We start from the raw sequence: 55,814 nt of genomic DNA, 5'->3' as shown, positions 1-55,814 counted from the left end.
TGGAGGCATTCAGCCCCAAGAGCCGTGCCACAGGTTTGAGCGTAAAACCGTGCAACACAACCGTCCCCGCCACCAACGCAAAGGCCAGCGACGATATCTGGGCTGCATCCTCGATCCCGGCTTGCACCAGACGGTCGCCAAAGAGGCCCGCCACGGCAACAAGGACAACGCCGCGCGGGCCGGTGAAGGCGACCAGCAGGCGTTCGGCCCACGGCACGTTGGAAAAGGCGAGCGAGATCAGCACAGTCACGGGACGTGCGATCAGGATCACTGCCACAACTGTCGCCAACGTTTGCCAATTCATTGCCAGCAGCGTCTCGCGGGTCATGTTGGCGGCCAACAGGATGAATACGCCGGACACCAGCAGGATCGTTGCGTGTTCCTTGAAGCGGTGCATCTCGGCATGGCTGGGCAGATGCGCGTTCGCGATCCACACACCCATAATGGTCACCGCCAGCAGCCCGCTTTCATGCAAGAGAGAGTCGGAGGCGGCAAAGGCCACCAGCACGCTGACAAACAGCACCGGAACCTTCATGTATTCCGGCACCCAACCGCTGGAGAACGATTTGGCAATGCCCCAACCTGCGACAAGGCCCACCAGAGTGGCGACAACAATGCCGATCGCAAGTTCGCTCAGAGCCTGTTCGACCGTCGTCGCAGTTTGCCAGACCAGCACCACCTCAAAGGCCAGAACGGCGGCCAAAGCGCCTGCGGGGTCGTTGACGATGGCTTCCCACTGCAACAGGGCTGCCGGTCGGCGTTTCAGACGTGCTTGACGCAAAAGCGGCGCGATCACGGTTGGGCCGGTCACGATCATGATCCCGCCAAAGACGGACGCTGTGGCCCAGCTTAGGCCACCGACGTAATGCAAGACCGAAGCCGACAGCAGCCAGCCGACTGGCCCACCGATAATGACCAGCCGTTTAACACCCACGGCGGCGTCGGTCAGGGATTTGAAATTGAGCGTCAGGCCGCCTTCGAACAGGATTATCGCCACTGCGATGGCCACGATCGGTTGCAGCAGATCCCCCATCGCCACGGATGGATCAAGGATGCCGAAAACTGGCCCAACCAACAAACCTGCCAGCAACATCAGCACGATCGCCGGAAGATTGAGCCGCCACGCAAGCCATTGCGCCCCGACGCCCAAAGCGCCGACCAAAGCAAAGGCGGTGACCGGGTTCATGCCGGCGTCTGCAGGTGTTGCCACGATGGTATCCTCTTATGACCTGGCGGAAATCACGTCCGATCCTGTCAGGCGCGCGTGCTCCTGCAGGGCAAACCGGTCGGTCATCCCGGCTATGTAATCCCCGACAAGCCGTGCAAGTTCCGTCTCGGTCTGAATTTCCGCGACATCCTTGCGCCATTGCTTGGGCAAAAGCGACGGGTCGGACATGAACAAAGGGAAAAGTTCGTTGATCACTTTGGTGACCTGCGCGCGCATCACAATAACGTCCGGCGCGCGGTACATCCGGTGGAACAGAAACTCGCGGATCACCTTGAGATCGGTCCAGAGCGCGGGGGTGAATTGCACCATCATTCGCCCTGCCGCGCGGATATCTTCCGGGGATTGCGGATCGAGGTCTTTCAAATTTGCACGGGTGACATTGATCACATCGCTGACCAACACACCGAAAAAGCGGCGTAACGCTTCGTGTCGACGCCGGTAGTAATTCAGGCCGGGGTAAATGCGATCTACCTCTGCAAAACAATCACTTACGATGGGAAGTTCAGCCAGCTCATCGGTTGAAAACAGCTCGGCCCGCAGTCCGTCATGCAGGTCGTGATGATTGTAGGCGATGTCGTCGGACAAGGCCGCGACCTGCGCCTCGGCACTCGCATGTGTGTGCAATTCAAGATCATGCCGCGCGTTGTAAGCCGCCAAAGCATGCGGGATCGGCTGCTTTACAGGACCATTATGTTTTGCAATGCCTTCAAGGGTTTCCCAGGTGAGGTTCAACCCGTCGAAGTCGGCGTAGTGCCGTTCCAAAGCGGTGACGATGCGGATCGCCTGCGCGTTGTGATCGAACCCGCCATAGGGTTGCATCAGCGCATCCAGCGCGTCTTCGCCAGTGTGACCGAATGGCGTGTGGCCCAGATCATGCGCCAGCGCCACCGCTTCGGTCAGTTCCAGATCCAGCCCCAGCGTTTTTGAGATCGTCCGCGCGACCTGCCCAACTTCGATGGAATGCGTCAGACGCGTCCGGAAATAGTCGCCCTCATGTTCTATAAAGACCTGCGTCTTGTGTTTCAGCCGCCGGAACGCCGAGGCATGAATGATCCTGTCTCGGTCGCGCTGAAAACACGACCGAAAGGCGCTTTCCTCTTCGGGGTATAGCCTGCCGCGCGACCTGCCCGGTTCGCATGCAAATTGCGCCGTCATGTTCGACCGCCTGTTCTTGTTCCCTGTCCCGATCGCCCTTATATTCAGAAAAGTGCACAATTCAAAGCGAACCCGAGGGTGACATGCAGCTTCCACCGAAAGTGACAGAACGCGCGTTCGAACGTTTGTCGGAAATTGGCGCCAGCGCTGATGGGAAAGCCCTACGCGTGGCGGTAGAAGGCGGCGGGTGTTCGGGTTTCCAGTATGAAATCAAGCTGGACGAACCGCTGGCGGATGATCTGGTCCTTGAAGGTCAAGGCGAACGCGTCGTGGTGGATTCGGTGTCATTGCCGTTTCTCGCGAACGCGGTGATCGACTTTTCCGAAGAACTGATCGGCGCGCGCTTTGTGATCGAAAACCCGAATGCCACGTCCTCTTGCGGGTGTGGCACCAGTTTTTCGATGTAAGCGCGTAGGCGCTAGTGCAACGCGCCCAGTGGATCGGCGCGGGCAAAGCCGTGAAAGAACGCTTCGAAATGCCGGGACGAGGTTTTGGCCTTTTCCAGCACCTGCATCGCTTCGGGTGAAAGACGGTCTTCCATGTGAAGCCGCATGCTCATCCAGTCGCCACTACGCGCATCGTCGAGATTGAACATCGCTTCGGACATCTCGCGCATTGGAGTGGCTCGGCCAACATTGTGGTCGAACCGCATCCGGTCATAGACAAAGCCTTTGGCAAACGCGGCATCACCCGCCATCGCCTGATGCCAATTACACACCAGAAATTCGTGGTAATCGTCCTGAACGCTGACACCCGCACCATCGGTCACTGTGAACAACGCAGTTTCGCGTTTCAGCCAATCGGTCCACAGCACTGGCGGCATTTCTCCGGCATAGTGCATGGCGATACAGATCTCGGACAGAAGGTCGGCGTTTTGTTCGATGAACGCCAGGAGTCCTGCGAAATGCAGGCTGCGCTTTGCGTCAGCATCCAGTTGCGGATCACACCGCCCGTATTCGCTTAGATAAAAGACGAGGTGGGTCAGTTCGTAAGCGGCCTTTTTGTTTGGCAAGGCAAAGGTGCTGGACCGTGCCATGAAATAGCGCGCGCGGTCTTCAAGCGTTGGGTCGGTGCTCTTCGGCGTCATGTCCCTCCGAGCCATGAGGCGCAGCGCTTCCATGCGTTGGAGGTCGGACAGTTCTGCACGGGGCAAATCCTGTTCCCGTGCCCATCCAACCAGACGTTCCCCATGATTGCCGGGCATGCCCAAGTCTTCGAGGTCAAGCGTGATCGACAGGAAGAAGCGATAGTATTGCGGAAAGAAGCGCAGCCGTTTTTCGACTGTTTCGTAGAATTCCGCGTAGGCGTCCAGCGCCGCCTCGCCGGGCGCGGTTCCGGTGGATTCCAGAATGTTCAAAATCTCGGCGTTTTCCTTGAGCCAGAACACGTCGTCACCGTGGCGACGGTGTTGGGCAAAACAGCTCAGAAGCGCGCCGAAGCGCGCTTCTTGCGGGTTGATCCGGGACGGGGGGGTAAGGTGGATGACGTTGGTCATGATCCAATCCTCCTAGGGGGTGTAAGGGGACGGGCCACCCCGCCCCGGGTCAATGCGTAGATTATGAGCCGGAGGTGAAGAGCGCGCAGCCTTCGCCATCGGCGGTGGTCTCAGCAGTCACAGGGCTGGACCCAGATGTGAACGCTTCGACAGCGTCTCCGGTTGTTGTGTCGCTTGTCACCGGGCTGGAACCAGACGTGAAGGCTTCTACCGCGTCGCCGGTACGCGCATCCGACGTGGCAGGTGCAGAGCCGGACGTGAACGCTTCTACCGCGTCACCTGTACGGCTGTCGGATGTTGTGGGTGCGGAACCGGAGGTGAACAGGCCGACCGCTTCGCCGTTGCTGGCGGATGTGCCGAACGGCGCAGAACCGGATGTGAACAATCCTGTCGCGTCCCCCACAAAGGCGGTTGCGCTGGCCGCCGGAGCGGAGCCAGATGTGAACATCTCGACAGCATCGCCCAAAAGAGCATCTGCAGAGCCCATCGGCGCAGAGCCGGACGTGAACAAAGCTGTGGCGTCCCCGCTGTGAATATCATCACGAGCGCCGGTATTGTACTGATTTTCCTGAAGGAACTGAGTAGACTGAATTTTGCGAGCTGCGGTCATGTTGGCCTCCTCTGGCTGGTTGAGTGAGTTAACGATGACACGCAAAAAATGTATTTGAGAAGAATGAATATCGCTAAACGTGTATATGAGCGAGTTATCCACATGAAGATTCTCCCATAGGTTGTTTCGAGAGAAAAGGTCCTCAAGTTATCAACAGATTTGAAAAATCTGGGGATAAGTCTTTTCGCGTCGACCGGCCGGGCATCGGCGCTGGTGCGACGGGCTGAACAAACCGCGATTTCGAGGCATTCAATGACGTTCGATTCGGCCAGATCCCTTCTTGTGCGTCCGTGCCCTTCTTGGGATAGAAAGGACAATCGGGGAGACCACACATGAAAATCGCGACGTTCAACATCAACGGGATCAAGGCCCGCCTGCCCGCACTGACCGACTGGTTGCGCGACAGCGCGCCGGATGTGGCGTTGCTGCAAGAGATCAAATCGGTCGATGAGGCATTCCCGCGCGAGGAATTGGAGGATTTGGGCTACACGGTCGAAACCCACGGTCAAAAGGGCTTCAACGGGGTGGCGATCTTGTCGAAGCTGCCACTGGAGGATGTGACCCGCGGCCTACCCGGTGATGACAGCGACGAACAGGCACGCTGGATCGAAGCGACCGTGATCGGCGACACGCAGGCGGTCCGCGTCTGTGGTCTCTACCTGCCCAACGGAAATCCTGCACCGGGGCCGAAATACGATTACAAACTGGACTGGATGAAACGGTTGGAAGCACGGGCCCGTGATTTGCTGGCTGATGAGATGCCTGCGCTGATGGCAGGTGATTACAACATCATCCCGCAGGCCGAAGATGCGGCCAAGCCCGAGCAATGGACAGAAGACGCCTTGTTCCGACCCGAGTCCCGGACGGCCTTCCGGCGCATCCTGAACCTTGGCTTTACCGAAGCTTTCCGCGCGCGAACGCATGGCGGCGGGCATTATTCATTCTGGGATTATCAGGCAGGTGCGTGGGAGCGAAACAACGGGATTCGCATCGACCACTTCCTTTTGTCACCCGCCTGCGCCGACATGATGACCGATTGCTGGATCGAAAGCGCGGTGCGTGGACGCGAGAAACCGTCTGACCACGTGCCCGTCTGGGTGTCATTGACAGCCTAACCCGCAGCACCGCCTTGCGAAATAGTAAAGCCCGGCATACATCTTTTTCAAAGTCCACAATCGGAGAGCAGCGCAATGGCCATGCAAGCGCAGGAAATCGAAGACCTGATCCGCGCAGAGTTTCCCAACGCCAAGATCACGATCACGGATCTGGCTGGGGATGGGAACCACTATGCGGCCGAGGTGATCGACGAAAGCTTCAAGGGCATGAACCGGGTGCAACAGCAACGGGCCGTCTATGCCGCGCTGAAGGGCAAGATGGATGGCTCGCACGGTGAATTGCATGCGCTGGCCCTGACCACGAAAGCCCCCGCCTAATGCCCGCGCGGGTCTGGAATATCCTGATGATCCTGTTGATCGGTCCGTTCGCTTGGTTCACCTGGCGACGCCCTAAAGCGCACAGCCAATCTGGGGATGTGGCATGATCGACTTTCTGTCAAACACTTGGCCAATGTTCGCCGCCATTGGCCTCGTCACCCTAATCACTGTCGGCGCCACAATGCCGTATATCCGCAAGGACCGGAAACGCCGCGAAGAGATGGAGCAAAAGAATGACTGACGCGAAACAGATGATCGACGAAACCGTCAAAGCGAATGACGTGGTGCTGTATATGAAAGGCACCAAGTCCATGCCGCAATGCGGGTTCTCCAGCAAGGTTGCCGGTGTGCTGAACTACATGGGCGTCGACTTTGCCGACGTGAACGTTCTTGCGGACGAGAACATCCGTCAGGGTATCAAGGAATATTCCGATTGGCCGACGATCCCGCAGCTTTATGTCAAAGGCGAATTTGTCGGTGGCTGCGACATCATCACCGAGATGACGTTGTCTGGCGAACTGGATCAGCTGTTCGACGCAAACGGCGTCACCTATGACAAAGACGCGGCGGAAAAGATCCGCGAAGCGAACGCCTAAACGGCTTTCGACGACAACAATGACAAACGGCGCCCAATGGGCGCCGTTTTGCGTTATGGTCTAGGCTTGGCTCAAAGACGCCCTACCCGGCTTTATCCTCGACATCGCGGGCCAGAGCCTCGGCGCGTGCTGCGATCTCTTGCAAAGACTCAGTCACGTCGGTTGGCACCACCGGCACTTCGATCCGTTCCGGTTCGGGCGGCGGCGTGTCTTTGATGGCGCGCAGTTCGGACAGATACGCCCCTGCGCGATCTTCGCTTTCGCGTAGCTTGTCTTCCAGACCGGCGGTCTTGTCTGCCAGCATCAGCCCAGCCATCAACAGCATCCGCGCTTCGGGAATGCGGCCGACCTGCTGTGCCAGCACCTGTGCCTCGGTGTCGAGCATCCGTGCCGCGGAATGCAGGTATTGCTCTTCGCCTTCCTGACAGGCCACGTCAAAGCTGCGGCCCCCGATGGTGATTTCGACTTCAGGCATCAGTTCGCCTCCTCGGATTCAGCAGCTGCTTCGAGCAACGGTGTCAGTGACGCGATGATGGCGCGGGTTTCCGCTGCGTCGACCGAGCGGGCTGCACGAAGACCTTCCAGTTCGGCCAGCATTGCCTTGTTGATCAGATGTGGTTCGCCGACATTGTCGGCCAGCGCGCGGCGCAGTTCTTCATTCGTGGCGCGCAGCATCTCGTTGGATTGGCGCAGGCGTTGTAGGTCAAGATCAAGCGCGGCCACATCCACAGTTGGTTGCGGCTCGGGTGCAGGTGCCGGGACCGCTGCGGCCTTGGCGGCCTCAAGCTCCTGACGGTGGGTTTCGTGCAGCTTTCGCACACGCTCTTCAAGCTGGGCATTGGCCAGCTTTTCTTCGTCCAGCGCATCCTGCAGGCGCGCCACTTCGGCAGGGTCGATCCCCGGCTCAGCGGGTTCTGGCGCTACAGGATGTGCCGCGCGCTCTTCGAGCCGGGCTACCCCTTGCGCGACCCGGTCCAGCGCCGCCGTGATGCGATGTTGTAACTCGTTAATTTGGGTCATTTGCCTGATCCCCGTTTTGTTGTTTATCTGACCGAGGTGAGACCCCTCCAGACGCATTTTTCCGTGCTCTCGAAACGAATCGCTCCGTCCTCTTAATGTGAAAGTTTAACAATCCGCGTCTGAAAATGCGCCCCCTTATGCGCATCCGGCACGGCTGTGCCGCTTGAACTCTGCGTTGACACTGGTATGAGCGCCGACAACGACCCCTTTTGCCCCCATCATGAAGGACGCGACGGCCCGTGGATATCGAGACCCTCAAAGCCCAGAACCCCGATCATTGGAACAAGGCGGCGGCGATCCGTGCGCTTTCGCTGGATGCCGTGGCTGCCGCCAATTCCGGCCATTCGGGCATGCCCATCGGCATGGCGGATGTGGCCACCGTGCTGTATGAAAAGCACCTCAAGTTCGACGCCGCCCACCCCGGCTGGCATGACCGCGACCGGTTTATCCTGTCGGCGGGTCACGGTTCCATGCTGCTTTATTCGCTGCTCTACCTTGTGGGTGATCCCGAGATCACGTTGGATCAGGTCAAGAATTTCCGCCAATGGGGCGCGAAAACCGCTGGCCATCCCGAGAACTTTCTCGCACAGGCGATCGAAACCACCACCGGTCCGCTGGGTCAGGGCATTGCGAACTCTGTTGGCTTCGCCATGGCAGAAGAAGCGCTGCGCGCTCGGTTCGGCAAGAAACTGGTTGATCACCACACCTATGTGATCGCGGGTGACGGCTGCCTAATGGAAGGCGTCAGCCACGAAGCCATCGGCATCGCCGGGCGTCAGGAACTGTCCAAGCTGGTTGTCTTCTGGGACAACAACAACATCACCATCGACGGCACGGTTGCGCTTTCGGACCGTACCGATCAGGTTGGCCGCTTCACCGCCGCAGGCTGGCATGTGCAGGAAATCGACGGCCACAACCCGGCCGAGATCGACGCCGCCATCACAGCCGCGAAAGCCGACAAGCGCCCGTCAATGATCGCGTGCAAAACGCATATCGCCCTTGGTCACGCGGCGCAGGACACCTCGAAGGGTCACGGCGCATTGACGAATGCCGACCAGAACGCCGAGGCCAAAGCGATATGGGGTTGGACCACCGGCCCGTTCGAAGTGCCGGGCGACATCAAGTCGGCATGGGAAGAGATCGGTCGTCGCGGTGCTGCGGACCGTGCCGAATGGGACGTGCGTCTGGCCGAGATGTCCGCCGCCCGTCAGGCCGAATTCGCCCGCACCATGGCAGGTGAAGCGCCGAAAAAGCTGTCTTCGACCATCAAGGCGCTGAAAAAGCAGATCAGCGAAAGCGCCCCCAAGGTGGCCACGCGCAAAAGCTCGGAAATGGTGCTGGAAGTACTCAACCCGATCCTGCCGGAAACCTTTGGCGGCTCGGCTGACCTGACCGGGTCGAACAACACCAAGACCGGTGATCTGGGTGTGTTCGACATCGACAACCGCAAGGGCCGCTACATGTACTGGGGCATCCGCGAACATGGCATGGCGTCGGCGATGAACGGCATGGCGCTGCATGGCGGCATCCGTCCCTATGGCGGCACGTTCATGTGCTTCACCGATTACGCCCGCCCCGCGATGCGCCTGTCGGCACTGATGCAGGTGCCAACGGTGTACGTGATGACGCATGACAGCATCGGTCTGGGCGAAGATGGCCCAACCCACCAGCCGGTTGAACATCTGGCAATCAGCCGTGCCACGCCGAACACACTTGTGTTCCGTCCTGCGGATACGGTGGAAACGGCTGAGGCGTGGGAGATTGCGTTCACCCAGACCAAGACGCCGTCGGTGCTGTCGCTGACCCGTCAGAACCTGCCAACCGTGCGGACCGAACACAAGACCAAGAACCTCACCGCGCAAGGTGCCTATGTTCTGGCTGATGCCGAAGGCAAGCGTCAGGCGATCTTGATGGCCACCGGTTCGGAAGTCGAGATCGCCATGGCGGCGCGCGACATTCTGCACGCCGAAGGGATCGGCACGCGGGTCGTGTCGATGCCGTGCTGGGAATTGTTCGAAGAGCAGGACGAAGCCTACCGCAAGCGTGTCTTGCCGGGTGGTCCGGTGCGTGTCGGGGTCGAAGCGGGCATCCGCTTTGGTTGGGACCGCTGGCTGTTTGGTGAGCGCGGCAAGCGTGAAAAGTCGGGCTTTGTCGGGATGCACGGCTTTGGGGCCTCGGCGCCTGCGGAAACGCTGTACGAAAAGTTTGGCATCACGGCAGAGGCCGTGGCGCAAAAAGCACGCGATCTGGTCGAGGGCCGCTGGCAGGCTGACCCGCGCACATAAATGCATCTGGGCGGCTCTGTTTGTCAGGGCCGCCCGTTCGCGATACATTGATATTGATGCATCTGAAGAACGCGTTGACGCGTTCTGTGGCACACACAACAATTATCCGAGAAACGCGTTGCGGTCCGATGGCCATGCGCGCTGTGACAAGGTGGGTGGATCGCGGTTGACGATCAATCGCACCGGATCACGGTTACAGAACACAACCAACTGTTCGCCATTCTCGACAAGCGTGAAGCCGCGCCGCCGCACCTCGCGCAGAAAAGCATCGCGGCCGACAACCCGTTCCACATCACAGGCAGACCGTTGGATCACTCCGCCACGGCCCACCGCCTTTGCTGAGAATAGGTTGCGCAGCCAAATGTCTGGATCAGGATCGCTTGGTGTCGTCATGCATCCTGCATAGCGCGAACAAGGTTAAGCCAAGCTTAACGCAGATCAAACACCCTTTGGCATCACCGACGTCCAGATGGGGGCGATGATTTTGACCCCGATCGGGATCAGGATCAGCCCCCAGATCAAACCAAGCACAAAATCGATCCCAGCTGTCACCGCCCATTCGACAAAGCCCTGCCCGGCCCCGACGGCCACTGCGATGCCGTGGATCGCGTCTTCCGGCCCATGCCATCCCATCTGAGCGATGGAATGCACGATGATCGACCCACCGACCCAGAGCATTGCCGCTGTGCCCACCACGGTCAGCGTCTTGAGAAGCCACGGCATGAACTTGACGATCCCGCGTCCCAGAGCGCGCGTCAGACCAAGGCGCCCCACCCGCGACAACCAAAGTCCCACATCGTCCATCTTAACGATCACCGCCACCGCGCCATATACCGCCAGCGTCACCATGATCCCCACAACGGCCAGCGTGGCCCCCTGCATCCAGATATTGTCGCTTTCGATCACCGACAGCGCGATGGTCATGATTTCAGCCGACAGAATGAAATCGGTCTTGATCGCGCCTTTGATCTTTTCCTCCTCCAGATGCTTCGGATCAGCCACATCATGGCTGCCATCCGGCCCGCCGGAATGGTCGTCATGCGGCATCAGCACGTGCACGATTTTTTCCGCCCCCTCGAAACACAGATAACTGCCTCCGAGGATCAGCAACGGCGGGATCATCCAAGGTGCGAATGTAGACAGCAGCAATGCGGCGGGCAGCAGAAAGACCAGTTTGTTGACCAGAGAGCCTCGCGCAATTCGCCAGATGATCGGCAATTCGCGGGCAGGTTCGAATCCGTGGAGGTATTTCGGCGTGACCGCCGCATCGTCGATCAGCACACCTGCTGTCTTCGATCCGGCCTTGGCGGCCGCCGCCCCGATGTCATCGACCGAGGCCGCCGCCACCTTTGCGATGGCAGCCACATCGTCGAGAAGGGCCAACAATCCGCTCATACCTGCACTCCTTAGACTGATTGCTTCAACACATAACGTCCGGGGCCATGCGCCGCCAACACCAGGCACCCGCCAGCGATGGCCCAGTTCTTGACAAAGATGCTCATTTGCCACGGATCGTTCGGGATCAGGTGGAAAAGGCTAGTCACTGCGCAATAACCCGCAAGCAGGAAAGCCAAAGGTCGCACAGCCCACCCTGCCAAAACCATCACACCCGCAACAGCGTTAAAGCCAAGCGCGGGCCAGACCAAATAGGCAGGCAACCCGAACCCGATCAACAATTGCGTCGCCGGGGTTGGGTCCATGGCCTTTTGCAGCGCCCCCGCAAGGAACAGCAGCGCGATCAGACTGCGACCGACCAGAACCGCGAGATCCGCAGACACAGGCATTATTTCTGATTCCGAAACATCGTTCAGGTGTTACCGCAAACCGTCCCGCAGCGTTAGCGCCATCATGCCTCTGACTCACACCTTTTGCGCTAACATGTTGTGAAATCGTGCCTTTTTACTTTGCGGTTGCAGCATACCTGCGTATACGAACCTCAACCTACAGCGCAGGAGACATGCCCATGACCGTCACACTTGGAATCAACGGTTTCGGTCGTATCGGCCGCTGCACCCTCGCCCATATCGCCGAAAGTTCGCGCAATGATGTGCAGGTGGTCAAGATCAACGCCACAGGCCCGATCGAAACCAACGCACACCTGCTGCGCTATGACAGTGTGCACGGGCGTTTTGGAGGCGAGGTCAAGATCAAGGGCAACACAATGGATCTGGGCCGTGGTCCGATGGAAATGTTCTCGACCTACAATCCTAAAGAGTTGGACTGGTCAGGCTGCGATGTGGTTCTGGAATGCACCGGCAACTTCAACGACGGCGACAAGGCTGGCATCCACATGGAGCGTGGCGCGAAATCGGTTTTGATCTCCGCTCCCGCAAAGAATGTGCAAAAGACCATCGTTTACGGCGTGAACCACCGGTCGCTGGTCGAAGGCGACACGATGATCTCGAACGGGTCCTGCACCACCAACTGCCTTGCACCTTTGGCCAAAGTGCTGGACGAGGCGCTGGGAATTGAATCGGGCATCATGACCACGATCCATTCCTACACTGGCGACCAGCCGACACTCGACCGTCGCCACGACGATCTCTACCGGGCGCGGGCCGCTGCCATGGCGATGATCCCGACCTCCACAGGCGCCGCCAAGGCGCTGGGTGAAGTGCTGCCGAACCTCAAGGGCAAGCTCGATGGCTCTGCCGTGCGTGTGCCAACGCCGAACGTGTCGGCTGTGGACCTTACCTTCTATGCGGGCAAGGACGTCACCGTTGCGGATGTGAACGAAGTGGTCCGCGAAGCGGCTGCCACTCATATGGGCACGGTTTTGGGCTATGACCCCGAACCCAAGGTCTCCATCGACTTCAACCACACCACGCAATCGTCGATCTTTGCACCCGACCAGACCAAGGTTGTGGGCAAGCGTATGGTCCGCGTGCTGGCTTGGTATGACAACGAATGGGGTTTCTCGGCACGTATGGCCGACGTGGCGGGCGCGATGGGGCGTCTGCTGCACTGATCCCTAAGAAGCCACGCCTTCCGAACCTTAGACCTAAACCGATCAAAATTTCATCCGCCCCCGTTGCGAATGCCGCGACAGGGGCGGTTTGATTTATATCGGGGCGATACAGCCCGCGCGGCCCCAGTCTTGCGACCCTTCGGTTTTTCACGTCGGCCCCGGCCTGTTAGGCTCATAAGAGTGACGAAACCGGACAGTCGATTGGAGGTCAAAGGATGACGCAGATTTTTTCGGGCATCTGGGCGCTCTTGATCGGCATCGTGTTCATCATGCTGGGCAACGGCATGCACTTCACCCTGATCGGTTTGCGCGGCGCGATCGAAGGGTTTTCCGCCACTGAACTGGCGATCGTGGCCTCCGGCTATTTCCTTGGGTTTCTGTCAGGCGCACGGTTGACGCCCGGAATGATCAAACGCGTCGGCCATGTACGCGTGTTCGCGGCGCTTGGCAGTTTCATGTCTGCCGGGTTGATCGCATTTCCATTGCTGACAGATCCGATCCTGTGGACTGTGCTGCGCATTCTTGTCGGGTTCTGCATGTCCGGCATCTATGTCACCGCCGAAAGCTGGCTGAACGCGTCAGCCACAAACGAAACCCGCGGCAAAGTTTTATCCGCATACATGATTGCCCAGACGCTTGGCATCATCGGGGCGCAGGGTCTTTTGACCTTTGGCGAGGCAGCGACCGCCGGACTCTTCATCGGTGCGTCGATCCTCGTGTCGATCTCGTTCGGGCCGATCCTTTTGTCAGTGACCCCGACACCCGCAGCCGATGTCACCCGACCGATGCCGCTTCGGGATTTGTTCAAAGGATCACCCCTTGGCACTGTTGGGATATTTTTGCTGGGCACGATCTACGCCACGCAATCCGGCATGGGCGCGGTGTACGGCACGCAAGTCGGAATGAGCGCCAACGAGATCTCGCTGTTCATCGCGATGCTGTTCGGCGGTGCGTTGCTGCTTCAATTCCCCATCGGCTGGCTGTCGGACCGGATCGACCGTCGCAAGGTCATTCTCGGCTGCTCCGTTCTGGGGGCTGCGTTTTGCGTGTTGGGTCTGATCGATGGCGCAAACGTCGTTCTGCTGATGGGCGCCGCGTTTCTGACCGGCGGCGTGACAACACCGCTTTACGCGCTGATCCTCGCCTATACCAATGATGCGCTGGATGCCGAGGACATGCCGGCGGCGTCAGGTGGGCTTGTTCTGACCTTCGGCATTGGTGCGATCCTTGGGCCTTTGGCAGCGGGGGCTGCGATGGAATACTTCGGACCACAGGCCTTCTGGCTGGTGCTGGGTGTCACCTTTGTCGGAATCGCGATGTATTCAACCTACCGGATGACCCAGCGCCCTGCCGCACCGGTTAGCGAAACCGACAGTTATCTCGGTGTCTTGCCCACAGCCTCTCCGGTTACCGTCGAAGCCGCGGGGGCATGGGCTGTGGAACAAGGGGAAATCGACCGCGAGGCAGAAACATAGATATCCGGTATCGGCGGTATCTGGCTCTAAACCTGAGTTGCAGGTGGGCCTGACCTGACCCCGGTCCAATGTCCAAACCGCCGGCGGGATGCGATCTGATCGTCATCGGCGCTGCATGTCGCAGCCCGCATGATCCTCAAGGAGACATCCCATGACCCGCATTCTCGCCCTCGCCCTTGCCCTCTCCATGCCGGTTTCGGCCTTCGCATCCAGCGACTATTCGGCCCTGACCGCAGAACGCAAAACTGAAATCACGAACAAGCTGACTGCCGAAGGCTACGAAGTCCGCAAGATCGACGCGGAAGATGGCATGATCGAAGTCTACGTCCTTAAAGACGGTCAGCGTCTCGAGCTTTATCTCGACGCCGCTCTGAATGTCGTCCGCACCAAGATCGACGATTGATCCCAGCAGGTCCGCGCCACCCTGCGCGGACCGCCAATTCCGGAGCGTGACATGACATCCTACAAAGTCTGGGACCCGTTTGTCCGGGTTTTCCACTGGGCGCTTGTGGCGGGCTTTGCCGCCAACGCCTTGTTCACCGATGACGAAAGCAAGCTGCATGAATGGCTGGGCTATGCTTTGGTCACACTGATCGCTGTGCGGCTGGTCTGGGGCGTTATCGGCCCCCGATATGCTCGGTTTACCTCGTTCTGGCCGACCGTGTCCAAAGTCACTGCACAGGTATCGGACATGGCCACGGGCCGAACACGCCTGCATCTGGGCCACACGCCACTGGGCGCTCTGATGATCTTCAACCTGTTGGGCGCGGTGCTGTTGATCGGCGTGACCGGCTATATGATGACCACAGATGCCTTTTGGGGCATTGACTGGGTTGAAGAGGTGCACGAGGCCTTGGTAACCTGGGCTGAAATTTCCATCGTGCTGCACATCGCCGCCGTGATCTGGGAAAGCCGTCGGACAGGTGTGAACCTGCCCCGCGCCATGATCACCGGTATCAAGACCGTGCCGGACGGAGCCAGGACGGACCCGTGACTTTGAACACTTCCACCAGACCCGTGTCGCTGCTGGTCCTGATCGTCGCGCAAACCCTCTGCGCGGCGTTCTTCCTTTGGGACGTGGCGGTGGACGGGTTCGACATGGGAATCGCGGCTTTTCTATCAAGCCATTTTGTCATCGAACTGTTGGCGGTGCTGGCGCTGATCGCCGGTGTGGTTTTCGAGAGCCGCTATCTGTTCGCCCTGCTCCGCCGCAAGGCGCATCTTGAAGAGCAGCTTGGGCTGGCGGCAGGTGCGTTTCATGACATCGTCGAGGCCCGGTTCGACACATGGGCGCTGACCCCGTCAGAACGCGATGTCGCGCATTTTACCCTTAAGGGCTTTGGCATCGCCGAGATCGCCGAGCTGCGCGGCACCGCCGAAGGCACCGTCAAGGCGCATCTGAACGGCATCTACCGAAAAGCAGGCGTCACCGGGCGTGGTGCTTTTGTCAGTCTCTTCATCGAAGACCTCATGGCGCTGCCGCAATCCGCTGAAACGCTGCCTGCGTGACAAGCGCGTGTGGCTCTGGCATCTTGCGCGCACGAGCAGAGGGGCACAGGCGACATGACCAATACACTCGCCATCGGTTTGGGCTTGGCGGTTCTGGGTGGGCTGGCGATTGACGCCTTCCTGACAGGCGGCAACGGGTTCATGTTTCTTGCCACGAAATGGATCGACCTTCTTGAGTGGATGGCCTTTTGGCGGTGACCTGACGGCCGCACGGTTGCTTGACAGCTTCGTTGAGTTCTGTTTGTTAGCGGTAACGGAACCCGGCAGAGCTTTCTGTCCGAACCAGTGAGGGCATCCCAATGAGCACCAAAGTCGCCATCAACGGATTTGGCCGCATCGGCCGCAATATCCTGCGCGCGATCATCGAATCCGGCCGCACCGATATCGAGGTCATCGCGATCAACGATCTGGGTCCGGTGGAAACCAACGCGCACCTGCTGCAATATGACAGCGTGCATGGCCGCTTTCCGGTCGAAGTGACGACCGGCGAAGATTTCATTGACGTGGGCCGCGGCCCAATCAAGGTCACGGCGATCCGCAATCCCGCTGAATTGCCTTGGTCGGATGTGGACGTGGTTCTGGAATGCACCGGCATCTTCACCAGCAAAGAGGCCTGTCAGGCACATCTCGACAACGGGTCCAGCCGGGTTCTGATCTCGGCACCGGGCAAGGACGCGGACAAGACCATCGTCTACGGCGTCAACCATGACAGCCTGACCGCGGACGATATCGTTGTGTCGAACGCGTCCTGCACCACGAACTGCCTGTCTCCGGTCGCCTATGTGTTGAACAACGCCATCGGCATCGAACGTGGTTTCATGACGACCATCCACTCCTATACCGGCGACCAGCCGACGCTCGACACGATGCACAAGGATCTCTACCGCGCCCGCGCCGCGGCACTTAGCATGATCCCTACTTCTACCGGGGCGGCCAAGGCCGTGGGTCTGGTGCTGCCGGAACTCAACGGCAAGCTGGATGGCGTTGCGATCCGCGTGCCGACGCCGAACGTTTCGGTCGTTGACCTGACCTTTACCGCCTCGCGCGATACCACCGTCGAAGAAATCAACGACGCAATCCGCGCAGCCGCCAATGGACCGCTCAAGGGTGTTCTGGGCTATACGGACAAGCCGCTGGTGTCGTCGGACTTCAACCACGACCCGCATTCGTCAATCTTTCACACCGACCAGACCAAGGTGATGGATGGCAATATGGTTCGCATCCTGAGCTGGTACGACAATGAATGGGGCTTCTCGAACCGCATGGCTGACACCGCCGTGGCGATGGGCAAGCTCATCTAAGCAAATATTGGCGCGCCAGATAGGGGGCGCGCTGACCTTCGATCCGGCAGAAATCTGCCTGCCGCAGGTTTCGATGCGGCCGCTTCGGGAACCAGTGCTGGTTTCCGGAATTACCTTTTCAGACGGGCATGAAGTCCCGTCAGAAAAGGAGACGACATGACCGACAGCGCGCTCAACCCCGGAAAACCGCATCTTGACCCGATGTTCGAGACCGGTCCCACCACCCCCAATGATTATTTGCGCGATCTGTATACGCGCATTATCGACGCCAAAGCCGGGTTTGATGTCATGGTCGACAAGGCGGAACCCGAGTTTTTGGACGTCGCCACGTCCTTCCGAGACATGCACGCCGCACATGCGTCCAAAATCGCTGATCTTCTGCATGGACATGTCGACGCCGACGGGTCGCTCATGGGCACGGTCAACAAAGCGGTGGTCTCTTTGCGCGCCTTTTTCGACGAGATTGACGAAGACCTCATGGATCAGGTGCGCAGCGGAGAAAAATGGGTGCTTGAAGCCTTCCGTGAGGCCGAAGCGCATTGTGCCGCACCGCATGAGGCGCAACTGATCGCCTTGCGGGCAGAGTTGGAAGATCTGTTAGAGCGCACTGCGCATCTGGATTGACGGGCTAAATCGACAGGTTCTGACCACATCGACCCTTGCATGGGACGCAAGGCAGCCTTTCCAGTCTGTCAGTTGTGCTGCGGCGCAGCATGACTATCTTCAATACTGTAGCTGGTAGCGCAAACAGACTGCTGGCTCAGGACCATAGAGCAAGGAAAGGACTGACAATGGCCCATCTTATGTCTTCCCTGCGGGACCGTCTTAACAAGCGGGCCGCGTATAACCACACTGTTCATGAAATCCGGTCGATGCCACTTGATGTGGCGCTGGATCTGGACATCTACCACGGCGATGCCGAGAAGATCGCCGCACAGGCCGTTTACGGCCGTTGATCAACGATCACCCGTTGGCACATGATACAGCCGCGCAAACATGCGCGGCTTTTATCATTTTGAGGGGTCGAATTTTTCGATCAAGGCCTGACGCACCGGGGCGGTGACGAATTTCGACACATCCCCCCCCAAGCGTGCGATTTCCTTGACCAACTTGGACGCAATCGCCTGATGCCGTGCTTCGGCCATCAGAAACACGGTCTCTACGCTGTCGTCCAAAGCGCGGTTCATGCCGACCATCTGGAATTCATATTCGAAATCCGCGACCGCACGCAGACCGCGCACGATGATCGTGGCATCCACATCGCGGGCGCAGTCGATCAACAGGTTTTCGAACGGATGAACCACAATTTCGATCCCGGTCTGTTCGGATAGGGACACACATTCCGCCTCGATCATCGCGACTCGTTCGTCTAGGCCGAACAACGGCCCCTTGTCGCGGTTGATGGCAACACCGATGACAAGCCGATCCAAAAAGGCGGACGCCCTGCGGATGATGTCGATATGGCCCATGGTGATCGGGTCAAATGTCCCGGGATAAAGACCGATGCGCATGGGCAGTCTCCGGTAAGTCGTCAGGTTTGCCCCTGTCTCGCATCAAAACTGCGGGAAGATCAAGCAGATGACCAGATCAGGGTCAGTGCCCCATGATCATCCCTTCCAACGCGTTGCGCTCCATCGCCAGTTCCGTGAGGCGCGCCTTGACCACGTCGCCGATGGTGATGAGACCCACCAGCTTGCCGTCTTCGACCACGGGCATGTGGCGGAACCGACCTTCGGTCATCTGGGCAAGGATGTGATCGGCATCGTCATTTCGACTGCAGGTCACCAGCTTTTCGGTCATGTAGGTTTCCGCCGCATCCGACAGACAGGTCGCGCCGCGATTTGCCAGTTCCCGCACGATGTCACGCTCGGACAGGATGCCAAGCGCGATCTCGTCATCATTCGACACGACCACGGTGCCGATGCGCTTTTCGGTCAGGATCTTAGCAACGTCCGCAATGCTGGTGCCGGATTTCACCGTCACAACCGCATCGGTGGCCTTGCTTTTGAGAATGTGATGAACTTGCATGGTCTGTCCTCCGGTCCCTGTGCCCCCTCAGCGTCATCACAGACCCGTGTTCTGTCAAGTGCCTGAAAGTAGCGCCTCCAATCGCGTCACCTCCGCGCGCACGCCTTGCGCAAGGGCCGTGGCGAACCGCGTGATCCGGTCAAGTCGGCGATCTTCGGCATGGCGCACAAGGTAAAAGCTGCGGGTAAAAGACAGCGCATCGGTCAAAACCCGTCGCACACCGGGCGCAAAGGGCAGAGCAAAATCATGCGCGATGCCGATGCCGCCATGTTGTCGCAGCAGTTGGATTTGCACCGACGCCGAGTTCGACGCAAGCGCCACACGCTCCAATGCCAGATCACTCAGGTAATCCAGTTCCTTGTCGAAAATCATGTCGGGGATATAACCCACGATCCGATGATTCCGCAGATCGCCAACAGAGGTCAGAGGCGGCCGCGTCGACAGATAGGTTTCGCTGGCTGCAAGGTGAAGTTTGTAATCGGTGATGCGCTGATACGACAAGCGCGATGCGGTAGGTGGGCTGACAGTGATCGCCATATCCGCCTCGCGCCGTGACAGGTTCACGACACGCGGCAGGGCCACGATCTGCAAATCAAGGTCTGGATTGGCTTTGGACAGATCGGCAAAAACCCGCGGAAGCACGAAATTTGCGCACCCGTCCGGTGCCCCGATACGGATCTGCCCGGTCAGCGTTCCCGCCTCTCCTGTCAGAACCGAGCTTGCGCCCTGCATCGCCTGTTCTGCGCGTTCGGCATGGTCGATCAACCGGGTGCCCGCTTCGGTCAGCGTGTAGCCCTGTGGGCTTTTGACAAAGAGCGCCTGCCCAAGCGTTTCTTCGAGCCGCGCGACCCGCCGCCCCACCGTGGCGGGGTCCATGCGCAGCGCCCTGCCCGCTCCGGACAGGGTTTCACTGCGTGCGACGGACAGGAAAATTCGCAGGTCATCCCAGCTTTGCATCTCGAAACCTTTGCATTTTTGCAAAACGCATTTGGGATATTGCCTCTTTGCCCAGCATTTTTGCAAGGCTATGGTGCCCGCAAAAGGGAGACTGATCATGAAAGAGCTTACGCATTTCATCAACGGCGCGCAGGTCAAAGGCACGTCTGGGGATTTTGGCGACGTCTACAACCCCGCAACCGGTGAGGTTCAGGCAAAGCTGCCGCTGGCCAACCCGGCCGAAGTTTCGAAGGCGGTCGAAGATGCCGCCGAGGCACAGATCGCATGGGGCGCGACAAACCCGCAGAAGCGCGCGCGTGTGATGATGAAGATGGTCGCGCTGATGAACCGCGACATGGACGTTCTGGCCGAGGCGCTCAGCCGCGAGCACGGCAAGACGATCCCGGACGCAAAGGGCGATCTTCAGCGCGGCCTCGAAGTGATCGAATACTGTGTCGGCGCGCCGCAGATGCTCAAGGGCGAATACACCGACGACGCCGGTCCCGGCATCGACATGTATTCCATGCGTCAGCCTCTGGGTGTGGTGGCCTCCATCATGCCGTTCAACTTTCCGGCGATGATGCCGCTCTGGCATGTCGGCCCTGCCCTTGCCTGCGGCAACGCGGTTGTGCTGAAACCGTCTGAGCGTGACCCCTCGGTTCCGCTGATGCTGGCGGAACTGTTTGTCGAGGCGGGCCTGCCCAAAGGTGTGTTCCAGGTCGTGAACGGCACCAAGGAAGCGGTTGATACGCTGCTCGATCACGAGATCATCCAGGGCGTGTCCTTTGTCGGCTCCACCCCGATTGCGCAATATATCTACAGCCGCGCCACCGCGAACGGAAAACGCGCGCAGTGTTTCGGCGGAGCCAAGAACCACCTGATCGTCATGCCCGATGCCGACATGGATCAGGCCGCCGACGCGCTGATCGGTGCGGGCTTTGGTGCTGCTGGCGAACGCTGCATGGCGGTCTCGGTTGCGGTGCCCGTGGGTGAAGAAACCGCAGATCGTCTGATCAGTGCTCTGGTCCCCCGGATCGAGAAGCTGCGCGTGGCCCCCTATACCGATGGCGACGATGTCGATTTCGGCCCTGTCGTGACCCGCGAAGCGAAGGAACGTATCCTTGGTCTCATCCAGTCCGGTGTCGATCAGGGCGCGGAACTGGTGGTCGACAACCGCGACTTCAAACTTCAGGGTTATGAAAACGGGTTCTTCGTCGGTCCGCACCTCTTTGACCGCGTCACTCCCGACATGGACATCTACAAGCAAGAGATCTTTGGTCCCGTGCTGTCCACCGTACGTGCCGGGTCGTATGAAGAGGCACTCAAGCTGGCGATGGACCACGAATACGGCAACGGCACCGCGATCTTTACCCGCGATGGTGACACCGCCCGTGATTTCGCGCACCGCGTGAACATCGGCATGGTGGGCATCAACGTGCCAATCCCTGTGCCGCTGGCCTATCACACCTTCGGCGGATGGAAGAAATCCATGTTCGGCGATCTGAACCAGCACGGGCCGGACAGCTTCAAATTCTACACCCGCACCAAGACCATCACAACGCGCTGGCCTTCTGGGATAAAGGAAGGTGGGGAATTCAACTTTAAGGCAATGGATTGATTTGCCAGTAAAATAATAGCATAAAGGGCGGAGCAATCCGCCCTTTTTTGTTCGAGGTTTCGTGCCCGTCTCCGTTCAGATCATTGCCGCGCATAACCTCGTGTATGTCCGCTACAGCGGCGCCATGCTGGTCAACGAGACGGCAGAGGCGCTGACCGAGTTTGCCAAGCACCCCCTTGCAGGACCGGGTCTACGACATCTGGTCGATCTCACACGCCTGACCGAGATAGACCGTGACTATGCCAAATTCATGGAGTTACAGGCCAAGAAGGTCGAAACGATGGCTGGGCACGGAATCGAGACCTTTATGGTCTATTACGCAACAACACCCATCGGCCTGCATGCTGCCAATCTTGGCAAAAATGGCTGGACGCCGGAAAGTGGTGTCGTGGCCATCGTTCTGGAAGACGAAGAACATGCCTTACATGCGCTTGGTCTGCCATATGACAGTATCGAAGCCATGTTTGAAAAGGTGGATGCACAAAGCGTCTGATGCGTAATGATGCGATTGAGTGCGCAGCGGCTTTCCGAAAAGATCGCTAAGCCGACACGCCCGACCCTGAACGAGTTTCCATGCCCGCCAGTTTCCAGATCCTGCCTGCCGCAAACCTAGTCTATGTCCAGTACAGCGGGCTGATGCGGGTCGAGGACAGTTTGAAAGCCTTTGGCGCTTATGCCGCCCATCCCGACGCGCGGCCCGGCCAACGCCATTTGATCGACCTGAGTCGGATCACCGACATGGAACGGGATTTCGCGAAAATCATGCAATTGCAGGCCACCAAAGGCGCGGATCTGGCAATGCGCGAGGTCGAAACCCTGATGGTCTATTTCGCAAATACGGCCGTGTCCCTCAAGGCTGCGGCGCTGGCCAAGAACGGCTGGTCTGCGAGCCAAGGTGTGATTGCCATCGTGCAGGACACTGAAGAGACTGCACTTGCCGCATTGGGATTGGCGGCGGCCTCCTTTGATGCGCTTCTGGAAGAGGCGCTTCGCCGGACGTCCTGAGCGCGTTCGTCCAGAATGACGCAGTAACAGGTTTTGCATTTCTGACCACGAGCGGTCATTTTGGCATGACACAATCGGGAGGTGTGCCATGCAGGAACCCGCATTCAGCATCGGGATCGAAGAGGAATACCTGCTGGTCGATCTCGACAGCATGGCTTTGGCCCAAGCACCTGAAGGGCTGATGGAAGCCTGTGCCGCAGAACTGGAAAGCCAAGTCAGCCCAGAATTCCTGCAATGCCAGATCGAAATCGGCACCAAGGTCTGCGCCGACATCAACGAAGCACGAGAAGACCTCAAACGACTGCGCAGCACGGTCGCGCGCTGTGCCAAGGCCTATAACCTCGCCCCTATCGCCGCGTCGTGCCACCCGTTCGGAGACTGGAAGCACCAGCACCATACCAACAAAGACCGGTACAACGCGCTTCAGGATGCGTTGGGGGGTGTCGTGCGGCGAATGCTGATCTGCGGGATGCATGTCCATGTGGGGCTGGACGATGACGCACTGCGGGCGGACCTGATGGGGCAGATGGCCTATTTCCTGCCGCACCTGCTTGCGATGTCCACCTCTTCGCCATTCTGGCAGGGGCAGGATACTGGGCTGGCCTCCTACCGGATCTCAGTGTTCGACAACCTGCCCCGCACCGGATTGCCGCCGACCTTTGACAATTGGTCGGAATATGAACGGTCGGTTCAGGTCTTGGTCGATCTGGGCGTGATCGAGGACAGCTCGAAAATCTGGTGGGATCTGCGCCCGTCGCACAGCTTTCCCACGCTTGAGACCCGCATCATGGATGTTCAGCCCCGGCTTGAGGACACTCTGACGCTGGCCGCCATCAACCAGTGCCTGATGCGGATGCTGTGGCGGTTGCGGGTGCGCAACCAGCGTTGGCGGCGATATGATCCGTTCTTGATCAGCGAAAACCGCTGGCGCGCACAGCGCTATGGGGTAAGCGACGGGCTGATCGACTTTGGCCGTGGTGAGATCGTTCCGATGGCGGAATTGACCGAGGAATTGATTGCACTGGTCGAAGAAGATGCAGGCATTCTAAGGTGTTACCGAGAGTTGGAGCACAGCCGCGAGATTGTCACGAAGGGCAACGCGACCACCCGCCAACGCGCGGTCTCGGCAGAGGCCAAGGCCGCAGGCAAAGACGGTGATGGGCAGATGCAAGCTGTTGTCAGCCATTTGGTCGAGGCGTTCCACGACGGGCTTTGACCTCTTGCAAAAGTCCTGAAACAGTTGGCAATTAAACAAACGTTCAATTCTCGCAGCCAAGGGGAGGAGCAGCGCGATGGATTTTGCCCTCACAGAAGAACAGACCGCCATTTTTGACATGGCTTACGCCTTTGGGCAGGAGCACATCGCGCCCCATGCCCGCGACTGGGAAGCGCAAGGTACGATCCCGAAAGAGCTTTGGCCGCAACTCGGGGAACTGGGGTTCGCCGGTTTGTACGTGTCCGAAGACAGCGGTGGCTCTGGTCTAAGCCGATTGGACGCCACCTTGGTGTTCGAAGCGCTGTCGATGGCCTGCCCGTCGGTCGCGGCATTTCTGTCGATCCACAACATGTGCGCCAAGATGATCGACAGCTTTGCCGATGAAGCCATGAAGGCGCGTGTTCTGCCCAAAGCGATGACGATGGAAACCGTGCTGAGCTATTGCCTGACCGAACCGGGCAGCGGATCAGACGCCGCGGCGTTGAAAACACGGGCCGAGCGGTCCAACGAAGGTTACACGCTCAATGGCACCAAGGCCTTCATCTCGGGCGGCGGCTATTCCGATCTTTATGTCGCCATGGTGCGCACGGGCGAAGACGGGCCCAAGGGCGTATCGGCGGTTCTGATCGAGGACGGCACGCCGGGGCTGAGCTTTGGCGGGTTGGAAGACAAGATGGGCTGGCGGTCGCAACCGACGCGGCAGGTCCAGTTCGACGATTGCAAGATCCCGGCGAACAACCTGCTGGGCGAGGAAGGCCAAGGCTTCAAATACGCGATGGGCGGTCTGGATGGCGGGCGGCTCAACATCGCGGCGTGCTCATTGGGAGCCGCACAAACCGGCCTGACCTCGACCCTCGCTTACATGGCTGACCGCAAAGCTTTCGGCAAATCCATCGACCAGTTTCAGGCGCTTCAGTTCCGCCTTGCGGATATGGAGATCGAGTTGCAGGCCGCACGCACCTTCTTGCGGCAGGCGGCTTGGAAGCTCGACACCGGCGCTCCCGATGCCACCAAGTTCTGCGCGATGGCCAAGAAATTCGTCACCGAAGCCGGTTCTAAAGTTGTGGATCAATGCCTCCAATTGCACGGTGGCTATGGCTACCTTGCCGATTACGGGATCGAGAAGCTGGTCCGCGATCTGCGGGTGCACCAGATCCTCGAAGGCACCAACGAGATCATGCGCCTGATCGTTGCGCGGCAAATGTTGGCGCGGTGACCCTCCGGCTTCTTTGGGCTTGAAATACCTCGGGGGAGTCCGCCAGCGGCGGACGGGGGCAGCGCCCCCCTCGCCCCTCACCAGACACGCGAAAGCAGACCGATATGACCGACATCGACATTCGCAAAGACGGCCATGCCGGCCGCATCACGTTGAACCGACCCAAGGCGTTGAACGCACTGACCTACGAGATGTGTCTGGCCATCGAAGACGCGCTTTGGAACTGGCGAGAAGATCCGACGATCAAATTGGTGCTGATCGACGCGATGGGCGAAAAGGCGTTTTGCGTGGGCGGAGACATTGCAGACATGTATGCCAGCGGCACAGCAGGCGATTATGCCTACGGCCAGCGGTTCTGGCGTGACGAGTACCGGATGAATGCGCTTTTGTCCGAATACCCCAAGCCGGTCGTCAGTTTCCTGCAAGGCTTCACCATGGGTGGAGGCGTCGGCGTGGGCTGTCATGGATCGCACCGCGTCGTTGGAGACAGCAGCCGCATCGCCATGCCGGAATGCGGCATCGGCCTCATTCCGGACGTTGGCGGGTCATATCTTCTGGCGCGCGCCCCGGGGCAAGTTGGCGCTTATCTTGGGCTGACTGCCGATCGTATGGGGCCGGGCGACGCGATCTTTGTCGGGTTTGCCGATCTTTATGTGCCGGAGAGCGCATGGGACAGCATCAAGGTGGGACTTTGTTCACAGGGCAATGTCGCATCCCTGACCAAGGCAGCGCAGCCCGCGCCGGAGGCCGCCCTGATCGAACACCGCGCGCAGATCGACCATCTGTTCGCCGCAGAGACCCTTGCCGATCTCGTAGCAAAACTTCAGTCAGACTCGGGTGATTTTGCACAGCAGGCTTTGGCCAAGCTGTCGCGCAATGCGCCGCTTTCGATGGCCTTTACGCTGGAGATGCTGAAACAGCTGCGCTCTGGACCGCTGGATATCCGCCGGGCGCTGGAGCTGGAGTATCGTTTTACGTCGCGCGCGATGGAGCGTGGCGATTTTATCGAAGGCATCCGCGCGGCGATCATCGACAAAGACAAATCCCCGAAATGGTCACATGATCTGACCGGGGTGCCCGAGGCGGATGTGGCCACGATGCTGCAGCCGGTGGCAGGCGAAAACGTGACATTCGAACGGAGGAGCGAGGCATGAAGATCGGGTTTATCGGATTGGGCAATATGGGTGCGCCGATGGCGGCGAACCTGGCGAAGGCCGGGCATAATGTGACCGGGTACGACATGGCGACCGTGACAGTGGACGGCGTGTCGAACGCGCGAACCGCCAAAGAAGCCGCAGAGGGCGCGGATGTGGTGATCACCATGCTGCCCAATGGTGACATCCTGCGCGCGGTGGCGGCGCAGATCATCCCCGTGATGCGCAAAGGGGCCGTGCTTCTGGATTGTTCGACCGTGGATGTGGAGAGCGCCCGCGCTGTGGCGTCCGACGCCGAAACGGCCGGATTGCTGCCGTTGGATGCGCCGGTGTCCGGCGGGATTGGAGGTGCGGCGGCCGGAACGCTGACCTTCATGGTCGGTGGATCGGACGAAGCGTACACCACCGCCCTGCCCCTGTTTGAAACAATGGGGCAAAAATCAGTCCATTGCGGACCTTCAGGCAACGGTCAGGCGGCCAAGATCTGCAACAACATGATCCTTGGCGTGACCATGATCGCAACCTGCGAAGCCTTTGCTCTGGCCGACAAGCTGGGGCTTGATCGGCAAGCGATGTTCGACGTCGTCAGCACCTCGTCGGGATACAGCTGGTCGATGAATGCTTATTGCCCAGCACCTGGGATTGGCCCCAAGAGCCCGGCAGATAACGATTATATCCCAGGTTTTGCAGCGGAATTGATGCTCAAGGACCTGCGCTTGAGCCAGCAGGCGGCCGATGCGTCTGACGCCGATACGCCGCTGGGTCAGCAAGCGACAGAACTCTATCGCCGCTTTGTCGAGGACGAAGACGGCGCCGGGCGGGACTTTTCCGCGATGTTGCCCCGTTTCGAAAAACGTGGGCGCGGATAGCTGCCACAATTATCCAAAGATAGAGAACAATACCAAAAGAAATGTCTAAAAGTTAACTAGATTGCTACAAAAGATCGCCGCCTTGCATGGGCAAAACCGTCTGAACAACACGGTTAAAGGCAAGGCAGCACAACATGCCCATCGCGCAGGAACTTCCGATCGACATCAATGCCACGGCATTGCAAATGGCCAATGCCATTTTCGGCTCTGGCGTCACGGTCAGCAGCGCGTCTTATTCCGGTGACTTCCGGTCTTCGGGCATCTACACGAACGGCGACACGATCTCTCCCGGTGTAGTTCCCGGAGATTCCGGGGTCATCATGTCGACCGGTTTCGTTGCTGATTTCACCAATAATTCCGGCACGTTAAACACCAACATCAGCGGATCGACCGGCACCAACAGTTCGGGCATCAACCGTGATCCAGACTTTGATGCACTGGCTGGCCGCAATACCTTTGACGCTGCCTTTCTTGAAGTGGTGTTTACCCCTGCCGGTGATTTTATCACCGTTGATTTCGTCATCGCCTCGGATGAATATCCGGAATTCGTGAACTCGACCTTCCTCGACACCGTGGGTGTCTGGGTCAATGGCGTTGAAGCCACAGTTTCGATTGGCAACGGTCAGGCGTCGATCGGCAACATCAACAGTGCGACGACTCCGAACCTCTACAAGGACAACACGCTCGACCAGTTCAACACCGAAATGGACGGCCTGACGGTCACGTTGACCTTCATTGCACCGGTGAACCCCGGCGTGCCGAACACCATCAAACTGGGTGTGGCCGATACATCGGACCCAAACTACGACACGAACTTCCTGATTGCCGGTGGGTCGATCCAATCGTCCATCATCGCCCAAGATGACAGTGCCAATATCGGTCTGAACAGCTCGAAAACCATCAGCGTTATGGACAATGACAGCACCACGGCGGGTACGCTCACGGTAACTCATATCAACGGCGTAGCCGTGGGCCCGGGTGGATCTGTCACGCTGACGTCTGGTCAAACGGTGACCCTCAATGCTGACGGCACGCTGACCGTGCTGTCCGATGGCGATGTGGAAACCGCCTACTTTACCTACACGATCAACAACGGCGTCGGTCAGGAAGACACTGGCATCGTTCAGATCAACCAGCTTCCGTGTTTTGTGGCGGGTACATTGATCGACACTCCGACCGGCCCGGTGCCGGTGCAGGATCTGCGCCCCGGTGATCTGGTTCTGACGCTGGACAATGGGGCGCAACCACTGCGTTGGATCGGAGCGCGCGAGATCGAGGCGCGGGATAATTTTGCACCGATCCGCATTTGCGCGGGCAGCTATGGTGCCGAGGCGGACGTGCTTTTGTCACCGCAGCACCGCGTTCTTATCCGCGATGTCTGGGCGGAACTGCTGTTCGGAGAGTCCGAAGTGCTGGTCAAGGCCAAGGATCTGGTGAATGACAAGACCGTGCGCCGCGAGGAAAGCGACACACCCGTGACCTATGTGCATCTGCTGTTCGATCAGCACAACATCGTGACATCAAGCGGACTGCTGTCGGAAAGCTACCTGCCCGGCCCAATGATGCGCCACACTTTTCCAAACGAGGCTTGCGCCGAGATCATTACGCTTTTCCCCGAACTGGCCGACATCGATTCATCCGGATGGGAAGCGGCGCGACCAATCCTTAAAACCTACGAAGCGCAAGCCTTGCAGGCCCGCGCTGCGTAAGTGTCATTCGGCGGCAATCGGTTTCTTGGCGCTCAGCATCGGTTTGAGATAGTGCCCCGTATGCGAGGCCGCCACTTCGGCCACTTCTTCGGGGGTGCCAGTTGCCACGATCTGTCCGCCGCCATCACCACCTTCGGGGCCGATGTCGATTAGCCAGTCGGCGGTTTTGATCACATCAAGGTTGTGTTCGATCACAATGACCGAATTCCCCTGATCCACAAGCTCATGCAGAACTTCAAGAAGCTTGCGTACGTCCTCGAAATGTAAGCCAGTTGTTGGCTCGTCGAGGATGTAAAGTGTGCGTCCGGTTGATCGCTTGGCAAGTTCCTTGGACAGCTTCACGCGCTGCGCTTCACCACCCGAAAGCGTGGTCGCCTGCTGGCCCACCTTGATGTAGCCTAGGCCCACGCGCACCAGTGCGTCCATCTTTTCACGGATGCTTGGCACCGCCTTGAAGAACTCCTGCGCGTCCTCGACCGTCATATCAAGAACGTCGGCGATGCTCTTGCCTTTGAACTTGATCTCCAAAGTCTCGCGGTTGTAGCGCGCACCTTTGCAGGTTTCGCAGGTCACATAGACATCGGGCAGAAAGTGCATCTCGATCTTGATAACGCCGTCACCCTGACACGCCTCGCAGCGACCACCTTTGACATTGAAGCTGAACCGTCCCGGTTTATAGCCCCGCGCCTTGGCTTCGGGCAATCCGGCGAACCAGTCGCGGATCGGGGTGAACGCCCCGGTGTAGGTCGCGGGGTTGGACCGGGGTGTCCGGCCAATCGGGCGCTGGTCGATGTCGATCACCTTGTCCAGATGCTCCAACCCCTTGATCGTTTCGCAAGGTGCGGGTGTCTGGCGCGCGCCGTTCAGACGCATAGAGGCGGTCTTGAACAAAGTTTCAATCGTCAGCGTGGACTTGCCGCCACCGGACACGCCCGTCACACAGACGAACTTGCCCAACGGGAACTCGGCGGTGACGTTCTGCAGGTTGTTACCCGTCGCCTTTACAACCGTGATCGACTTTCCCTTTTTGCCCGTCCGACGTTCGGTCGGAACCGAGATTTCGCGTGCGCCGGAAAGGTATTGACCGGTCAGCGAGGCAGGATCATCCGCCACTTCTTTCGGCGTTCCCTTGGAAACCACCTGCCCGCCATGCACACCGGCACCCGGACCAATGTCAAAGACGTAATCCGCCTCGCGGATCGCCTCTTCGTCATGTTCGACCACGATCACTGTATTGCCTTGATCCCGCAGGGATTTCAGCGTTCCCAAAAGGCGGTCATTGTCGCGCTGGTGCAGGCCGATGGATGGCTCGTCCAGCACGTAAAGAACGCCAGTTAGACCAGACCCGATCTGCGACGCCAGACGAATACGCTGGCTTTCGCCGCCTGACAGCGTGCCAGCATTGCGGGACAGCGTCAGGTATTCAAGGCCAACATTGTTGAGGAACCCCAGCCGTTCACGGATTTCCTTGAGGATCGCCTTGGCAATCTCGTTCTTCTGGTTGGTCAGGTGTTCGGGCACCGTATTACACCAGTCGAACGCTTCCTTAATAGACATCTGAACAACCTGCCCGACATGGACGCCTGCGATTTTGACCGCCAACGCCTCTTCCCGCAGACGGTAGCCGCCGCAGGTGCCACAGGAACGGTTGTTTTGGTAGCGCTCGAATTCTTCGCGGATCCAGTTGCTATCGGTCTCGCGATAGCGGCGTTCCATGTTCGGGATCACGCCTTCGAAGGTGCGGGTCACTTGGTAGACACGGCCGCCTTCGTCATAGCGGAACGGAATTTCTTCATCGCCCGAGCCATACAGGAAGACCTGCTGCACATGCGCATCAAGATCTTTCCAGCGGGAATTCTTGTTGAATTCGTAGTGTTTGGCCAGCGCTTCGATGGTTTGCAGGAAGTACGGGGATTTGCCTTTGCGCCATGGGGCCAGCGCACCATCCGCAATCTTGAGCGTTGCATCTGGCACTACAAGCCGTTCGTCAAAGAACAATTCGACCCCAAGGCCATCACAGTCGGGGCATGCCCCAAATGGTGCGTTGAATGAAAAGAGCCGTGGTTCGATTTCCGAAATGGTAAAACCGCTGACCGGGCAAGCAAATTTTTCCGAGAACGTGTGCCGTTCCGGCTCGCCCTCACTTGGCGCGGTTTCAAGAATTGCGATGCCATCGGCCAGATCGAGTGCTGTGCGAAAACTGTCGGCAAGCCGCGTTTCCAGCCCTTCTTTCACAACCAGACGGTCGACAACCACGTCGATGTCATGCCGGAACTTCTTGTCGAGTGTGGGCGGTTCGTCCAGTTCATAGAACTGCCCGTCCACTTTCACACGCTGAAACCCCTGCTTGCGCAGTTCCAGAAACTCCTTGCGGTATTCGCCTTTCCGGTCGCGCACGATGGGGGCAAGAAGGTAGGCACGTGTGCCCTCCTCCATCGCCATCACGCGGTCGACCATGTCCTGAACCTGCTGCGCCTCGATGGGCAGACCAGTGGCCGGGCTGTAAGGGGTGCCGACCCGCGCGAACAGCAGGCGCATGTAGTCGTAGATTTCCGTCACCGTGCCGACGGTCGAGCGCGGGTTCTTCGATGTGGTTTTCTGTTCGATCGAGATCGCAGGACTAAGGCCACTGATGTGGTCGACATCCGGCTTTTCCATCATATCAAGGAATTGCCGGGCATAGGCCGACAAGGATTCCACATAGCGACGCTGGCCCTCGGCGTAGATCGTATCAAACGCAAGCGACGACTTGCCCGACCCGGACAGCCCCGTGATAACCACAAGCTGATCACGCGGAATATCCACGTCTATGTTTTTGAGGTTATGCTCGCGCGCCCCGCGCACCTCTATATTCTTGAGCTCGGCCATCATGTCCCCCGGTACGGTTGATTAACACATAGGGGATGGTCCGAGTTTCGCCAATCGAAAAAAGAGAACAAACGTGGAACACCGCGATCTGCCCACAGAAAATGCAAACGGCTCCGAACTTTGTCCGGAGCCGGTGCACATTATGCTCTGCGCAATAGACGATCAGCGGTACAGCAGCGACACCCCGTCGTGGAACACATGCACCTTGTCCGGTGAAGCGCTCAGTTTGACCGATTTGCCGCGCAGTCCTGCATGGATGCCCGGCAGTTTGCCGATCACCGCATGGGCGTCTCCTTGCTGTTCGAAATACAGCAACGTCACTTCGCCCAAGGCTTCGGTGATGTTCACCTTGCCTTCAAAGATGTAATCTCCAGCAGTTTCGAGGAAGTCCTCTGGGCGGACGCCGACATTCACCTTGAGGCCCATATCAGCATCGGTGGTCGGGTAATCCGACACCGCAGTGCCGCCGCCGACCATCTTGATGGTGGTTTGCCCGCCGGTGCCCACGATCTCGCCCGGAAGCAGGTTCATCGACGGTGAGCCGATGAACTGCGCCACGAATTCGCTGTTGGGTCGTTCATACAGCTCCAGTGGTGCCCCGACCTGCGCGATCCCCTTGTTGGCCAAAACGACAATGCGGGAGGCAAGTGTCATCGCTTCGACCTGATCATGGGTCACGTAGATCATCGTGCTTTCGGGCATCTGCTCCTTGAGCTGCGCAATCTCGATCCGGGTGGCGACACGCAGCGCCGCATCGAGGTTCGAGAGCGGTTCATCGAACAGATAGACTTTAGGATCGCGCACAATCGACCGGCCAATCGCGACACGCTGACGCTGACCACCAGACAGGGCCTTTGGCAGACGGTCGAGATAGGGATCGAGTTGCAGCATCTTGGCGGCGCGGTTCACCGCCTCGTCAATCTCGGCCTGCGGTTTCTTGGCGATCTTGAGCGCGAACTGCATATTCTCGCGCACGGTCATGTGCGGGTACAGCGCGTAGGATTGGAACACCATGGCAATGCCGCGCATCGCGGGCGGCATATCGTTGACCACCTGCCCGTCGATTTCGAGCGTGCCACCGGTGATCTTTTCCAACCCAGCGATCATCCGCAACAACGTGGACTTGCCACAGCCGGATGGGCCGACAAAGACGATCAGCTCGCCCTGTTGGATGTCGAGGTTGATATTGTTGAGCACGTTGACCGCGCCCGCATAGGTCTTTTCGACATCCGTCAGCTTTAAATTGGCCATGACTGTCCCTCCCTAATCCTGTCTTACTCAGGAATTCATTTTCAGCGCGAGGCATGGTTGCCACGGGCCAAGATGCAATTTGCCATCTGCTTGCGGTCCGGCGCTCCCCAATTCCAGACCGATCTGCGCCCAGTTGCCCGATGGCATGTCCATCGTCGCGGGCTGGTCGCTTAGGTTGAAGGCACAGAAAATCGTCGAGCCTTCATGACTGCGTGTGAAATGCACGATGGTGTCGGTATTTTTCACGCCGTCGTGGTCCCCCTTGGCCAATGCGGGCTGTGCATGGCGGAACGCGATGGCGCGGCGATAGTGGTGCAGGATTGCAGCAGGGTCGTCCTCTTGGTGCGACACGGTGCGGTTCAGATGTTCATGACTGACCGGCAGCCACGGCTGGCCCGAGGTGAACCCGCCATTCTGGTTCGATGGTTCCCACACCATCGGCGTGCGACAACCATCGCGACCCTTATATTCCGGCCAGAACTGGATGCCGTAAGGGTCTTGCAGGTCTTCAAACCCAACCTCGGCTTCCGGCAGGCCCAATTCTTCGCCTTGGTAAATGCACACCGATCCGCGCAGGCACATCATCAGCGTTGCAAACAGGCGCTGCGCGGCCGGTGACAGGTTCCAGCGCGATGCATGGCGTGTCACATCATGGTTGGAGAACGCCCAGCAGGCCCAGCCGTCCGAGGCCACTTCGTCCACATGGCCCAGCACCTCGACAAAGCGGTCGGCAGTGGGCTCGACACCCGACAGGAATTCGAACGCGTAGCACATGTGCACCCGGTTCTCGCCACGGGTGTATTCGCCCATGATCTCAAGCCCACGCTGCGCATCGCCCACTTCGCCCACTGACGTGGTGCCGTTATATTCATCCAGCAGCGCGCGGAACCGTTCGAGGAAGGCAAAGTTCTCGGGCTGGTTCTTGGAATAAAGGTGTTCCTGATGGTTATACGGGTTCACCGACGGCGCGATATTGGCGTTGCGCTTTTCCTTGGGCAGCGCCGGGTTGCTACGCAGTTCCTTGTCGTGGAAATAGAAGTTGATCGTATCAAGGCGGAAACCGTCAACGCCGCGATCCAGCCAGAACCGGGTCACATCCAGAAGCGCCTGCTGCACATCCGGGTTGTGAAAGTTCAGATCCGGCTGCGAGGTCAGGAAATTGTGCAGGTAATACTGTTCACGCCGCGCGTCCCACTGCCAGGCTGAGCCGCCAAAGATCGACAGCCAGTTGTTGGGCGGTGTGCCGTCGTCCTTGGGATCGGACCAGACATACCAATCCGCCTTGTCGTTGTCGCGGCTGGACCGGCTCAGCCGGAACCACGGGTGCTGATCCGAGGTGTGCGACAGCACGAGGTCGATCATCACGCGGATGCCCAGACGGTGCGCGGTTTGAACCAACACATCGAAGTCCGCCAGTGACCCGAACATCGGATCGACATCGCAATAATCGCTGACATCGTAGCCGAAATCCTTCATCGGCGAGGTGAAGAAGGGGCTGATCCAGATCGCATCCACGCCAAGTGACGCCACATAGGGCAGCCGGTGCGCGATCCCCAAAAGGTCGCCAACGCCATCTCCGTTGCTGTCCTGAAAGCTGCGCGGATAGATCTGGTAGATCACCGCCCCGCGCCACCAATCGTTGTCTACAGCGGGGTTTTCTGCGGCCAGAGTGTTTGCCACGTTCATCGTCCTGTTTTCCTTGCATCCGCACCCGCAGATGCTGTGTGAGAATTGGCTCCGCCACTTGGGCGAAACGCGTTATTTTACCGATCCGGCCAGAAGGCCGCGCACGAGGTATTTTTGCATCGCGAAGAACACCAGAAGTGGCACCGCGATGGACACGAAGGCTGCGGTGGCAAGGATTTCCCAATTGCCGCCACGTGTGCCCAGAAGTTCGACGATCTGGTTCGTCATGACCGTGGTCTGCCCGGTCGCGTCGATCAGGAACACCTTGGCGACCAGAAGATCATTCCACGTCCACAGGAACTGGAAGATCGCAAAGCTGGCCAGTGCCGGAAACGACAGCGGCAGGATGATCTTGGTGAAGATCTGGAATTCGGTCGCGCCGTCCACACGGGCATTTTCGATGATGTCCCGTGGCAGGCCGACCATGTAGTTGCGTAAGAGGTAGATCGCCAAGGGTAATCCGAAACCTGTATGGGCCAGCCAAGTGCCCAGATACCCCTTTCCTATGCCGATCCCCAGATGCAGCTTCAGCAGCGGGATCAGCGCCAATTGCAGCGGCACCACCAAAAGACCCACGATGATGGCAATCAAAAGCGCCCTGCCCGCGAAATCCATCCATGCCAGCGCATAGGCCGCAAAAGCCGCGACCACGATGGGAATGATCGTTGCCGGGATCGTCACGGTCAGTGTGTTGAAGAACGCCTTGGCCATGCTGTCGGTCGCATTGCCCGAGAAAAGAACCTGTTGGTAGTTCTCAAGCGTGAAATCCGGCGGCAGTTCGGCAGTCACGAAGATCCGCTGACCGCGGCTGCCTTCCATCTCAACCGGGCTTTCCAGCCGGTATTCGCCATTGGCCTGCACGGTGATCCGCTCGCCGTCGCGGAGCTCTGCCGTGTCCCCCGGCACATAGGCGCCGACATCACGAGATGAGGTGCCCCAGGCGGACATGTCGATGTCTTCTGACAGGTCTTCGCCTGTGAACAGATTGCCCTCGATCACGTAGACGCCGTCGACCAGCGTCTGTGTGTCAGGATCGGCGGTGCGCAGCGTCAGGCTTTGTTCCGTGGGGAACAGAGCCTTCCACCAGCCGGACGTGGCAATCTGGTCTGCCGTGCGGAAGGACGACACAAAAAGACCGACCGTCGGGAAAAGCCAGAGCGCCACGAGCGCCGCGACCGAGATGTGAACCGCCCATGTCAGGGAGGATTTCGTTCCAGCGATATTGTCCATCAGCGCATCTCCTTGCGCGCATTGCGCACGTTCCAATAGAGGATCGGTGTCACCAGCAGCATGATCACCATCGCACTGGCCGAGCCCACGCCCCAGTCCCGGGCCACGAACAATTGGTTGAACATGTAATTGGCCAGAACCTGCGTGCCCCATTGGCCGTTGGTCATGGCGAACACGATGTCAAAGACCTTGAGCACCACCAGCGTGATCGTCGTCCAGACCACAACGATGGTGCCCGCGATCTGTGGCATCTTGATCTTGAAGAAAATCTGGAACGGGTTGGCGCCGTCCACAATAGCTGCTTCGATGGTTTCCTCGGGGATACCGCGCAGCGCGGCGGACAGGATCACCATGGCAAAGCCGGTCTGAATCCAGATCAGGACGATCATCAGCAGGAAACTGTTCCAGAACGGTGTTGTCAGCCATTGTTGCGGGTCATTGCCCGTAAACCAGACATAGACCGCGTTCAGAACACCGATCTGTTCGGTGCCGGGCGGGCGCGCGTCATAGACAAGTTTCCAGATCACCGCAGCGCCCACGAATGAAATCGCCATCGGCATAAAGATCAGCGACTTGGCGATATTGCCCCAACGGATACGGTCGGTCAGTTGTGCAGCCAGCAAGCCGAACGCGGTCGACATGGCGGGCACAATGATGAGCCAGAACATGTTGTTGACCAGCGCTTCCCAGAATTTCGGGTCAGCCGACATTTGCGCGTAATTCGCAAAGCCGACGAAGTTATAAACCGTGGTGCCGTCAGACAATGTCTCGCGTTCGGTCAGCGACAGGCGGATCGTCTCGACCACCGGATAGGCTAGGTACAAACCCAACGCGAGAAGCGCTGGAAGCAGGAACAGCCACGGGCGCACAAGATTGGCGCGGTTGATGTTCTTGCCTGCGTTCGGGCCTCTAGCGGGAAACACCACCTTGTCCAGAATTTGGTTGGAAAAGTAGAAATAACTCAGACAGCCGCCGACGCCGATGGCGATGGTCAACAGACCTTGAATTGCGGGATTCATCTGTCCCTCCCAAAAATGTTTGCTGATCCAGTGTGTGCCACTGGTGGTCCCTTAAAACGGGTCTTGGCTTTGCAGCTTTGTGGGTATGGACTGCGCGATCACCCGCGCAGCCCTGCATTTTTGCAAAACAGCCTTACTTCAGCGCGTCCCAGCTTGACTGGATTTCACTGGCAACCGCGCTTGCGTCCTTGCCGCCGGCATAGTCGACCATACCGGTCCAGAACGTGCCTGCACCAACGCCGCCCGGCATCAGGTCGGACGCGTCAAACCGGAACGTGGTGGCGTCCAGCAGGATCTGGTTCATGTTCGCCGCCGCCTCGGTCGAGAACTTCGACAGGTCCACACCTTTGTGCGGTGTCAGGAAGCCGCCATTGGCCATCCAGATCTCGTGCGCCACAGGCGTCTGGAGGTATTCGATCAGGTCATGTGCCGCCTGATTTTCGTTGGTGATCGCCCAGAGCGTGCCTGCTCCCAGAACCGGCGCGCCAAGGTCTTTGCCTTCATAGGCCGGGAAGTAGAAGAAATCCGCGTCCGCGCCGATTTCCGTACCTTCCGGGAAAAACGCTGGGATGAACGACGCCTGACGGTGCATGTAGCACTGCGGAGGCGCTGCAAAGAGGCCCTTGGGGCTGTCGCGGAAGTCCGTCGAGGCCACGGCCCCGGCCCCACCAGCGACGTAATCGTCGTTGCGGGCAAATGCGCCGAACTCTTCGATTGCCGCAACGACGCGTTCGTCGTCAAACGGGATTTCGTTGGACACCCACTGGTCATAAACGGCAGGCGGTTGTGTACGCAGCATCATGTCCTCGACCCAGTCGGTCGCAGGCCAGCCCGTTGCACCACCGGACCCCAGACCAATGCACCACGGCGTTTCACCGTCCGCCACGATCTGATCCGTCAGTGCCTTGAGCTCTTCCATCGTGGTCGGGATTTCATAACCCGCATCCTCGAAATTCTCGGGAGAATACCAAACCAGCGACTTCACATCGACCTTGTAGAAAAAGCCGTAGAGATCTTCCGCGGCATCAGGACCGGCATATGTGCCCAGATCGACCCACGATTGACCGGCGGCGTAATTGTCGCGCACCCAATCGGCGGTGCCATCCTTGAGCGGTGTCAGAAAGCCGCGTGCGGCCATGTCAGAAGCCAGACCCGGCTGCGGGAATACCGCGACATTCGGTGCAGAGCCCGCTTCGGCGTCAACGACAATTTGCTGTTCAAAGCTGTCGGAGCCGACATAGCTGACATTGTGGCCGGACTTTTCGGCAAAGTCGGACAGGACAGCTTCGACCAATTCCTGATCCGGGCCAAGCCACGGTCCGAACACGGTGACATCCTCGGCAAACGCGGCGCTGGAGCACAGCGCGGCAATCGCCACACTCGATGTGAGCGTCTTTTTCATGAGTAACCTCCCAAGTTGCGCATGTTAGCGCCTAACTTATCCCCCGCCTCGGAATCACCCCAAAGCGCTTTGGATGCCTGAAACTCCCCGATTTGTTAGCGCCTGTCAATCCGCAGTTGAGCCTGAATTATTGTTGTTTTATGCTGCTTTGCAGAAATTTAGCGCGCGTAAAGGGGCTTTCCTCGCCTTGGATTTTGTGTCTAGTTTGATGGCGAAACTCAAAGCGCTTTGGAAAATCCTGTGAATCTCAAGCAACTTTCGGAACATCTCAATCTGTCGCAGACCACTGTGAGTCGCGCACTGAACGGGTATCCCGAAGTCAGCGAAAGCACGCGCACCCGCGTTCTCAAGGCAGCTCAAGACCTCAATTATCGGCCCAATCTGCGCGCCAAAGGGCTTGCGACCGGCCGCGCGCTGGCGATTGGGCACGTGATCCCGGTCTCGAACCAGCACGAGATGGTGAACCCGGTTTTTGGGGATTTCATTGCCGGAGCAGGCGAAAGCTATGCCCGAGAGGGTTTTGACATGATGCTCAAGCTCGTGCCCGACAGCGATGAAACCCGCGCCTATGAAGACATCCGTGCGCGCGGCACGGTGGATGGGATCATCGTGCATGGCCCGGTGATCAATGATGAACGCATCGCGCTTTTGTCGCGGATTGGTCTGCCCTTTGTGGTGCATGGGCGTTCGACAGATGTGGCCCTGCCCTATTCTTGGATCGATGTGAACAATCGCGGCGCGTTCGAACGTGGGACACAATTCCTGATCGAACTTGGCCACCGCAGCATTGCGCTGCTGAACGGTCTGGAACACATGGATTTCGCGTTCCGGCGGCGCAAGGGCTACGAGACCGCCTTGCGCAATCACGGCATCTCTGTGGATGCAAGCCTGATGCGCAGCGAAGAAATGACCGAGATCTACGGCTACCGCGCTGCCAAAGAGATGCTGTCACGGTCAAAAAGGCCCACGGCCTTTGTCTGCTCGTCGATTATCACAGCCATTGGCGTGCGCCGTGCCGTTCACGAGGCGGGGTTGGTGTTGGCGCGCGATGTGTCGATCATCACCCATGACGACGCGCTCAGCTATCTTGAGAACGGGGATGACGTGCCGATCTTTACCGCCCTGCGGTCGTCGGTGCGCTATGCCGGGGCCGAGGCGGCCGACATGCTTTTGTCGCTGATCGCAATCCCCAAGAACGCGCCCAAAACCCGCCTGCTCGAGGCGGACCTGATCATCGGCCGGTCCACCGGACCCGCTGTAACCTGAAGGACACCCCTATGTTGAACTTCAAACGGCAGGACTTTCCTGACGATTTCCTCTTTGGCTCTGCCACATCCAGTTACCAGATCGAAGGTCACGCCTTTGGCGGTGCGGGCAAGACCCATTGGGACACCTTCGCGGCCACACCGGGAAACGTGGTGCGCGCCGAAAATGGCGACCTTGCCTGCGATCACTACCACCGGTTCGAAGAGGATTTTGATCTGGTCAAAGCCGCCGGATTGGACGCCTACCGTTTTTCGACAAGCTGGGCACGAGTGATGCCAGAGGGGCGCGGTGCGCCCAACCCCGAAGGTCTGGATTTCTACGACCGCCTGACCGATGCGATGCTGGAACGCGGGCTGAAACCCTGTGCCACGCTTTACCATTGGGAACTGCCCGTGGCGCTGGCGGATCTGGGGGGCTGGCGCAATCCGGATCTACCCAAGTGGTTCGGCGACTTTGCCGAGGTCATCATGGGCCGGATCGGCGATCGCATGTTCTCGGTCGCGCCGATCAACGAGCCGTGGTGCGTTGGCTGGCTGTCGCACTTCCTGGGCCATCACGCGCCGGGCCTACGCGATATCCGCGCAACGGCGGGCGCAATGCACCATGTCCTCAAGGCACATGGCACAGCCATTCAGGCGATGCGCAGTTTGGGCATGGGCAACCTTGGTGGTGTGTTCAACATGGAATGGGCGACGCCTGTCGATGACAGCGAAGCGGCGAAAAAGGCGGCTGCGCTTTACGATGGGTATTACAACCATTTTTTCATGTCCGGTGTCTTCAAGGGCACCTACCCCGAGAACGTGATGGAGGGGTTGGAACCGCATATGCCCAAGGGCTGGCATGATGATTTCGGGGTGATTCAAAGCCCTCTCGATTGGTGCGGGATCAACTATTACACCCGCAAGATCATTGCGCCGAATGATGGTCCGTGGCCCAGCCATCACGAGGTCGAAGGCCCGCTGCCCAAAACCTTCATGGACTGGGAGATTTACCCCGAGGGTCTGTATAATTTCCTCACCCGGACCGCGCGCGATTATACCGGCGACCTGCCGCTATATGTCACCGAAAATGGAATGGCATCACCGGATGTGATCGAAAACGGCGTGGTGAATGACCCCGGCCGCATCGACTACCTCAACCAACATGTCGCCGCTGTACAGCGCGCCCTAGCAGATGGCGCACCGGTGAAAGGCTATTTCATCTGGTCGCTGATGGACAATTACGAATGGGCGCTTGGCTACGAGAAACGCTTTGGCCTTGTGCATGTGGATTTCGATACACTGGACCGCACGCCCAAATCCTCCTATCACGCGCTCAAATCCGCGTTGACCGGGACCTGACATGACCAATACCACGACCCTGACCGCCTTGGTCGCCGATCTGGGCGGCACCAACACCCGTGTCGCCCTTACTGACGGCGCAAAAGTTCGAACCGATACAATCAAACGCTTTCGCAATGCCGAGCACCCCGATCTGCTGTCGGTCCTGCGTGCCTACATGGCAGAGCAAACCGTGGTCCCCGATGCGGCCTGTGTGGCGATGGCAGGACCAGTGCGTGACGGGGTTGGCGAATTGACCAACCTCAGCTGGACCGTCGATCGCGCGTCGGTGGCCGAGGCGACAGGCGCGGGCACTGTAGCGGTGCTGAACGATCTGCAAGCACAGGGTCACGCGCTGGACCTGCTGACCTCCGATGTGCTTCAAACCATCCTGCCGGGCCAGGCCGCTGGGGATCACGCAGCACGGTTGGTGATTGGTGTGGGCACTGGGATGAACGCAGCCGCTGTGTACCGTCTTGGCGATCGCACGCTGGTGCCCCCGTCCGAGGCGGGTCATGTCTCCCTGCCCGCCCAGAACGCCGACGAATTGCGGCTTTTGGATTGGATCGCTCGCAAGCATGGTACGCCGGGCTTTGAAGACGTGCTGTCCGGGCGCGGATTCGAGCGGGTTTACGAATGGCTTTGCGACGAGGCGGGTGTCGATGCGCCGCTTGATGCGGGTGGGATCATGCAAGCGGTGAACGAAGGATCGAACCAAATCGCCGAAGACGCGGCGCGGGTGTTCATTCGCATGATGGGTCGCGCTGCGGGCAATCTGGCGCTGGTGCATTTGCCTTTTGGCGGCATCTACCTGATCGGCGGTGTCGCACGCCATTTCGCACCGCACTTGTTGCGGTTGGGCTTTCAGGATGCATTCTACGACAAGGGCCGGTTCTCGGACTTCATGGAGCAGTTCCCGGTGCACCTGGTCGATGACGACTATGCCGCCCTGACCGGATCGGCTGCCCACCTGTCCGAACTGATGGGCTAGGATTTCACCTGCCGGATGACACCGGCAGGTCCAAGTATTTCGCCTTCGATTTCAACATCATGCGGGTTGTGGTTGAACCAGAACCGCTCGGCCCCCGTATCGCGCAGACGGACCCCCATCGGCATGACTGTGGTGTCCACGCGGGCACGGTCGCAGACATCTTTTACCAAACGGTCAAAAAACGCATCATCTCCCCAACCACCACAATAGATGATGGAGCCAGAGCGCATCGCGACCGGCATTCCTGCCTCTGTCAAAAACAGACTTTCTGCTTCGCCTTCAAGAAGTTCAAACCAGTTCTTAACGTGACCTCCACCGCTGATTGGGATGGGCATGTCGGGACGAAGGGTTTCCAAACGGGACACGGTCACGTCCAGTCCCGGCCATGCAGGTGGCAGCGGCACAGGAATGGTGAAGTCGCCATCGCGGGCGGCCGAGCGTGGGCCAATCAGCACGTCGGCCCCGCTTTGTGCCAATGCGGTCTTGAGATCGTCCGGCATGGTCATCATCCCGGGTGCGGCAACGACGCGATACCCACCGAAATCTCGTTGCGTCGGCGGCAGGATATCCACCGTCACCCCCACCCGCCGGAAGGCACGGTAGAGGTCGAAGACCAGACCGAAATAATCCATGCCCTGCCCCTGTGGCTGCACCTCCCACGCCCATGCGGCATCGTAGTCGAAGATCAGCGCGACGGGGGCTTGGGTGATCGCCACGTCTGGCGCGTCGGCCAATTCCTGCGCCACCTGCTCGGCTTCAACATAGCCCGGTGCGATCACGCTGTCGGGCCGCAATAGGCCCGCGTGCAGCTGCTCCTGCGCAAAGGGCGCCTGCCGCCAGCGGAAGTAACACACCGCCTCGGCCCCGTGGGCGAATGCCTCCCACGTCCAAAGGCGCACCATGCCAGGCAGAGGTGCCGGGTTATAGGGCGCCCAGTTCACAGGGCCGGGTTGTTGTTCCATCACCCACCATCGGCCCTTGCCCACGGCGCGATAGAGGTCGTGGTGGAACGCCTGAAAGTCGGGATCGCCTTGGCGGGCATAGTGGCGCTGTTCCTCTGCCGTTGCACCAACGCGGTCTTCGAGAAAGCCCAGCGGATAGCTGTCCCATGTGGCGATCTCCAAATCATCGCCCACGGCGAAATGGTCAAAATCAGTGATCCGCCCCATGTAATTGTGCGAGATCGGCGCGTCGGAATAGCGGCGGATAGTGTCCACCTGCGCGCGGTTGAAGCGCACCACCTGATCGGAAGAGAACCGCCGGAACGCCTGCACATGGGCGGGGTTGGGTTCGGTCACGGTCAGGTTGGGCAGGTCGATCTGGTCGAAATCGTCATACTCCATCGACCAGAACACATTGCCCCAAGCGGCGTTCAGCGCGTCGATGTCGCCATCGTTGCCCTGCCCCGGATAGCGCGTGCGCAACCAGCCGCGGAACGCCTGACGCGCTGCGGTGGAATAGGAAATGATCGTGTCGTGACAGCCGTATTCGTTGTCCGTCTGCCACGCTGCGACATGCGGGTTCTTGCCATAGCGCTTGGCCACTTCGGTGACGATGCGACGGCATTCGTCAAGATAGCCTTCATGGCTGAAGCAGTAATGGCGACGCGATCCAAACCCGCGCGGGTGGCCTTGGACATCAACAGCGAACATGTCGGGATGTTTGTCGCAGACCCAGCGCGGCGGTGTCGCCGTGGGGGTGCCGAGAACCACCTTGAGGCCTGCCGCGCCCAAAACCTCGATCGCCTCGTCCAACCACTCCCAGCGGAAATCGCCCGAAGCGGGTTCGATCCGCGACCATGCGAATTCGCCGATGCGGACCCATGTCAGACCAAGTGCTGCCATGCGGGCGGCGTCTTCTTCCCAGATCGCACGCGGCCAGTGTTCGGGATAGTAGCAAGTGCCAAGCGTACGTTTCATAGGATGACTTGGTGTTCTTTCTGGCCTTTGGTGCCTGAGGGGACGGCGAATGTCATTCCGTCACTGTCGCTGGCCGGGTTCAACCCATCGGCGGCGCTGGTGATGTAGAGGGTGCTCAGATCCGCCCCACCGAAGGCCGGGCAACTGGTCTGCGATGCAGGAACCGCTATCGCGCGGATCAACACGCCATCGGGGCCGTAACACGCGACCCGTGACGCGCCCCATTGCGCGACCCAGAGATTGCCATCCGCATCCACCACCGCGCCATCTGGGTTTAGGCCTTCGTCGTTCAGATCCGTGAACAGCGTCGGTTTGCCGTCTGGGTAGCCGTCGTCGTCCAGCGCCACCTTAAGGATCTTGCGCTTACGCGTGTCGGTGTAAAACGCGTGGCTGCGATCCGGCGCGAAACAGATGGCGTTCGAAATGGTGATCTTGTCGAAAAGCTTGGTCAGGGTGCCGTTATAGTAGCGATAGATCGCCCCCGCGCCCGGTTCCGCGTTCTTGCCCATCGTGCCGATCCAGAACCCACCCCACGGATCAGCGCGGCCATCATTTGACCGCGTGACCGGATTGTCGGATTCGAGCGGATGGATAAACGTGCTTTCTCCGGTCTGCGTGTCGAATACCGACAACGATGTTTCGCTGGCGATGAGCAGAACGCCGGTGTCGACCCAACCGGCGGCAGAGACATGTTCGTCGAAATCCCAGCTTTGCTCATCCGTCCCGTCACTGCGGTAAAGCCGTTTGCCAAGGATATCGAACCAGTAAAGCACCTGTTCTTCGGGGTGCCAAAGCGGACCCTCGCCAAGGGTGCAGATTGTTGAGCTAAAGATATTGGCCATCAGGGTTTTCCCGCATCATAGGCCGCGACGATGTCTTTCGCGCGTGCCTTGATGTCGTCCACCGATGTTCCCGGTTTGTAAAGCGCTGATCCGATCCCGAACCCATCCACACCCGCCGCGAACCAGCCGGCGAAATTGGCGGCACTCGCCCCACCCACGGCAAAGGTTTGCGTGCCTTCAGGAAGGACGGCCTTGATTGCCTTAAGGCCATCCGGGCCGATCAGCGAGCCCGGAAAGAGTTTCAGCCCGTCCGCCCCATTGCGCAACGCGGTAAAGCATTCGGTGGGGGTCATCACACCGGGAAAGCTTTGCATGCCCAATTGCTTGGTCGCTACGATCACGCGCGGATTGCAGTCTGGCGATACCACCATGCCAGCACCGATCTGGTGCAGACGTTGCACGTCGTCCGGCGTTAAAACCGTGCCCGCGCCAATGAGAGATTGCTCTCCGAACGCATCCACCATGGCCTTGATCGACGTGAACGGATCGGGCGAATTCAATGGTACTTCTATCGAAGTGATGCCCGCGTCGATCAGCGCTTCAGTGATCGGCACAGCCTCAACCGGGGTGATCCCGCGCAGGATGGCGATGATCTTGCGGGTCATTGTGTCGTCTCCTTCAGGCCCGCATAGGCGGCTTTCAGCCCTTCCAGCGTCATGCGTTCCGCATCGGTGCGTTCAACGGGCAGACCTTGCGCACCCAACGCATCGGCATAGGCCTTGCACAGCGTGTCGTCACCGATCAGCGCCACATGCTGGCCCAGCCAATAGGGTCGCGCCGCGGCAAGCTCTGCGCCGATCAACAGTCCCGAGAGGCGCGCCCGCGCCTGATCTGCGTGAAGATCGTTCAGCAACCCCTCGGCGCGTATAGAGAAAAGCCGCGCGGCAAGCTCTGCCGGATTGGACATGCCGCTGGACACCGCATCGGCAAATATCGCAGCATCCCAGCCATCGCCCGCCACTGTGTGACGCAGGACAGACTTTTGCGACAGCAGTGCGAACATCTCTCCAGTCATGAAAGTGCGGAAACTGACGATTTCTCCTGCGCTGATATGGACCCATTTGGTATGGGTGCCCGGCAGACAGATCACGCCGTCGAATTTCTGGTTGAGCGCAAGGAAACCTGCGATCTGGGTTTCCTCGCCGCGCACCACGTCCGCCGGGCTGGTTTGCTTGACCCCGGGTAGGATGTGAACCGACAGGCGCGGGTCCGTCGTGGTCACTCGAGTCGCGCGGTCGATCCCCGGCGGGGTGCAGGGGGTGGCTATGTATTTCGCCTCGGCCCAGCCCTGCCGCGATCCGGCCATGCCACAGACCACGACGGGCGTTTCACCTGTTGCCAGCAAATCACCAGCCAGATCCAGCAGCGCAGGTTCAAATCCGTCCCGGGTAAGACCGCCCATGCCTGCATCATTCGCCCTGCGGGTGAGCACCGCTCCATTCCGCGACATTGCCCAGACGCGCAGATGGGACGTGCCCCAATCAACTGCGAGCCAATCCGTCATGCCGCCACCGTAACCACACCACCATCCACCGCCAAGGTCTGGCCCGTCATCATGCGGCTGGTTTTCGAAGCAAGGAACAAAGTGGCATCGACCACGTCCTGTTCAACGAGGTGCTCTTTCAGGCATTGCTTGTCGAGATGTGTGGCCAGTGATGCGGGGTCAGCCCACAGCTCTTTCTGTTTCGGCGTCAGCACCCAGCCGGGAGCCAACGCATTGGCGCGGATGTTGTCGGGGCCAAATTCGCGAGCAAGGCTGCGGGTCATTCCGGTGATCCCGGCATTTGCCGTGGTGTAGGCGATATATCCAGCATTTCCCATCATATAGCTGATGGAGCTGAAGTTGATGATGGCACCGCCGCTTGCCGCCTGCATGCCGGGAATGACCGCCTGACAGGCAAAGAAATAGGCGTCGAGGTTGATCGACAAGGACCAATCCCAAAACTCCGCATCCACATCGAGCGCAGCGTGGCGTTTGTCATTGGCCGCATTGTTGACGAGTACTGTGATCGGCCCATGCGCCTCAGCTGATTGCGTGATCGCAGCTTGAAGCGCAGCGGTGTCGGTGATGTCACACTGGATGAACAGCGGCGCGGTCCCATGTTTCGCCTCCATTTCTGCCACAAAATCCGACGCGTCCGAGCGGCCGACAAAGGCGACCTTCGCGCCCTGCTCAAGAAACCCGTCCGTCAGCGCCGCGCCAATGCCCGAACCGCCGCCCGTGATGAAAACGGACGCATCCTTGAGATCGTGGAATGTCGCATAAGAGGTCATTCAGGCGGCTTTCTTCAGTCGGGCAAATTCGGGCAGCATGTCGCCATGCGCGGCCAACAGATCACTCACAAGGCTGCGGATCTGGCGCAGGTCCAATTCGGCAGCGGTGTGCGGGTCCATCATGGCGGCGTGGTAGACATGTTCGATGTCCTCGTCCACCAACGCGCGCACGACAAGTTCCTGTACGTTGATCTGCGTGCGCATCAGCGCCACCAGCTGCGGTGGGATATCGTCGACTACAGTAGGCTGGATGCCGTTTGCATCCACCAAGCACGGCACCTCGACGGCGGACCCGTTGGGCAGTTGCGGCGCCTGGCCCCGGTTCGGCAGGTTGCCGTAGATCGTGTATGGTTGGTTGGTGACCATGGCGTTCATGATCTCGGCGGCGAATTCGTGGCTCTTTTCGAAGTCGATCTGATCTGCTGTGCGATAGGCCTTCGCCTGATCTGCCCAATCGGCCATCTGCTCGATGCAGCGCTTTGGATATTCGTCTAGCGGCACGCTGAAGTGGTCGATCAAGTCCGTACGGCCCGATTTGATGAACCACGGCACGTATTCGGCCAGATGTTCCGAACTTTCAGTGCAGAAATATCCCAGATGCTCCATCACCTCGTAGCGCACGTTGTTGGCGCAGCGCGACATCAGGAGCGGCGGTTTGGGCAGACTGCCATTGCGGTAGCCTTCTCGCAGCGCGGGATAGAGCGATTGACCCTTATGCGTCAGGTCCAGAAAGAACGCCACATGGTTCACGCCCGCCACACGGTAGCGGAACTCGTCCTGTGACAAGTCCAGATCATGGGCCAGTTCCTGAACCGTATTCTGCACGGAATGGCACAGGCCCACTTGTTTGACATGAGGATAGCGTTCGGCCAGCGCCCAAGTGTTGATTGCCATCGGGTTCACATATTGCAGCATGGTGGCGTTCGGGCACAGCTCTGCCATATCCGCCGCCACGCGCCACAGATGCGGAACGGTGCGTAAGCCGCGCATGATCCCACCGACCCCAAGAGTGTCGCCAATGGTCTGGCGCAGCCCGTATTGCTTGGGAATATCGAAGTCGATCACGGTTGATGGCTCGTAGCCCCCAATCTGGAAAGCGGTCACGACGAAATCCGCCCCCGCGAGCGCACGGCGTTGGTCCGTAGTGGTTTCAACCTGCGCCGATCGCCCCGAGGCGGAGATCAGCTTGCGCGCCACCAGTGCGGATTCCTCCAAACGCTGCTCATTGATGTCCATCAGCGCAAAGGTGGCGCCCTCCAATGCCGGAAAGTGCAGTACATCGCCCACAATGTTCTTCATGAAGATCGTCGAGCCTGCGCCGATAAAGGCGATACGTGTCATGGTCTTTGGTCCTTATTTCACCGCGCCCAAGGTCAGGCCCGCGATAAAGTGTTTCTGCATGAGGAAAAACATCAGCACCGGCGGCAAGGCCGCGACGATGCTGCCCGCGCTCATCAAGTGATAGGCAGCACGGTACTGTGCGTTGAAGCTGGTGATGCCAGCGGTCACGGGCTGTGCGTCCGGCCCTTGGGTCAGGACGATGGCCCAGAAATAGTCGTTCCAGATGAACGTGAAGATCAGCACTGCCAATGCGGCCAGAGCAGGCTTCATCAGCGGCAGCACAACGAACCAGAAGATCCGCCACTCCGCGACCCCCTCAACCCGCGCCGCTTCGATCAGTGGGAACGGCAGGGCGCGGATGAAGTTGCGCATGAACAGCGTACAGAACCCCGTTTGAAACGCGATGTGAAACAGCACGAGGCCGGTTTTGGTGTTGTACAGCCCAAGGTCCAGCGTCAGATCACGTACTGGCACCATCAGGATCTGAAACGGCACGAAATTGCCAGCAACGAACATGAAGAAAACCCAGATGTTCGACCGAAAATTGTAGACGCCAAGAGCAAACCCCGCCATCGCGCTCAGCGCCACAGCTCCGATGACCGTCGGAACGGTGATCAACACTGAATTCAACATGTAGCGCGGCATGTCGGAGTTGAAGAACACCTGCCCGTAATTGTTCACAAATTCGAACGACCCCGGCATCCCCCAGTAGTTGCCTTGGGTGAAATCGGACGCAGGCTTGATTGAAAACACCGCCACAGCGATCAGTGGCAACAGCCACAGGATCAAGGCGATGGGCAGCATGGTCTTGTAGGCGGTCTGCGCAGGTGCGCTGGCCTGTTGAATAGGACGCGGGAACATCAGATTATCCCCCGTTCAAAACACCACGGCATGAACTTCATCTTGCCAAACAAACTCCCGCCGGAGGCTCCCGTCAGACACCACATGCTCAATGCCCCCCCTTCTCTTCGCGGTACATCGACCAGAGGAAATAGGCGATGAAAACCAGCATGATGAGGAACAGAACCACCGCAATCGCCGCGCCATAGCCCATGCGGAATCCGTATTCCGACAGTGCCTTTTCGAACATGTAGAATGATAGCACGCGGGTCTGCCCGAACGGCCCTCCATTGGTCATGATCGAGATCAGGTCAAAGGACCGCAACGCGCCGATGATCGTGACAACAAACGCGATGAACGTGGCGGGTTTGAGCTGTGGGATGATCACGTACCACAGCATCTTCCACCCCTTTGCACCGTCCAGACGTGCGGCTTCGACCTGTTCAGGGTCCACAGCGTTGAGACCGGTGAGATAGAGGATCATGCAGTAGGCCGTTTGCGGCCAGAGCCCGGCAAGGATGATGCCGTAGGTCGCCAGTTTTGGATCGCCCAGAACGTTAACCGGGCCAAGGCCGATCATCGCCAGCATGTTCGACAACAGGCCTTCGTTGGGCAGATAGAACCACGCAAAGACAAGGCCGACAACGACCTGAGACAGAACAAATGGAAAGAAAAACAGGGACTTGTAGATACGGATGCCCGCAACCGTCTGATTCAGGAACAATGCGATAAAAAGGCCCGCCGGGATCGCAAGCAGGTAGCAGACCAGCCATTTCAAGTTGTTCCAAAGCGACACCTCGAAGGCGCGGTCGTTCATCAACTCGGCATAATTGCCAAGGCCAATATACTCCGCCTGCCCCAGCCCGTCCCAGTCGTAGAGCGAGATCGAGAAGCTCTGGAAGATCGGGATGATGACGTAGACCGCAAAGAACAGGATCGCAGGCGCAAGGAACAACCACGGTGTGACCGCGATTTCGTTGCGCTTGTACCAGCCACGTTTCGGCGGGTCGGTGTCGGGCAAAGCTACGGTGGTCATGGTCGGGTCTCCTCCACACGGGCCACGCGAAAGCCGGATGACGGCTTACGGATGGGCCGCGATAGGCCGGGAATGTCCCGACCCACGCGTGATTGGCTTATTTGTAGACGCGCTGGCGCACCTGCTCGAGGCGGGCCAAAATATCGTCGAGGTTGTCCGGCAGTACCATGAATTCCTGGAAACCCTGCATCGCCTCGGCCGCCATTTCCGCCGGGAAGTCACGGTCAAAGAACTGCGCAACACCGCCCGGGCTGTTCGACGACAACATCGCAAAGCCCTGTTCGAGGAACTTGTCTGCATCGATCGACGCGGATGCGTTCACCGGAAGCTGGCCAAGGTTCGCGCCATTGTTGATCTCGGTCTGTTCGTCAGCCGATACAACGAAACGCAGGAATTCACGCGCGGCTTCCTTGTTGTTGGCGTTGGCCGGGATGTGGAACGTGTCGGTCGGCGCATCTTCGGCCAATGCGACACCTTCGGTGATTGCCGGGAACTGATAGAAGTCGAGCTGGTCATCGCTCAGCCCCGCTTCGCGCAGCGGTGCGACAGCGAAGTTGCCCATCAGATACGCTGCAGCATCACCGTTGACCATGAAGGGCAGCGCTTCCTGCCAGCTATAGTTCTGGTGGTTGTCGACATACCCACCCATGTCGATCAGCTCGCGCCAGTTGGCGAAGGTCTGACGCACGCGGTCGTCCGTCCAAGCCACGTTACCAGCTGCCATTTCCATATGAAAATCATAGCCATGCGTCCGCAAGTTCAAGTAATCAAACCAGCCGCCAGCTGTCCAAAGGAACTTGGTGCCGATGGTGTAGCACTTCACACCATTGTCCAGAAGCGTCTGACAATTGGACTTCATTTCGTCCCAGTTGGTCGGCTCAGTCAGACCGTATTGGTCGTAGATGTCTTTGCGGTAATAGATGCCCCACTGATAGTAGGTGTAGGGCACGCCCCACTGCTTGCCGTCGATGGTCATCGCACCTTTGGTCGATGCGAGATTGTCAGCAATTGCGGGCTCTGCCCACAGGTCGGACACGTCTTCGAACAGACCCGCCTCGACATAGGGGCGCATACGGTTTGCTGCGTACCATGTCGCCACGTCCGGTGCATCGGCGGTCAGGAAATTGCGGATCTGCGTCTTGTAGGCTTCGCGGTCGATCACCGTGGTTTCGATGTTCAGCTCTGGATGCTGCGCACCAAAGCGTTCGATCATCGCTTCCATCGTGGCGCGCGGCGCCGGGTTCGAGGTGTCGAGGAAAATCTTCAGATCGCCGCTAAGCGAATGGCTTCCTGCAAATGCCGTCGAGGCTGCAAGTGCAGCCGTGAGCGCCAGTGCTGACGCTTTCAATGTGGAACGCATGGTATCCTCCCTAATGCTCCCAATTCTGGTGCAAGATTGGTTTCATTATTTGAAACCTTGTTTTGCATATTGAAATCATAACAGCGACTCGCCTATGCTTGTCAACAGCCGACGGAACGCGACCTGCGGCTAAGGGAGGAAATCGCGAACATGACATCGGTCGAACGAAACGATGGAACCGTGGGCAAAGCCCTGTCTGTACTGGACCAGATTGCGTCTTACGGGCGCCCTGTGCGTTTTGGCGAACTTCTGGCTGATTCCGACATGCCCAAGGCCACGCTGTACCGGTTTGTGCAAACCCTGACCAACCAAGGCATGTTGCAATATGAACCCGAGCGCCAAACCTACGCGCCGGGGCTGCGGCTTGTGCGGTTGGCCCATGCCGCGTGGGCGCAATCCTCGCTCGCGCCGGTTGCCCGCCTGCATGTCGATGCGCTCAGCGCTGAAACCGGAGAGACCGTCCATCTGGCGCAGCTTGACCATGCACAGGTCTTGTATGTCGACAAACGCAATGCGCGCGACCCGGTGGAGATGTTCAGCCAGGCGGGCAAGGTAGGCCCTGCCTATTGCACCGGTGTGGGCAAGGCGATGTTAGCCTTCCTGCCAGAGCCAGAATTGCAGACCGCCCTCGCCCAGCAAAGCTGGCACCAGTTCACATCCGCCACACATGGATCGGCTGTAAGCCTGCAACGCGAACTGGCAGAGATCCGCGAAGAAGGGCTGAGTTTCGATCGTGAGGAACATGAGATCGGCATTGTCTGCGTTGCCGTTCCGATCCTGAATTCCCAATCCCGCCCACTTGGTGCCTTGTCCGTCACAGGCACCACACGGCGCACCAATCTTGACGCGCTGCGCAACCTTGGCCCCCGACTCAAACAGGCAGCGGCGGCGATTGCACGCGATGCCGAAAGCTGGCTGTTCCCGCGCACCTCTGCGCAGCCCACACCCCAAAACAACGGAGAGATGTCCCATGTCCGGAGTGACGCTTGACACTGTCATCAAACGCTATGGCAACACGCAGGTCATCCACGGGATTGATCTGGACGTTCAGGATGGAGAGTTCTGCGTCTTTGTCGGACCATCCGGCTGCGGCAAGTCCACGCTCTTGCGGATGGTTGCCGGGCTTGAAGAAACCACCGAAGGCACGATCCACATCGGTGCCCGTGATGTGACGCGGCTTGACCCGTCGGATCGCGGCGTGTCGATGGTGTTTCAGACATATGCGCTGTATCCGCACATGACGGTCGAGGAAAACATGGGGTTCGGCCTCAAGATGACCGGCCATCCGTCATCTGAGATCAAGTCCAAGGTCGCCGAGGCCAGCCGTATCCTCAAGCTGGACGACTATCTCAAGCGCAAGCCTAAAGCTCTTTCCGGCGGTCAGCGTCAGCGTGTGGCAATCGGGCGGGCCATCGTACGTGGACCCGAGGTGTTCCTGTTCGATGAACCGCTGTCCAACCTCGATGCCGAACTGCGGGTCGAGATGCGGGTCGAGATCGCGCGCCTGCACAAGGAAATCGGCGCGACGATGATCTACGTGACCCACGATCAGGTCGAGGCGATGACGCTGGCCGACAAGATCGTGGTTCTGCGCTCAGGACGCATCGAACAGGTCGGCGCGCCGATGGAGCTGTACCGCGATCCCGACAATCGCTTTGTCGCTGGGTTTATCGGCTCACCCTCGATGAATTTCATTCGTGGCACGGTTCAAGGCACAGAGGTTGTGTCAAACGGCTTGGCCCATGCGGTGCCCAAAACCGGGTCAGCGCAAGACGGTCAAGAGGTCTTGATCGGTTTGCGGCCAGAGCATCTGACGCTGAAACCGGGATCGTCGCACCGTGTCGACCTGACGGAAAGCCTAGGCGGCGTGTCCTATGTTCACCTGATCGGACCGGACGGCGAAAAGATCATCGTCGAAGAACGTGGCGACCACAGGTCGTCCATAGGGGATCAGGTCGATCTCGTTGTCGATCCCGACCATATGTATCTTTTTGATGCGGCATCAGAATTGCGTGTGAGGTAATAGTCACCAAAGGACGCCCATTGGATCGGTCATCACGAATGCAGGAATGCCCGCGCTGGCCTTGTAAGAAGGTGCGCTGATTGGCTCAGTTGAGCGGAATGGACAGCTTGACTTGAACCGTTTCAACGCCGGGGTTTTCGTCGTAAATTCCGGCGTTTGAGCGGTGGTCATAGCTTAGCGCCACCCGCCAGCCCCGGGACGTTTCATAGCCCAATTCGAGACCCGAGCGGAACGCGACAGTGCCGCCCAGATCGAACCCACCATTGTCGAAGTAAAGCCCCGGCATCGCATGCAATTCCGCATAGGCACCACTGCGACCGAACGGAATGCTGTACGTAGCCCCGGCTCCGACCCAGGTCTCTCCATCCTCGCCCACCGAAAGGCCTGCGGCTGTGCCGAAAGGCCCAATCTGCTTGCCAAGGTCATAGCGAAGATACACCTCTGCTGCTGCATCAGCGCGCCGTTCCAGAACTTCCCCGCCGGAAATCGAAAACCGTGATGTGGTTTGGCTGGTTCCCAGGCAGCCCTGCTCGGTGCCGCAATGGTTCATGCCCATATCGGTCATGCCCATGATCAAGAGAAGTGCCGCGAAGGTGCCGTCCGCCATTTGAAACCGTCCTATGCCATGGGCCCGTATGCTCACGCATGATGCAAATCACGTCCGATGTCCAGTTGAGCACGCCACTTCTCGCAGACGATCCGCCAGGGCGAAACGACTGGCGCGAAACTGAGCACCGGATCACGAAAATCTTGATTTTTGCAGGTAATCGGGCACTGTTGCCAGAACGTACCGAACCTATTTCAGAGATCAATTCTCAAATCGACTTTTCGAAAGGACTCTTCATGTCCATGACCTTGTTCACCGAGGCGTACAAGAAAGCGCGTAAGATATTCGAGAACCAGAAATTCGCGGGTGGCGATCCCGATTGGGAGAAATTCCTCAAGAACGACGTCGCCAGCTTGTCGATCCTCGCAAATGGCGGGCCTAACCCCGCGCATGCGGATGGGTGCGATAAGCTGCGCAAGAAGCTCTCGGATTCTCTGCCAACAGGCATGTTCGGACGCCTTTTCACACACGAAGGTGATATCATCTGGCAAGCCGCGGGTTCGGATAACGGCGGCAAACAGATCGAGCGCGCCGCCGCGATCAAATTCTTACGGCACCTATACCGGGCGCACAAACGCGGCGGACAAGATGTCTGGGTGTTCAACCCACCGAAAGCGCACAAGAAATTCGTCTTCGATGAAGTGAAAGGCTTTGCCATCCTCAACAAGCACAAATTGGGACAGGCAGACGAGATCTACTCCGATGACGAAATGAGACACATGTGTTCCGCGCTGGCTTTGGCATTGGCGTCGTCCCAAAAGGCGCAAATGAAAGTGAACTCGCCCGACGATACCGTGCGAGCCTGCGTCAAGGATTGGTTCTGCGACGATCACAGCTCTGACACGCAGCTCAACACGGCGATGAGCAAGCTAAAGGCAGGTCTTCCCAAGATCGTCAACGCCTGCAACTCCAACAGTCTGGTGTTCAGCGACGACCCAACCAGCAGAAAGTCGCGGGCGAAAACCTATGGTCTGGCCTTGCCCGGAGGAGAAGGCGGAGGGTTTCCGGTGATCTATCTTGAAGGGCTGTTCACCCGGATGACTGGCAATTCTGGCAAGCTTTGGCTTTGTGCAGAGACCATCATACACGAATTGACCCACACAGAGTTGAGCACAAAGGACGTCTTTTATGATTGTGAGGGGCTCAAGCCGTCTGGCAACAGATTTTCAAGCGCTGATGCGCTGTCTAATGCTGACAGTTGGGGCTACTTTGTTATGGATATCGACGGCAAACTCTCTGCCGCAGACAAAAAACGCATTCTGGTCACCCCATAGGCTGGAGGCAGAGATGATCAAATCCGCAAAACGCGCCGCCCCTGATCCTGTGCCCCCGCTTGTCGTTGGGGATGTGAGATACGAAGTGATCCATTTTGGGCGCCGTGAAGGTCTGGACCAGAATGGTGGATATATCGTGGCCAAGACCGATAAGACAGGCGAGGTTCTTTGGACACTCAAGGTCTACGACGTCGTCTATGACCCAAATGGAAAGGAAGGCGACAGTCAGGATGTTTTTATCACAACGATGCGCAAGATGTGGTTTCGCCCAAAACTTTGGATTGCCGATGAGCTTGGTCGCAGGTTTGTGGTCGATCTGAACAGCAAGACTGTCTCGCCGTGACACGGCTGTGATATATGCGGCTACGAATTTACTTCGTGTCTAAAATAACAGCCGCCGTTGGCGGGTGATCTTTGGTGTTTAGTATTTCTGTGGTTGT

At 58.8% G+C, this 55,814-nt stretch carries 59 protein-coding genes (1 of these 59 running past the window's edge); 31 read left to right on the top strand and 28 right to left on the bottom strand.

Features of this window, described 5'->3' with window-relative positions; all coding sequences use genetic code 11:
- Both MCRY_RS13310 and MCRY_RS13305 read right to left on the bottom strand, forming a co-directional pair.
- Positions 1-1,210: the 5' portion of a cation:proton antiporter gene (locus MCRY_RS13310; RefSeq protein ID WP_409644986.1), read on the bottom strand. The gene continues 620 nt to the left of window position 1, outside the view; the window shows 1,210 of its 1,830 coding nt (coding positions 1-1,210); the start codon lies at positions 1,208-1,210; the stop codon falls past the left edge of the window.
- A 12-nt stretch (positions 1,211-1,222) separates the two neighbouring features.
- Complete coding sequence (locus MCRY_RS13305) at positions 1,223-2,383, bottom strand: deoxyguanosinetriphosphate triphosphohydrolase (protein WP_085630668.1); 1,161 nt, start codon at positions 2,381-2,383, stop codon at positions 1,223-1,225.
- 83 nt (positions 2,384-2,466) lie between these two features.
- Between MCRY_RS13305 and MCRY_RS13300 the strand changes: the two genes are divergently transcribed.
- Complete coding sequence (locus MCRY_RS13300; protein WP_085630666.1) at positions 2,467-2,790, top strand: HesB/IscA family protein; 324 nt, start codon at positions 2,467-2,469, stop codon at positions 2,788-2,790.
- An 11-nt stretch (positions 2,791-2,801) separates the two neighbouring features.
- On the opposite strand, the gene MCRY_RS13295 is transcribed toward MCRY_RS13300, so the two are convergent.
- Entirely contained in the window at positions 2,802-3,878 is a 1,077-nt protein-coding gene (locus MCRY_RS13295) for a DUF6902 family protein (RefSeq protein ID WP_085630664.1), read from the bottom strand.
- A 61-nt stretch (positions 3,879-3,939) separates the two neighbouring features.
- Entirely contained in the window at positions 3,940-4,488 is a 549-nt protein-coding gene (locus MCRY_RS13290; RefSeq protein ID WP_085630662.1) for a DUF6749 family protein, read from the bottom strand.
- A 332-nt stretch (positions 4,489-4,820) separates the two neighbouring features.
- Here MCRY_RS13290 and xth point away from each other — a divergent pair, with 332 nt between their 5' ends.
- The 4 genes from xth to grxD all read left to right on the top strand — a co-directional run bounded on the left by xth (position 4,821) and on the right by grxD (position 6,517).
- Positions 4,821-5,603 carry an exodeoxyribonuclease III gene (xth, locus tag MCRY_RS13285; RefSeq protein ID WP_085630660.1) on the top strand — a complete coding sequence of 261 codons (783 nt, stop codon included), beginning with the start codon at positions 4,821-4,823 and terminating at the stop codon, positions 5,601-5,603.
- Positions 5,604-5,678: 75 nt separating this feature from the next.
- Complete coding sequence (locus tag MCRY_RS13280; RefSeq protein WP_085630658.1) at positions 5,679-5,921, top strand: BolA/IbaG family iron-sulfur metabolism protein; 243 nt, start codon at positions 5,679-5,681, stop codon at positions 5,919-5,921.
- A 103-nt stretch (positions 5,922-6,024) separates the two neighbouring features.
- Positions 6,025-6,162: a hypothetical protein gene (locus MCRY_RS22920; protein ID WP_171046177.1), complete on the top strand. Its 138-nt coding sequence runs from the start codon at positions 6,025-6,027 to the stop codon at positions 6,160-6,162.
- Positions 6,155-6,517 (top strand): Grx4 family monothiol glutaredoxin, encoded by a 363-nt coding sequence (gene grxD / locus MCRY_RS13275; RefSeq protein WP_085630656.1) that lies wholly within the window; start codon positions 6,155-6,157, stop codon positions 6,515-6,517. Before MCRY_RS22920 ends, grxD begins: the two co-directional genes overlap by 8 nt.
- 82 nt (positions 6,518-6,599) lie before the next feature.
- Here the strand turns inward: grxD and MCRY_RS13270 are convergent, their stop codons facing one another.
- Both MCRY_RS13270 and MCRY_RS13265 read right to left on the bottom strand, forming a co-directional pair.
- Positions 6,600-6,992, bottom strand: coding sequence for a cell division protein ZapA (locus MCRY_RS13270; RefSeq protein WP_085630654.1), 393 nt, complete (start codon positions 6,990-6,992; stop codon positions 6,600-6,602).
- The gene (locus MCRY_RS13265) at positions 6,992-7,537 is read right to left on the bottom strand and encodes a hypothetical protein (RefSeq protein WP_085630874.1); all 546 of its coding nucleotides are present in this window, start codon (positions 7,535-7,537) and stop codon (positions 6,992-6,994) included. The genes MCRY_RS13270 and MCRY_RS13265 overlap by 1 nt, the downstream gene beginning before the upstream one ends.
- Positions 7,538-7,776: 239 nt before the next feature.
- Here MCRY_RS13265 and tkt point away from each other — a divergent pair, with 239 nt between their 5' ends.
- Positions 7,777-9,822, top strand: a complete 2,046-nt coding sequence (tkt, locus tag MCRY_RS13260; RefSeq protein WP_085630652.1) for a transketolase — start codon at positions 7,777-7,779, stop codon at positions 9,820-9,822.
- Positions 9,823-9,924: 102 nt separating this feature from the next.
- Here tkt and MCRY_RS13255 read toward each other — a convergent pair whose 3' ends face one another.
- Genes MCRY_RS13255 through MCRY_RS13245 form a run of 3 tightly spaced genes read right to left on the bottom strand, consistent with a single transcriptional unit; the run spans position 9,925 to position 11,606 of the window.
- On the bottom strand, positions 9,925-10,215 hold the full coding sequence (locus MCRY_RS13255; RefSeq protein ID WP_085630650.1) for a hypothetical protein: 291 nt from the start codon (positions 10,213-10,215) through the stop codon (positions 9,925-9,927).
- A 45-nt stretch (positions 10,216-10,260) separates the two neighbouring features.
- Positions 10,261-11,217: a DUF808 domain-containing protein gene (locus MCRY_RS13250; protein ID WP_085630648.1), complete on the bottom strand. Its 957-nt coding sequence runs from the start codon at positions 11,215-11,217 to the stop codon at positions 10,261-10,263.
- A gap of 11 nt (positions 11,218-11,228) precedes the next feature.
- Positions 11,229-11,606, bottom strand: coding sequence for a DoxX family protein (locus MCRY_RS13245; protein ID WP_085630646.1), 378 nt, complete (start codon positions 11,604-11,606; stop codon positions 11,229-11,231).
- Positions 11,607-11,785: 179 nt separating this feature from the next.
- Between MCRY_RS13245 and gap (MCRY_RS13240) the strand changes: the two genes are divergently transcribed.
- The 9 genes from gap (MCRY_RS13240) (at position 11,786) to MCRY_RS22910 (ending at position 18,031) form a co-directional block, all read left to right on the top strand.
- Positions 11,786-12,790: a type I glyceraldehyde-3-phosphate dehydrogenase gene (gene gap, locus MCRY_RS13240; RefSeq protein ID WP_085630644.1), complete on the top strand. Its 1,005-nt coding sequence runs from the start codon at positions 11,786-11,788 to the stop codon at positions 12,788-12,790.
- A 215-nt stretch (positions 12,791-13,005) separates the two neighbouring features.
- Entirely contained in the window at positions 13,006-14,265 is a 1,260-nt protein-coding gene (locus tag MCRY_RS13235) for an MFS transporter (protein ID WP_085630642.1), read from the top strand.
- Between the two features lie 151 nt (positions 14,266-14,416).
- Positions 14,417-14,668, top strand: a complete 252-nt coding sequence (locus MCRY_RS13230) for a PepSY domain-containing protein (protein ID WP_085630640.1) — start codon at positions 14,417-14,419, stop codon at positions 14,666-14,668.
- A 51-nt stretch (positions 14,669-14,719) separates the two neighbouring features.
- Entirely contained in the window at positions 14,720-15,259 is a 540-nt protein-coding gene (locus tag MCRY_RS13225) for a cytochrome b/b6 domain-containing protein (RefSeq protein ID WP_085630638.1), read from the top strand.
- Positions 15,256-15,774 (top strand): helix-turn-helix transcriptional regulator, encoded by a 519-nt coding sequence (locus MCRY_RS13220; RefSeq protein ID WP_244897911.1) that lies wholly within the window; start codon positions 15,256-15,258, stop codon positions 15,772-15,774. The genes MCRY_RS13225 and MCRY_RS13220 overlap by 4 nt, the downstream gene beginning before the upstream one ends.
- A gap of 54 nt (positions 15,775-15,828) precedes the next feature.
- Positions 15,829-15,972: a hypothetical protein gene (locus MCRY_RS22915; RefSeq protein ID WP_171046178.1), complete on the top strand. Its 144-nt coding sequence runs from the start codon at positions 15,829-15,831 to the stop codon at positions 15,970-15,972.
- Positions 15,973-16,073: 101 nt separating this feature from the next.
- A complete protein-coding gene (gap, locus tag MCRY_RS13215) occupies positions 16,074-17,075 on the top strand; it encodes a type I glyceraldehyde-3-phosphate dehydrogenase (RefSeq protein ID WP_085630636.1) in 1,002 nt (333 codons plus the stop codon).
- A 156-nt stretch (positions 17,076-17,231) separates the two neighbouring features.
- The gene (locus MCRY_RS13210) at positions 17,232-17,699 is read left to right on the top strand and encodes a DUF2383 domain-containing protein (RefSeq protein WP_238939486.1); all 468 of its coding nucleotides are present in this window, start codon (positions 17,232-17,234) and stop codon (positions 17,697-17,699) included.
- 167 nt (positions 17,700-17,866) lie between these two features.
- On the top strand, positions 17,867-18,031 hold the full coding sequence (locus tag MCRY_RS22910; RefSeq protein ID WP_171046179.1) for a hypothetical protein: 165 nt from the start codon (positions 17,867-17,869) through the stop codon (positions 18,029-18,031).
- Positions 18,032-18,085: 54 nt separating this feature from the next.
- Here MCRY_RS22910 and coaD read toward each other — a convergent pair whose 3' ends face one another.
- The 3 genes from coaD to MCRY_RS13195 all read right to left on the bottom strand — a co-directional run bounded on the left by coaD (position 18,086) and on the right by MCRY_RS13195 (position 20,060).
- A complete protein-coding gene (coaD, locus tag MCRY_RS13205; RefSeq protein WP_085630634.1) occupies positions 18,086-18,586 on the bottom strand; it encodes a pantetheine-phosphate adenylyltransferase in 501 nt (166 codons plus the stop codon).
- An 82-nt stretch (positions 18,587-18,668) separates the two neighbouring features.
- Entirely contained in the window at positions 18,669-19,103 is a 435-nt protein-coding gene (locus MCRY_RS13200; protein WP_085630632.1) for a CBS domain-containing protein, read from the bottom strand.
- 54 nt (positions 19,104-19,157) lie between these two features.
- Positions 19,158-20,060, bottom strand: coding sequence for a LysR family transcriptional regulator (locus MCRY_RS13195; RefSeq protein WP_085630630.1), 903 nt, complete (start codon positions 20,058-20,060; stop codon positions 19,158-19,160).
- Positions 20,061-20,157: 97 nt separating this feature from the next.
- Between MCRY_RS13195 and MCRY_RS13190 the strand changes: the two genes are divergently transcribed.
- The 8 genes from MCRY_RS13190 to MCRY_RS13155 all read left to right on the top strand — a co-directional run bounded on the left by MCRY_RS13190 (position 20,158) and on the right by MCRY_RS13155 (position 28,826).
- Positions 20,158-21,657 carry a CoA-acylating methylmalonate-semialdehyde dehydrogenase gene (locus MCRY_RS13190; RefSeq protein ID WP_085630628.1) on the top strand — a complete coding sequence of 500 codons (1,500 nt, stop codon included), beginning with the start codon at positions 20,158-20,160 and terminating at the stop codon, positions 21,655-21,657.
- A gap of 61 nt (positions 21,658-21,718) precedes the next feature.
- Complete coding sequence (locus tag MCRY_RS13185; RefSeq protein ID WP_085630626.1) at positions 21,719-22,150, top strand: hypothetical protein; 432 nt, start codon at positions 21,719-21,721, stop codon at positions 22,148-22,150.
- Between the two features lie 80 nt (positions 22,151-22,230).
- Positions 22,231-22,662 (top strand): hypothetical protein, encoded by a 432-nt coding sequence (locus tag MCRY_RS13180; protein ID WP_085630625.1) that lies wholly within the window; start codon positions 22,231-22,233, stop codon positions 22,660-22,662.
- A gap of 88 nt (positions 22,663-22,750) precedes the next feature.
- The gene (locus MCRY_RS13175) at positions 22,751-23,878 is read left to right on the top strand and encodes a carboxylate-amine ligase (protein ID WP_085630623.1); all 1,128 of its coding nucleotides are present in this window, start codon (positions 22,751-22,753) and stop codon (positions 23,876-23,878) included.
- Between the two features lie 76 nt (positions 23,879-23,954).
- Positions 23,955-25,094, top strand: a complete 1,140-nt coding sequence (locus MCRY_RS13170) for an acyl-CoA dehydrogenase family protein (protein ID WP_085630621.1) — start codon at positions 23,955-23,957, stop codon at positions 25,092-25,094.
- 104 nt (positions 25,095-25,198) lie between these two features.
- The gene (locus MCRY_RS13165) at positions 25,199-26,248 is read left to right on the top strand and encodes an enoyl-CoA hydratase/isomerase family protein (protein ID WP_085630619.1); all 1,050 of its coding nucleotides are present in this window, start codon (positions 25,199-25,201) and stop codon (positions 26,246-26,248) included.
- Positions 26,245-27,117, top strand: coding sequence for a 3-hydroxyisobutyrate dehydrogenase (gene mmsB / locus MCRY_RS13160; RefSeq protein ID WP_085630617.1), 873 nt, complete (start codon positions 26,245-26,247; stop codon positions 27,115-27,117). Before MCRY_RS13165 ends, mmsB begins: the two co-directional genes overlap by 4 nt.
- A gap of 134 nt (positions 27,118-27,251) precedes the next feature.
- On the top strand, positions 27,252-28,826 hold the full coding sequence (locus tag MCRY_RS13155) for a Hint domain-containing protein (protein WP_085630615.1): 1,575 nt from the start codon (positions 27,252-27,254) through the stop codon (positions 28,824-28,826).
- Positions 28,827-28,829: 3 nt separating this feature from the next.
- On the opposite strand, the gene uvrA is transcribed toward MCRY_RS13155, so the two are convergent.
- The 6 genes from uvrA to MCRY_RS13125 all read right to left on the bottom strand — a co-directional run bounded on the left by uvrA (position 28,830) and on the right by MCRY_RS13125 (position 38,282).
- Positions 28,830-31,694 (bottom strand): excinuclease ABC subunit UvrA, encoded by a 2,865-nt coding sequence (uvrA, locus tag MCRY_RS13150; RefSeq protein WP_085630868.1) that lies wholly within the window; start codon positions 31,692-31,694, stop codon positions 28,830-28,832.
- Between the two features lie 162 nt (positions 31,695-31,856).
- Entirely contained in the window at positions 31,857-32,945 is a 1,089-nt protein-coding gene (locus MCRY_RS13145; protein ID WP_085630613.1) for an ABC transporter ATP-binding protein, read from the bottom strand.
- Between the two features lie 27 nt (positions 32,946-32,972).
- On the bottom strand, positions 32,973-34,631 hold the full coding sequence (gene bglA / locus MCRY_RS13140; RefSeq protein ID WP_085630611.1) for a beta-galactosidase BglA: 1,659 nt from the start codon (positions 34,629-34,631) through the stop codon (positions 32,973-32,975).
- A gap of 72 nt (positions 34,632-34,703) precedes the next feature.
- Positions 34,704-35,861, bottom strand: a complete 1,158-nt coding sequence (locus tag MCRY_RS13135; protein WP_085630609.1) for a carbohydrate ABC transporter permease — start codon at positions 35,859-35,861, stop codon at positions 34,704-34,706.
- Positions 35,861-36,880, bottom strand: a complete 1,020-nt coding sequence (locus MCRY_RS13130; RefSeq protein WP_085630607.1) for a carbohydrate ABC transporter permease — start codon at positions 36,878-36,880, stop codon at positions 35,861-35,863. Before MCRY_RS13130 ends, MCRY_RS13135 begins: the two co-directional genes overlap by 1 nt.
- A 133-nt stretch (positions 36,881-37,013) precedes the next feature.
- Positions 37,014-38,282, bottom strand: coding sequence for an ABC transporter substrate-binding protein (locus tag MCRY_RS13125; RefSeq protein ID WP_085630605.1), 1,269 nt, complete (start codon positions 38,280-38,282; stop codon positions 37,014-37,016).
- A 73-nt stretch (positions 38,283-38,355) separates the two neighbouring features.
- On the opposite strand from MCRY_RS13125, the gene MCRY_RS22905 reads away from it, so the two are divergent.
- Genes MCRY_RS22905 through MCRY_RS13110 form a run of 4 tightly spaced genes read left to right on the top strand, consistent with a single transcriptional unit; the run spans position 38,356 to position 41,858 of the window.
- Positions 38,356-38,526, top strand: a complete 171-nt coding sequence (locus MCRY_RS22905) for a hypothetical protein (protein WP_171046180.1) — start codon at positions 38,356-38,358, stop codon at positions 38,524-38,526.
- The gene (locus MCRY_RS13120) at positions 38,523-39,548 is read left to right on the top strand and encodes a substrate-binding domain-containing protein (protein ID WP_085630866.1); all 1,026 of its coding nucleotides are present in this window, start codon (positions 38,523-38,525) and stop codon (positions 39,546-39,548) included. The genes MCRY_RS22905 and MCRY_RS13120 overlap by 4 nt, the downstream gene beginning before the upstream one ends.
- An 11-nt stretch (positions 39,549-39,559) precedes the next feature.
- Positions 39,560-40,888 carry a GH1 family beta-glucosidase gene (locus MCRY_RS13115; protein ID WP_085630603.1) on the top strand — a complete coding sequence of 443 codons (1,329 nt, stop codon included), beginning with the start codon at positions 39,560-39,562 and terminating at the stop codon, positions 40,886-40,888.
- A gap of 1 nt (position 40,889) precedes the next feature.
- On the top strand, positions 40,890-41,858 hold the full coding sequence (locus MCRY_RS13110; protein WP_085630601.1) for a glucokinase: 969 nt from the start codon (positions 40,890-40,892) through the stop codon (positions 41,856-41,858).
- Here MCRY_RS13110 and MCRY_RS13105 read toward each other — a convergent pair.
- From MCRY_RS13105 to MCRY_RS13065, 9 genes are all read right to left on the bottom strand, one after another.
- Positions 41,855-43,777: a beta-galactosidase gene (locus MCRY_RS13105; protein WP_085630599.1), complete on the bottom strand. Its 1,923-nt coding sequence runs from the start codon at positions 43,775-43,777 to the stop codon at positions 41,855-41,857. The genes MCRY_RS13110 and MCRY_RS13105 overlap by 4 nt on opposite strands.
- Positions 43,774-44,619, bottom strand: a complete 846-nt coding sequence (locus MCRY_RS13100; RefSeq protein WP_085630597.1) for an SMP-30/gluconolactonase/LRE family protein — start codon at positions 44,617-44,619, stop codon at positions 43,774-43,776. The genes MCRY_RS13105 and MCRY_RS13100 overlap by 4 nt, the downstream gene beginning before the upstream one ends.
- The gene (locus tag MCRY_RS13095; RefSeq protein WP_085630595.1) at positions 44,619-45,224 is read right to left on the bottom strand and encodes a 2-dehydro-3-deoxy-6-phosphogalactonate aldolase; all 606 of its coding nucleotides are present in this window, start codon (positions 45,222-45,224) and stop codon (positions 44,619-44,621) included. Before MCRY_RS13095 ends, MCRY_RS13100 begins: the two co-directional genes overlap by 1 nt.
- Positions 45,221-46,123, bottom strand: coding sequence for a 2-dehydro-3-deoxygalactonokinase (locus tag MCRY_RS13090; protein ID WP_085630593.1), 903 nt, complete (start codon positions 46,121-46,123; stop codon positions 45,221-45,223). Before MCRY_RS13090 ends, MCRY_RS13095 begins: the two co-directional genes overlap by 4 nt.
- Complete coding sequence (locus tag MCRY_RS13085; protein WP_085630591.1) at positions 46,120-46,893, bottom strand: SDR family NAD(P)-dependent oxidoreductase; 774 nt, start codon at positions 46,891-46,893, stop codon at positions 46,120-46,122. Before MCRY_RS13085 ends, MCRY_RS13090 begins: the two co-directional genes overlap by 4 nt.
- The gene (gene melA / locus MCRY_RS13080; protein ID WP_085630589.1) at positions 46,894-48,234 is read right to left on the bottom strand and encodes an alpha-glucosidase/alpha-galactosidase; all 1,341 of its coding nucleotides are present in this window, start codon (positions 48,232-48,234) and stop codon (positions 46,894-46,896) included. It abuts the gene before it with no gap.
- 12 nt (positions 48,235-48,246) lie between these two features.
- Positions 48,247-49,095 (bottom strand): carbohydrate ABC transporter permease, encoded by an 849-nt coding sequence (locus tag MCRY_RS13075; RefSeq protein WP_085630587.1) that lies wholly within the window; start codon positions 49,093-49,095, stop codon positions 48,247-48,249.
- Between the two features lie 88 nt (positions 49,096-49,183).
- Positions 49,184-50,110, bottom strand: a complete 927-nt coding sequence (locus MCRY_RS13070; protein ID WP_085630585.1) for a carbohydrate ABC transporter permease — start codon at positions 50,108-50,110, stop codon at positions 49,184-49,186.
- Between the two features lie 97 nt (positions 50,111-50,207).
- Positions 50,208-51,470 (bottom strand): ABC transporter substrate-binding protein, encoded by a 1,263-nt coding sequence (locus MCRY_RS13065; protein ID WP_085630584.1) that lies wholly within the window; start codon positions 51,468-51,470, stop codon positions 50,208-50,210.
- Positions 51,471-51,620: 150 nt separating this feature from the next.
- On the opposite strand from MCRY_RS13065, the gene MCRY_RS13060 reads away from it, so the two are divergent.
- Together MCRY_RS13060 and MCRY_RS13055 are read left to right on the top strand one after the other, a co-directional pair.
- On the top strand, positions 51,621-52,460 hold the full coding sequence (locus MCRY_RS13060) for an IclR family transcriptional regulator (RefSeq protein WP_085630582.1): 840 nt from the start codon (positions 51,621-51,623) through the stop codon (positions 52,458-52,460).
- Positions 52,441-53,493: an ABC transporter ATP-binding protein gene (locus tag MCRY_RS13055; RefSeq protein ID WP_085630580.1), complete on the top strand. Its 1,053-nt coding sequence runs from the start codon at positions 52,441-52,443 to the stop codon at positions 53,491-53,493. Before MCRY_RS13060 ends, MCRY_RS13055 begins: the two co-directional genes overlap by 20 nt.
- A gap of 85 nt (positions 53,494-53,578) precedes the next feature.
- Here MCRY_RS13055 and MCRY_RS13050 read toward each other — a convergent pair whose 3' ends face one another.
- Positions 53,579-54,100: an acyloxyacyl hydrolase gene (locus MCRY_RS13050; RefSeq protein ID WP_085630578.1), complete on the bottom strand. Its 522-nt coding sequence runs from the start codon at positions 54,098-54,100 to the stop codon at positions 53,579-53,581.
- Between the two features lie 236 nt (positions 54,101-54,336).
- Between MCRY_RS13050 and MCRY_RS13045 the strand changes: the two genes are divergently transcribed.
- The gene (locus MCRY_RS13045) at positions 54,337-55,374 is read left to right on the top strand and encodes a M35 family metallo-endopeptidase (RefSeq protein WP_176234510.1); all 1,038 of its coding nucleotides are present in this window, start codon (positions 54,337-54,339) and stop codon (positions 55,372-55,374) included.
- Positions 55,375-55,387: 13 nt separating this feature from the next.
- Positions 55,388-55,717 carry a hypothetical protein gene (locus MCRY_RS13040; protein WP_085630574.1) on the top strand — a complete coding sequence of 110 codons (330 nt, stop codon included), beginning with the start codon at positions 55,388-55,390 and terminating at the stop codon, positions 55,715-55,717.
- Positions 55,718-55,814 lie beyond the last annotated feature (97 nt).

Origin of the sequence: Marivita cryptomonadis, assembly GCF_002115725.1 — a bacterium.
Taxonomy (GTDB): Bacteria; Pseudomonadota; Alphaproteobacteria; order Rhodobacterales; family Rhodobacteraceae; genus Marivita; species Marivita cryptomonadis.
The sequence above is the reverse complement of the archived record's forward strand: the minus strand, read 5'-3'. Positions and strand labels throughout refer to the sequence as shown.

Bases quoted from the DNA above. Each gene is read 5' to 3' on its own strand.
- MCRY_RS13305 (WP_085630668.1), bottom strand. From the start codon at position 2,383: ATGACGGCGCAATTTGCATGCGAACCGGGCAGGTCGCGCGGCAGGCTA.
- MCRY_RS13300 (WP_085630666.1), top strand. From the start codon at position 2,467: ATGCAGCTTCCACCGAAAGTGACAGAACGCGCGTTCGAACGTTTGTCG.
- MCRY_RS13295 (WP_085630664.1), bottom strand. From the start codon at position 3,878: ATGACCAACGTCATCCACCTTACCCCCCCGTCCCGGATCAACCCGCAA.
- MCRY_RS13290 (WP_085630662.1), bottom strand. From the start codon at position 4,488: ATGACCGCAGCTCGCAAAATTCAGTCTACTCAGTTCCTTCAGGAAAAT.
- xth (WP_085630660.1), top strand. From the start codon at position 4,821: ATGAAAATCGCGACGTTCAACATCAACGGGATCAAGGCCCGCCTGCCC.
- MCRY_RS13280 (WP_085630658.1), top strand. From the start codon at position 5,679: ATGGCCATGCAAGCGCAGGAAATCGAAGACCTGATCCGCGCAGAGTTT.
- MCRY_RS22920 (WP_171046177.1), top strand. From the start codon at position 6,025: ATGATCGACTTTCTGTCAAACACTTGGCCAATGTTCGCCGCCATTGGC.
- grxD (WP_085630656.1), top strand. From the start codon at position 6,155: ATGACTGACGCGAAACAGATGATCGACGAAACCGTCAAAGCGAATGAC.
- MCRY_RS13270 (WP_085630654.1), bottom strand. From the start codon at position 6,992: ATGCCTGAAGTCGAAATCACCATCGGGGGCCGCAGCTTTGACGTGGCC.
- MCRY_RS13265 (WP_085630874.1), bottom strand. From the start codon at position 7,537: ATGACCCAAATTAACGAGTTACAACATCGCATCACGGCGGCGCTGGAC.
- MCRY_RS13255 (WP_085630650.1), bottom strand. From the start codon at position 10,215: ATGACGACACCAAGCGATCCTGATCCAGACATTTGGCTGCGCAACCTA.
- MCRY_RS13250 (WP_085630648.1), bottom strand. From the start codon at position 11,217: ATGAGCGGATTGTTGGCCCTTCTCGACGATGTGGCTGCCATCGCAAAG.
- MCRY_RS13245 (WP_085630646.1), bottom strand. From the start codon at position 11,606: ATGCCTGTGTCTGCGGATCTCGCGGTTCTGGTCGGTCGCAGTCTGATC.
- gap (WP_085630644.1), top strand. From the start codon at position 11,786: ATGACCGTCACACTTGGAATCAACGGTTTCGGTCGTATCGGCCGCTGC.
- MCRY_RS13235 (WP_085630642.1), top strand. From the start codon at position 13,006: ATGACGCAGATTTTTTCGGGCATCTGGGCGCTCTTGATCGGCATCGTG.
- MCRY_RS13230 (WP_085630640.1), top strand. From the start codon at position 14,417: ATGACCCGCATTCTCGCCCTCGCCCTTGCCCTCTCCATGCCGGTTTCG.
- MCRY_RS13225 (WP_085630638.1), top strand. From the start codon at position 14,720: ATGACATCCTACAAAGTCTGGGACCCGTTTGTCCGGGTTTTCCACTGG.
- MCRY_RS22915 (WP_171046178.1), top strand. From the start codon at position 15,829: ATGACCAATACACTCGCCATCGGTTTGGGCTTGGCGGTTCTGGGTGGG.
- gap (WP_085630636.1), top strand. From the start codon at position 16,074: ATGAGCACCAAAGTCGCCATCAACGGATTTGGCCGCATCGGCCGCAAT.
- MCRY_RS13210 (WP_238939486.1), top strand. From the start codon at position 17,232: ATGACCGACAGCGCGCTCAACCCCGGAAAACCGCATCTTGACCCGATG.
- MCRY_RS22910 (WP_171046179.1), top strand. From the start codon at position 17,867: ATGGCCCATCTTATGTCTTCCCTGCGGGACCGTCTTAACAAGCGGGCC.
- coaD (WP_085630634.1), bottom strand. From the start codon at position 18,586: ATGCGCATCGGTCTTTATCCCGGGACATTTGACCCGATCACCATGGGC.
- MCRY_RS13200 (WP_085630632.1), bottom strand. From the start codon at position 19,103: ATGCAAGTTCATCACATTCTCAAAAGCAAGGCCACCGATGCGGTTGTG.
- MCRY_RS13195 (WP_085630630.1), bottom strand. From the start codon at position 20,060: ATGCAAAGCTGGGATGACCTGCGAATTTTCCTGTCCGTCGCACGCAGT.
- MCRY_RS13190 (WP_085630628.1), top strand. From the start codon at position 20,158: ATGAAAGAGCTTACGCATTTCATCAACGGCGCGCAGGTCAAAGGCACG.
- MCRY_RS13180 (WP_085630625.1), top strand. From the start codon at position 22,231: ATGCCCGCCAGTTTCCAGATCCTGCCTGCCGCAAACCTAGTCTATGTC.
- MCRY_RS13175 (WP_085630623.1), top strand. From the start codon at position 22,751: ATGCAGGAACCCGCATTCAGCATCGGGATCGAAGAGGAATACCTGCTG.
- MCRY_RS13170 (WP_085630621.1), top strand. From the start codon at position 23,955: ATGGATTTTGCCCTCACAGAAGAACAGACCGCCATTTTTGACATGGCT.
- MCRY_RS13165 (WP_085630619.1), top strand. From the start codon at position 25,199: ATGACCGACATCGACATTCGCAAAGACGGCCATGCCGGCCGCATCACG.
- mmsB (WP_085630617.1), top strand. From the start codon at position 26,245: ATGAAGATCGGGTTTATCGGATTGGGCAATATGGGTGCGCCGATGGCG.
- MCRY_RS13155 (WP_085630615.1), top strand. From the start codon at position 27,252: ATGCCCATCGCGCAGGAACTTCCGATCGACATCAATGCCACGGCATTG.
- uvrA (WP_085630868.1), bottom strand. From the start codon at position 31,694: ATGGCCGAGCTCAAGAATATAGAGGTGCGCGGGGCGCGCGAGCATAAC.
- MCRY_RS13145 (WP_085630613.1), bottom strand. From the start codon at position 32,945: ATGGCCAATTTAAAGCTGACGGATGTCGAAAAGACCTATGCGGGCGCG.
- bglA (WP_085630611.1), bottom strand. From the start codon at position 34,631: ATGAACGTGGCAAACACTCTGGCCGCAGAAAACCCCGCTGTAGACAAC.
- MCRY_RS13135 (WP_085630609.1), bottom strand. From the start codon at position 35,861: ATGGACAATATCGCTGGAACGAAATCCTCCCTGACATGGGCGGTTCAC.
- MCRY_RS13130 (WP_085630607.1), bottom strand. From the start codon at position 36,880: ATGAATCCCGCAATTCAAGGTCTGTTGACCATCGCCATCGGCGTCGGC.
- MCRY_RS13125 (WP_085630605.1), bottom strand. From the start codon at position 38,282: ATGAAAAAGACGCTCACATCGAGTGTGGCGATTGCCGCGCTGTGCTCC.
- MCRY_RS22905 (WP_171046180.1), top strand. From the start codon at position 38,356: ATGCCTGAAACTCCCCGATTTGTTAGCGCCTGTCAATCCGCAGTTGAG.
- MCRY_RS13115 (WP_085630603.1), top strand. From the start codon at position 39,560: ATGTTGAACTTCAAACGGCAGGACTTTCCTGACGATTTCCTCTTTGGC.
- MCRY_RS13110 (WP_085630601.1), top strand. From the start codon at position 40,890: ATGACCAATACCACGACCCTGACCGCCTTGGTCGCCGATCTGGGCGGC.
- MCRY_RS13105 (WP_085630599.1), bottom strand. From the start codon at position 43,777: ATGAAACGTACGCTTGGCACTTGCTACTATCCCGAACACTGGCCGCGT.
- MCRY_RS13100 (WP_085630597.1), bottom strand. From the start codon at position 44,619: ATGGCCAATATCTTTAGCTCAACAATCTGCACCCTTGGCGAGGGTCCG.
- MCRY_RS13095 (WP_085630595.1), bottom strand. From the start codon at position 45,224: ATGACCCGCAAGATCATCGCCATCCTGCGCGGGATCACCCCGGTTGAG.
- MCRY_RS13090 (WP_085630593.1), bottom strand. From the start codon at position 46,123: ATGACGGATTGGCTCGCAGTTGATTGGGGCACGTCCCATCTGCGCGTC.
- MCRY_RS13085 (WP_085630591.1), bottom strand. From the start codon at position 46,893: ATGACCTCTTATGCGACATTCCACGATCTCAAGGATGCGTCCGTTTTC.
- melA (WP_085630589.1), bottom strand. From the start codon at position 48,234: ATGACACGTATCGCCTTTATCGGCGCAGGCTCGACGATCTTCATGAAG.
- MCRY_RS13075 (WP_085630587.1), bottom strand. From the start codon at position 49,095: ATGTTCCCGCGTCCTATTCAACAGGCCAGCGCACCTGCGCAGACCGCC.
- MCRY_RS13070 (WP_085630585.1), bottom strand. From the start codon at position 50,110: ATGACCACCGTAGCTTTGCCCGACACCGACCCGCCGAAACGTGGCTGG.
- MCRY_RS13065 (WP_085630584.1), bottom strand. From the start codon at position 51,470: ATGCGTTCCACATTGAAAGCGTCAGCACTGGCGCTCACGGCTGCACTT.
- MCRY_RS13060 (WP_085630582.1), top strand. From the start codon at position 51,621: ATGACATCGGTCGAACGAAACGATGGAACCGTGGGCAAAGCCCTGTCT.
- MCRY_RS13055 (WP_085630580.1), top strand. From the start codon at position 52,441: ATGTCCGGAGTGACGCTTGACACTGTCATCAAACGCTATGGCAACACG.
- MCRY_RS13050 (WP_085630578.1), bottom strand. From the start codon at position 54,100: ATGGCGGACGGCACCTTCGCGGCACTTCTCTTGATCATGGGCATGACC.
- MCRY_RS13045 (WP_176234510.1), top strand. From the start codon at position 54,337: ATGTCCATGACCTTGTTCACCGAGGCGTACAAGAAAGCGCGTAAGATA.
- MCRY_RS13040 (WP_085630574.1), top strand. From the start codon at position 55,388: ATGATCAAATCCGCAAAACGCGCCGCCCCTGATCCTGTGCCCCCGCTT.